Origin of the sequence: Luteimonas sp. S4-F44 (assembly GCF_022637415.1) — a bacterium.
Taxonomy (GTDB): Bacteria; Pseudomonadota; Gammaproteobacteria; order Xanthomonadales; family Xanthomonadaceae; genus Luteimonas.
On sequence record NZ_CP093340.1, the window covers coordinates 2,436,451 to 2,493,434 of the forward strand.

Genomic DNA, 56,984 nt, shown 5'->3' on the forward strand with positions numbered 1-56,984 from the left:
TATTGCTTGGGCACCTCGCCACCGAAGCGCGTGCCACGACCTGCGGCGGGCACGATGGCCCACAGCCCGCCGCGCGCGGGCTCGGCGATCACCGGCCGTCTCCGCCGTCCTGGCCCTGGCCGGCCGTGTGCTCGGCCGGCAACGGCGCCACCCGCGCATCATCGACCACCCGGTAGAAGGTCTCGCCGGGCTTGATCATGCCCAGCTCGCCGCGCGCGCGCTCCTCGATCGCGGCTTCGCCGGACTTCAGGTCGGCAACCTCGGCGGCCAGCGCGTCGTTGCGCTGCTGCAAGCCCTCGTTCTGGCGGGCCTGCGCCTCGACCCGCGCACGCAACTCCTCGACCTGCGTCGTCCCGCCGACGCCATACCACAGCCGGTACTGCAACCAGCCCAGCAGAACGGTTAGCATCAGCATGACGACGAGGATCGCGCGCATGGCGGTGGCCCGGGATCAGCGCTTGAGCGAGACGAACGCGTCGCGGCCGGCGTAACGGGCCTGCCCGCCCAGCGCCTCCTCGATCCGCAGCAGCTGGTTGTACTTGGCGACACGGTCGCTGCGGCACAGCGAGCCGGTCTTGATCTGCGTGGCGGTGGTGGCGACTGCAATGTCGGCGATCGTCGTGTCCTCGGTCTCGCCGGAGCGATGCGAGACGATCGCCGCGTAACCGGCCGCGTCGGCCATCGCGATCGCCTCGAGGGTTTCGCTCAGCGTGCCGATCTGGTTGACCTTGATCAGGATGGCGTTCGCGGTCTGCGAGTCGATGCCTTCCTTGAAGATGCGCGGGTTGGTCACGAACAGATCGTCGCCGACCAACTGCACCTTCTGGCCGATGCGCTCGGTCAGCAGCTTCCAGCCGGCCCAGTCGTCCTCGGCCATGCCGTCCTCGATCGTGACGATCGGGTACTGCGCGGCCCAGTCGGCGAGGAAATCGACGAACTGCTCGCCGCTCAGACGCTTGCCCTCGCCCACCAGGTGGTACTTGCCGTTGTCGTGGAACTCGCTCGAGGCCACGTCCAGGCCCAGCAGCACGTCCTCGCCCGCGGCGTAGCCAGCCTTGCCGATCGCCTCGAGGATGGTGTCAAGCGCCTCGACGTTGCTGCGGAAGTCCGGCGCGAAGCCGCCCTCGTCGCCTACCGCCGTGCTCAGGCCGTGGCCCTTGAGCACCGACTTGAGCGCGTGGAAGATCTCGGCGCCGGCGCGCAGCGACTCGGAGAAGCTCGAAAAACCGACCGGCAGGACCATGAATTCCTGGAAGTCGACGTTGTTGTCGGCGTGCGCGCCGCCGTTGATGATGTTCATCATCGGCACCGGCAGCACCGGCGTGCGGTCGCCAGCCAAGTGCTTCCACAGCGGCACCTTCTTCGAGGCGGCGAGCGCGTGTGCGTTCGCCAGCGACACGCCCAGCAGCGCGTTCGCGCCCAGCCGGCCCTTGTTCTCGGTGCCGTCGAGGTCGATCAGCCGTTTGTCCAGCCCGGCCTGGTCGGTCGCGTCGAAGCCGGCCAGCGCCTCGGCGATCGCGCCGTTGACGTTGGCTACCGCCTTGGTCACGCCCTTGCCCAGGTAGCGGGTGCGGTCGCCATCGCGCAGTTCCACGGCCTCGCGGGCGCCGGTCGACGCGCCCGAGGGCACCATCGCGCGGCCGAAGCTGCCATCGGCCAGGGTGACTTCCGCTTCCAGGGTCGGGTTGCCGCGCGAATCGAGGATTTCACGGGCGTGGATCTTGGCGATTGTGGTCATGGGCTCGCAGTGTCGTGTTGGACGGAGAATTCAGGGGAAACGCATTGTGGCCGCAGATGTCCGCCGATGGCGCGAATCGGTGCGCAGGACCGTTGGATCCGTCCGACCGCGCCCCCGCCCGTGCCAGGCGGCTCAGAGTTCGGTTTCGAGCAGGCCGTGGCGCTTGGTGATCGCGTCGAGCTCGAGCATGGTCTCCAGCAGCGCGCGCATCCGGTCCAGCGGCCAGGCATTGGGGCCGTCGCTGAGTGCCTCGGCCGGACGCGGGTGGGTCTCCATGAACACCCCCGCGACGCCAACCGCGACCGCCGCCCGCGCGAGCACCGGCACGAACTCGCGCTGGCCGCCGCTGGACGTGCCCTGCCCGCCGGGCAACTGCACCGAATGGGTCGCGTCGAACACGACCGGGCAGCCGGTGTCGCGCATCACGGCGAGCGAGCGCATGTCCGAGACCAGGTTGTTGTAGCCGAAGCTTGCACCGCGCTCGCAGACCATGATCGCGTCGTTGCCGGTGGACTTCGCCTTCTCGACGACCGGCTTCATGTCCCATGGCGAGAGAAACTGCCCCTTCTTGATGTTGACGGGCTTGCCGGCGCTGCAGACCTTCTTGATGAAATCGGTCTGGCGCACCAGGAAGGCCGGCGTCTGCAGCACGTCGACGACGCTGGCGACCTCGTCCATCGGCGTGTACTCGTGAACATCGGTGAGCACCGGCACGCCGATCTGCCGCTTGACCTCGGCCAGCACCCGCAGCCCCTCTTCCATGCCCGGGCCGCGGAAGCTGGTGCCGGAGGTGCGGTTGGCCTTGTCGAAGCTGGACTTGAAGATGAAGGGGATGCCCAGCGCGCCGGTGATCTCCTTGAGCTGGCCGGCGACGTCGAGCTGCAACTGCTCGCTCTCAATCACGCAGGGCCCGGCAATCAGGAAAAACGGCCGGTCGAGACCGACGTCGAAGCCACACAGTTTCATCAGTTTTCCTCCAACCGCCAGCAATCGCCCGTCGAGATCGATGCGATTTCACGAAAGGGGCAATGCGCGCCAGTCAACAACGGGGGGGCCATCACTACGTAGCACCCGGTTCTGAAACTTGGTCATCCGCGCAACCGACAGGCAGTGCAGCGGGAAGCACCACTGCGAACAAGGCCGATCGACTCACGCCTGCGCTTCCTTGAGCAACTTGCCGCCTGCCTTCTTCTCGCGCGCGGCGCGGATGAAGCCGACGAACAGCGGGTGGCCGGTGCGCGGCGTGGACAGGAACTCAGGGTGCGCCTGGCAGGCGATGAACCACGGGTGGTCGGGCAGCTCGATCATCTCGACCAGCAGGTCGTCCATCGACTTGGCCGAGATCACCAGGCCCGCGTCCTCAAGCTGGGTGCGGTAGCGATTGTTGAACTCGTAGCGGTGCCGGTGGCGTTCGCCGACCACGTCCTTGCCGTACAGCGCGCGGGCGCGGGTACCGGGCTTGAGCCGCTGCTCCTGCAGGCCCAGGCGCATCGTGCCGCCCAGGTCGCTGGTCTCGCTGCGCCGCTCGAGCTCGCCAGACTGGGTGCGCCACTCGGTGATCAGGCCAATCACCGGATGCGGCGACTGGCGGTCGTTCTCAGTGCTGTTGGCGCCTTCGAGCCCGGCGAGATTGCGGGCCACGTCGACCACCGCCGCCTGCATGCCGTAGCAGATGCCGAAGTACGGCAGGCCGGTGGTGCGTGCGCATTCGGACGCCAGCACCTTGCCCTCGAAGCCGCGGTCGCCAAAGCCGCCGGGCACGAGCACGCCGTCGACATCGGCCAGCCACGCGGCCGCGCCGTCGCGCTCGATGTCCTGCGACTCGATCCACTTCAGGCTCACGCGCGTGCGCTGGCGGATGCCGCCATGCTTGAGCGCCTCGCCAACCGACTTGTAGGCGTCCTTGTGGTCGACGTACTTGCCGACGACCGCGATCGTGACCTCGTCGAGCGGACGCTCGACCGCGTCGACGACGTCCAGCCACTCCGACAGATCGGCCGTCGGCGCGGCCTTGGCATCCAGGCCCAGACGCTGGACGATCAACTGGTCCAGGCCCTGGGCATGCAGCCACATCGGGATCTTGTGGATGTTGTCCAGGTCGACCGCCGAGATCACCGCCTTCTCGGAGACGTTGGTGAACGAGGCGATCTTGCGCCGCTCGCCGTCGGGCAGCGGCTGCTCGCTGCGGCATAGCAGCACGTCGGGCTGGATACCGATCGAACGCAGTTCCTTGACCGAATGCTGGGTGGGCTTGGTCTTCAGCTCGCCGGCCGCGGCGATGTACGGCACCAGCGTCAGGTGCATGAACACCGCTTTCTCACTGCCGCGGTCGGTGCGGATCTGGCGGATCGCCTCCAGGAACGGCAGCGACTCGATGTCGCCGACGGTGCCGCCGATCTCCACCAGCGCCACGTCGAAGCCCTGGGTGGCCTGATCGATCGCGCGCTTGATCGCATCGGTGATGTGCGGGATCACCTGCACCGTCGCGCCCAGGTAGTCGCCGCGGCGCTCCTTGCGGATCACGCTCTCGTAGATCTTGCCGGTGGTGATCGAGTTCTTGCCCGAGAGGCGGACGTTGATGAAACGCTCGTAGTGGCCCAGGTCCAGGTCGGTTTCGGCGCCGTCGTCGGTCACGTAGACCTCGCCGTGCTGGAACGGGCTCATCGTGCCCGGATCGACGTTGATGTAGGGATCAAGCTTCATCATCGTCACCCGCAGGCCGCGGGCTTCAAGGATGGCGGCCAGGGACGCTGCGGCGATGCCCTTCCCGAGGGAAGAGACCACGCCGCCGGTCACGAACACGAGCGGAGTGATGGAGCTGGTGGGGAGCGTCATGAGAACAGCGGTCGCTGGAAAGCCCCATTCTACAGGCTGCGGCGCGATCGCGCTGGGCATCGGCACCCGGATGGACGAACGCCCCGGCAGACCGGGGCGTTCGCGTCGTGGGAGGCGGGCGTGGGCCCGCGCGCATCAGGCCGGATCGTTGTCCTGATCGGTGGTGCGCTCGGTCTGGGCGTCGGCGGCGGCAGCTTCGGCCTCGGCCTGCGCATCCTGGGCCTCGTTGACGGCGTCGGCCGCATAGGTCTCCGACGCTGCGCTCTCGGCGGCCTGGGCGGCGGCCTCGGCGGTCTGCGCGTCCTGTTCGGCCTGCTGCGCCGCGACCTCTGCCTGGCGGACCTGCTGTTGGACGTCCTGGGCATCCTGCGCGAAGGCAGGGGCGGCGAAGGCGGTGGCAGCGGCGACAGCGAACAGCAGAGTGCGGGTCTTCATAGGTGGTTCTCCAATGCGGGATAGGTCCCGGTTGCGATACCTCGATGATGGGTGCGCCCTGGGGGCGCGGTGTGCCGGTTGGAAGCGGCGACGGGGTCCAACCTAGCCACGCGCAACCGGCCTCAAACTGAACAACCGGCCGCTTACATCGGCTGCACACCGGCTTAACGGATGCGAAAACGATTACATCGCGTCATGGCGCACTTGTGTGTCTTTCGCAGTCCGAATCGACGCCTGGGCAATTCCTTTACCATGCGCCGACCTCCCCGCAGCCTCACCGCATGAACAACCGCTACAACGCCGCCGACATCGAAGTGCTCTCGGGCCTGGACCCGGTCAAACGCCGCCCGGGCATGTACACCGACACCGCGCGCCCGAACCATCTGGCGCAGGAGGTCATCGACAACGCGGTCGACGAGGCGCTGGCCGGGCATGCACGCGGCATCGAAGTGCGGCTCTACGCCGACGGCAGCTGCGAGGTCGCCGACGACGGCCGTGGCATGCCGGTGGACATCCATCCTGAGGAGAAGATCCCGGGCGTGGAACTGATCCTCACGCGGCTGCACGCGGGCGGCAAGTTCAACAACCGCAACTACACCTTCAGCGGCGGCCTGCACGGCGTCGGCGTCAGTGTGGTCAATGCGCTCTCGACCCTGGTCGAGGTGCACATCAAGCGCGAAGGCAGCGAGCATCGCATCACCTTCCGCGACGGCGACCGCGCCACGCCGCTGGAAGTGGTCGGCAGCGTCGGCCGCAAGAACACCGGCACGCGCGTGCGCTTCTGGCCCGATCCGAAGTACTTCGACTCGCCCAAGTTCAGCGTGCGGGCGCTGCGCCATCTGCTGCGCGCCAAGGCGGTGCTCTGCCCTGGCCTGCGCGTCACCTTGCACGACGAGGTCAGCGGCGAGCGCGACGAGTGGTACTACGAGGACGGCCTGCGCGATTACCTGCGCGGCGCGCTCGAAGGGCGCGAGCTGCTGCCGCCCGACCTGTTCGTTGGCGGACTGGGCCGCGAGACCGAGACCGTCGACTGGGCGGTCGCGTGGCTGCCCGAGGGCGAGCTGGTCCAGGAAAGCTACGTCAACCTGATCCCGACCGCGCAGCACGGCACCCACGTCAACGGCCTGCGCACCGGCTTCACCGACGCGCTGCGCGAGTTCTGCGATTTCCGCAGCCTGTTGCCGCGCGGGGTCAAGCTCGCGCCCGAGGATGTCTGGGACCGTGTCGCGTTCGTGCTGTCGCTGAAGATGACCGACCCGCAGTTCAGCGGCCAGACCAAGGAACGCCTCTCTTCTCGGCAGGCGGCCGGCTTCATTGAGGGGGCCGCGCATGATGCGTTCTCGCTGTGGCTCAACCAGCATGTCGACCTGGGCGAGCGGATCGCGCAGTTGGCGATCGAGCGCGCGAGCGCGCGGCTGAAGACCGAGAAGCAGATCGTCCGCAAGAAGGTCACCCAGGGCCCTGCCCTGCCCGGCAAGCTGGCCGACTGCATCAGCCAGGACCTCTCGCGCACCGAACTGTTCCTCGTCGAGGGTGACTCGGCGGGTGGCAGCGCCAAGCAGGCGCGCGACAAGGATTTCCAGGCGATCCTGCCGCTGCGCGGCAAGATCCTCAATACCTGGGAGGTGGCCAGCACCACCGTGCTCGGCTCGGAGGAAGTGCACAACCTCGCGGTCGCGATCGGCTGCGACCCGGGCAAGGACGACATCGCCGGGCTGCGCTACGGCAAGGTCGTGATCCTGGCCGACGCCGACTCCGATGGCCTGCACATCGCCACGCTGCTCAGTGCGCTGTTCCTGCGGCATTTCCCGGCGCTGGTCGCGGCCGGCCATGTATTCGTCGCGATGCCGCCGCTGTTCCGCGTCGACGTCGGCAAGCAGGTGTTCTATGCGCTCGACGAGGAAGAGAAGCGCCTGCTGCTGGAGAAGATCGCGCGCGAGAAGCTCAAGGGCCAGGTCAACGTCACCCGCTTCAAGGGCCTGGGCGAAATGAATCCCTCGCAGTTGCGCGAATCGGCGATCCATCCCGATACCCGGCGCCTGGTGCAGTTGACCGTGGACGACGACCTGGAAACGCGCTCGCTGATCGATATGTTGTTGGCGAAGAAGCGGGCCGGAGATCGGAAGGCGTGGTTGGAGACCAAGGGCGATCTGGCAACACTGGAAGTCTGACGGCGACTCGACAGAACTGCTGCATGCCTAGGCCGGTCGCCACGCCGCGGTGGTCCCAGTGATCGCCCATACCATCCCGGTTGTGCTCGTGGTGCTGCTCGGCGTGTGGTTGCGGCGTTCGCCGCGCACGCCCGAGGGCTTCTTCCCGGCGATCGAGTGGTTCACGTTCTATGTCGCATTTCCAGCGCTGTTGTTCGTCAATACCGCGCAATTGGTGGTCTCGGCGGTGCAGTTGCGCGACCTGGCCGCGGCCACGCTGCTGCCGACGTTGCTGTTCGCCGCCGCCGTCGCGCTGGCGCTGCGGCTGGCCCGTGGCCTGCCCGATGCCAGCCGGTCCTCGGTGATCCAAGGCGCGACCCGGCCGAGCACCTACTTCGGTCTGTCGGTCGCCGCGGTCGTGTTCGAGCGCGATACTGCCGCGCTGGTGATGCTGGCGCTGGCGATCTGCCTGCCGGCGGTCAACGTGATCGCGGTGGTGGCGCTGACCCGTTGGAGCGAACGGCCGGCAAGTCCAGGGCGGGTCGCGCGCGCCTTGGCCGGCAATCCGATCATCATTGCGACCGCCGTCGGCGCAGCGGTCAATCTCTCCGGGCTGCCACTGCCGGCCGCGCTCACCCATGGCCTGGAGATTCTGGGCGGCGCGGCGCTCGCGCTCGGCCTGGTCTGCGTCGGCGGCGGCCTGGTGTTCGAATGGTCGGCCTCCCGCCCGGCGGCGATGGCCACGACCTCGGCACTCAAACTGCTGGCGCTGCCGCTGGTCGCAGTGCTCGCCTGCCGGTTGCTCGGCGCCAGCGAGGGGGTAACGGCCGCCAGTTGCTTCTATGCCGCGCTGCCGACGGCGTCCAACGCCTACATCATGGCGCGCCAGATGGGCGGCGATGCGCCGCTGATGGCCGCGCTGATCACGTTGCAGACTCTGCTGGCTGTGGTCACGGTGCCGCTGGCGATGCACCTGCCGGCCTGGCTCACGGGTTGACCCGCGGGGGCGGCCTCAGCCCTGATCGGCCTGGCCGACAGCCTGCTCGGGAATGCGCCGTGTGCGGCCGAGCTGGGCGAAGATCCCGGCCGAGACCAGGGTCAGCGCGCCGACGCAAACGAACGTCCAGCGGAATGCGGCGATGACCGGCTCGCCGCCGCCCGACTCGCCGAAGGCGGCCAGCAGGCCGCCGGCGGTCGCGACCCCCAGGCTCATCGCCAGCATCATCACCATCGACAGCAGGCTGTTGCCAGCGCTGGCGTGCTCGCCGTCAAGGTCGCGCAGCGTCAAGGTGTTCATCGCGGTGAACTGCAGCGAGTTGACCGCGCCAAAGCACGCGAACTGGACGATCTGCAGCCACAGCGGCTGGCCCGGCTGCACCAGCGCGAAGCTCGCCATCGCCAGCCCGGTCAGCACGGTGTTGACCACCAGCACCCGGCGGTAGCCGAAGCGCTGCACCAGCGGCACCACAATGCGCTTGGAGAACATGCCCGCGACCACGACCGGGATCATCATCATGCCCGCACGCGCCGGTGGCACGCCCAGGCCGACCTGCAGCAGCAACGGGATCAGATACGGCATGCCGCCGCTGCCCAGCCGCGCGAACAGATTGCCGAGCACGCCAACGCTGAAGGCCCGCACCCGGAACAGCGACAGCGGGAACAGCGGCGCCGGCGTGCGCGCGGCGTGCAGCCAATAAGCGACCAGCGCACCGAGGCCGGCGACCAGCACCACCACCAGCGCCGCGCCACGGGCGGTGTGCCCCGACAGCGCGTCGACCGACAGCGACACCGCCGCCATGCCGAAGGCCAGCAGGCCGTAACCGAGCAGATCGAAGCGTGACACCGATGCGCGCAGGTCGGGCATCAGCCGGAGCGCGGCCAGCGCGCCGGCCACGCCCAGCGGCAGGTTGATCAGGAAGATCCAGTGCCAGCTCGCGACCTCGACCAGCCAGCCACCGAGCGACGGCCCGATCAGCGGCCCGATCAGGCCCGGCACGGTGACAAAGGTCATCGCGGCGAGGAACTCGGTGCGCGGCACCGTGCGCAACACCGTGAGCCGGCCGATCGGCAGCAGCATGGCGCCGCCCACGCCCTGCAGCACGCGCGAGGCGACCAGCACGTGCAACGTCTGCGACAGCGCACAGGCCAGCGAGCCCAAGGTGAAGACGACGATCGCCGCCAGGAACACGCGCCGGGTCCCAAAACGATCGGCCAACCAGCCCGAGGCCGGGATCAGCACCGCGACCGTCAGCGCATAGGCCACCACCACCGCCTGCATCCGCAGCGGCGACTGATCGAGACTGGCGGCCATGGCCGGCAGTGCAGTGTTGACGATCGTGGTGTCCAGCATCTGCATGAACACCGCCGCCGCGACCAGCCATAGCATGGGCCGGTGGGGGCGCAGGACATCGGGTCGCTTCATGGCGGGCAGCATGGGGCCTCCGGCGTCACGGCTCCGCCAAGCGTCAGCCGGTCCGGCTCCCCTGTGCGTGGGCAATCGCAGTCTGGAGCAGGCGCTGCAGGAGCGGCTGCAGCGCCGCGGCACGGGCCGCGTCCCAGGCGAAGCTGGCCTCGTCCATGTAGCACCGCTGGCTGATCTCCAGTTGGACCGCCTCGATGCCGTCGTCGGGCGCGGCGTAGTGCCGGGTGATGTAGCCGCCGCGGAAGCGGCCGTTGGCGACCCACTCGTAGTCCGACTGGCCCTCGAGCAATCCAGCGATCCGCGCTTCGAGCGCCAGGCTGCAACTGGTGCCGGCAGCGGTGCCGAGGTTGAGATCGGGCAGGCGCCCCTCGAACAGGAACGGCAGGGTGCCGCGGATCGAGTGGCCCTCCCACAGCACCACGCGCCGGTGGCGGGCGCGCAGGCGAGCGAGCTCGTCGCGCAAGGCCGCGTGGTAGGGCCGCCAGTAGCGGTCGACCCGCGCCGCGATCTCGGCCGCGTCCGGCGCGGCCCCCTCCAGGTAGACCGGCCCGCCGTCGAAGCGCACCTGCGGACACAGCCCGGTGGTGTTCTGCCCCGGATACAGCGAGGTGTCGTCCTCGGGGCGGTTGAGGTCGATCACATAGCGCGAGTAACGCGGCACCAGGATCGAGGCGCCGAGCCCGCGCGCGAAAGCGTACAACCTGGACACGTGCCAGTCGGTGTCCGGCACGGTCCGGGCTTCGGGGGTGAGTCGCTGTGCGAGGTCGTCGGGCAGCCGAGTGCCGTCGTGCGGCAGGCTGACCAGCAGCGGCGCGGTGCCGCGATGGAGTTCGAGGATATCGGCCATGGCCCATTGTAGGGCCCCCGCGCCGCCGCCATCGCGCGCTAGAGATCCATCGACCATTCCATCTGCAGCGAACGCCCCAGGGCGTTGTAGAGCCCGCGGTCGTAGAACGGCCAGTTGCCATTGGTGCGGTCCAGTGGCGGCTTGCGGTTGGCGATGTTGTTGACCGAGAACAGCACCCCGTAACGCTCGCCGAAGCGGTAGGAGACGCTACCGTTGAATGTCGTCCACGGCCCGATGTCGCGGGCGCTACCGGCCGCGTTCCAACTGCGCGCATTGCGCACGCCCCACAGCGTCGCGGCCAGCGGGCCGCGATTCCAGGCGACGCTAGCGGTGGTGCGGTGCTGGAGTTCGTTGGAGTTGGCGCAGCACAGCAGATCCTCGACCGGGTCGTCGGCCTGCGGCTGGCGGTCGTGGCTGAGCGTGCGGTAGTAGCCCAGATCGAAGTCGAAATCACCGACGCTGCCGGCACTCCAGCGGTAGCGTGCCGCCGCCTGCACGCCGGTCTGGCGCTGGCGCGCCAGGTTGATGGGATAGGTGCGGACCTCGGCGACGCCGTTGGGGTCGACGGGATCGCTGTCCGGGCGTCGCTGGACCTGGCCGATCACGTCGCGACAGGTCGGCGAGTCGATGTCGTAACGGGTCTGCCCGTTCTCCGACACACCCAGCCGGCAGTTGGCCTCCAACTCCAGGATGTCGGCGATGCCCAGCAGTTCGACCTCGTCCTCGATCTCGATCGCGTTGTAGTCGAGCGACATCGTCAGCGCGTTGCCTGGCGTCGACCACACCACGCCGTAGGTGAACGTGCGCGCGGTGATGTCGCGCAGGTCACGGTTGCCCTGCCCCAGATGCCGGGTGGACTGGTCGGCCTGCGGACAGGCGTCATAGTCGTCAACGCCGTAGCCCGCCTGCCGGCAGCGGTAGTAGTCGGTGGTGGTGGTGAACCCGCTGGTCTCCGACGCGTAGAGGTAGAACATGTCCGGCGAGCGGAACGCGGTGGCGTAGCTGCCGCGCAGCAGCAGGGTGTCGAAGGGGCGGAACTCCAGCCCGGCTTTCCAGGTCGGCTTGCCGTTGCCGCCACCACCGTCGAGCGCGTACTTGTCGTAGCGCCCCGACAGGTTGATGTCGAAATTGCCGGTCACCGGCAGCTGGAACTCGACGCCGGCTGCGTAGAGGTCGCGCTCGCCACGGGCGATCGTGCCGCCGCCGGCGTTACGGAACAGATCGCGCGCATCGGCCGACTGCGAGCGGTTGGAGAAGCGCTCGCGCTGGCCCTGCACGATCGCCGCAAAGCCCACGGGCCCGGCGGGCAGCGTGAACAGCTCGGCATGGGTGAGCAGCGCCGTGCCGCCCTGGTTCCAGGCGGTGGACTTGGCGCGATTGATAGCGCTCCAGGCGTCGTACTGCTCGGGCGTGATCGGCCGATACAGCGCCGCCTCGTCGGGGGCATGGATCGGATACCCGGCGGCGTCCACCCCCAGCTTCGGCCCGAGGTAGTGGTCGTCGACGCCGTTGCGGGCGAGGAAGTCCGTCGCCTTGCGGATGGCGCCGGTGCCCGAGCGGTTGAGATACACGTCGTAGTCGAAACCGCTATCGCCCAGTGTGCCGCGCACGCCGGCCGCGACGTTGTAGCTACGGGTGTAGACGCGCTGGTCCTTGGCATGCAGGCCCACTTCCTCAGGCGCGAAGATGCGCTGCCACTGCTCGTAGCGACCGGTGGTCTGGTTGTAGAAGCTCTGGTTCCACGACGGGCTGCCGCCGGTGTACGTCGGCCGGCTGTAGCTGAGCAACACATCGGTGTAGAACTCCGCGTTCTCGCCGAGCGCACGGCGCAGGAACAGGCTGCCGCTGGCGCTCTCCGATTCGCTGAGCAGCGAAGCGGTGCCGACATTGCGCAGGCTGCCGCAGTAGCGGCCGCCCCCCGCAATGTCGCGCAGCGCGTACTCGGTGCTGCCACCGTAGAGATACGACAGCGGCGCGCAGGTCGCCGCGCCGGGGTCGATGTAGCCCGTTGCACCGACGGTCAGATCCTGGCGCAGGAACGTGCGCGCCGGATCGACCGGGCCGGTCGGATTGTCGGCAGCGCTGTCGGTGGCATCGCGCTCGAAGGCGTAGATCGGCTTCTGCGTTTCGTACTGCAGACCGTAGCTGATGTCCCAACCCGCGAACGCATGGCCGGCACTGAGCTGCAGCCGGTGGTTCTCGCCTCCGCCGTCGCTGTAGCCGCCGACGCGATAGCGCGCATGTACGCCCTCGATGCGGTCCTTGAGCACGATGTTGACCACGCCGGCGATCGCCGCCGAGCCGTAGACCGACGATTGCCCGCCGGTCAGGATATCGACCCGCTCGACCATGCCCATCGGGATGTTGGCGATGTCGACGATGCTGGTGTTGCCGTTGTAACCGAGCGGGTAGCTGTTGACGGGCCGACCGTTGATCAGCGTGAGCGTGTAACTCGGCGACAGGCCGAACAGGCTCACGGTCTTGGCACCGGGTGTATAGGTCCCGGTACTCTGCGCGTCCTGGACCGGCCCGCTGGACTGCGGCAACGCGCGCAACGCGTCGAACAGATTGGTGAATCCCTGCTGCTCCATCTGCTCGGCAGTGATCGTGGTGACCGGCGACGGCCCTTCGATCTGCGCACGTGGAATCAACGAACCGGTGACCCGGATCGCGTCGATGTCGGTAGGTTGGCCGCTGGGCCGGGCGGCCTCCGGCGGTTCGGCAGGCGACGGTGCAGGCGTTTGTGCGGACACGCTGCCCGACACCAGTGCCGCGGCGATCAACATCGACAAGGGACTGCTGCGCATCTGATCTCTCCCATCAGGACGTAAGGCACGCCCGGCGTGCGCGCCGGCGTGTCGTGGCACCGCAGTGCCGGGTTGTTCGCATCTCGCCCGCCCCGGACGCTGAAACGCATCGGCAGCGAGCACTCGGACGGACGACATCGCCCCCTCGGCATCGTCCTGCGAATCGATTTAATCGTTTCAAAGTTCGGTGTCAACGCTGCACTGCGGCAAGGGCGTCGCGACCCGAGATGGGCGACCGTCGCGCTTCGCCTGGAAACAAGCTGCGCCAAGCGGCATCGTTCCCAAGGGATGTTGCAGCGCGGTTTGCCAAGCGCCCGGATTTTCTGCAGGATCGGCGTAATCCTTAAAACGATCCAGTCATGACCCGATCCGAAACGCGTCGACGGGTGACCCTGGCGGACATCGCACGCGCCTGCGGCGTGTCGCCTGCGACTGTGTCCCTGGTGCTCAGCGGCAGTCCGGTAGTCGCAGCCCGGACCCGGCAACGGGTCGAAGCGGAGATCCGCCGCCAGGGCTACGTCTACAACCGCAGCGCCGCAAACCTGCGCCGGAAGATCTCCACCAGCGTCGCGTTGGTGGTCAACGACCTGTCGAACCCCTTCGTCGCGGAATTCGCCGCCGGCGTGGACGAAGCGCTGGCCGGCGCGGGCTGTGTGATGTTGCTGGGCAGCAGCGGCGAATCGGTCGAGCGTCAGCGCGCAGTGCTGGCGTCACTGATCGAGCATGGTCCGGCCGGCGTCATCCTGACGCCCGCGGACGGCACGCGCGCCGACGATCTGCGGCCCGTCGTCGGCCTGCACACCCCCTTGCTGTTGTTCAACCGCGAGGTCGCAGACGGGGACTGGGACTATCTGGGCGCCGACAACGCGACCGGTGCGCGCCTGGCGACCGAGCACCTGCTCGCACAGGGCCACCGGCGTATCGCGTTCTTCGGCGGCAGCCGCACATCGAGTTCGTTCCGCCAACGCGCCGACGGCTACCGCGCTGCGCTGACCGACGCCGGCATCGCGCTCGAGCCGCAGTGGATCGTCGAATGCCCACCCACGCGGATCGCAGCGAGTCTGGCGACCGCGGCGCTGTTCGCGCGCGATCCCGCGCCGACCGCCGTGGTGGCCTACAACGACGGCGTGGCCTTCGGGCTGATGATGGGCCTGCGGGCGCGCAACATCGCCCCGGGCCGCGACTTCGCGATCACCGGCTTCGACGACACACCCGAGGCCTGCGCCCAGGTGCCGGCGCTGACGACACTGGCCACCGGCCCGCGCGCGCTCGGGCGCCAGGCGGTGGACATCGTGCTCGAGCGCGGACGCGCGCCCGATGCGCCCCGACGCACGACGATCGCGCCGGTGCATCTGGTCGAGCGCGACAGTTCGCTGACCTACGCGCATACATCTGCCGGACAGCCCACCGGCACGGCGCGTCCCCGCACACGCGATCGGAGCTCTCCGGCATGACCCGACACCTCTCGACGCGCACGCTGCTGGCGTGCGCGCTCGCCGCCGCCTTCGTGCTCCCCGCGCAGGCGCAAGACGCGCCCGGCTTCGCCAGTTCGTTCGAATCCGGAGACCCCGAGCCGGCGATGGAGGCGACTGGCGCACTCGCCGTGCGCGTGGGCAATGGCCCCGAGGCGCCCTACGCCGCGCGTGTCGGCGCTGGCTACAGCGGTCTGCGGGCATTGCGCTACGAGGCCACGGCACCTGGTCGTCAGCGGCTGTTCGACGTCGACATCGCCGTCGAGCCCGACACCGAACTGTCGTGGCTGGTGCTGCCGGAGATCGTCGACGGCGATACGGACGCATCGACCTGGGTCTCGCTAGATCTGCTGTTCGACGACGGCAGCCGGCTGTCGGTCAGCGATGCGCGCGATCAGCACGGGGTCGGGGTTGGCGCAGGTGCACAGGGCGCATCGAAGTCGCTGTACCCGCAGCAGTGGGCGCGCAAGGCCGTGCGCCTGGGCGACGTGACCGGATTGCGCGGCCGGCGCGTGGTCGCGATCGAACTCGACGTGCAACCGCCGGGCGGCACCGTCGCGCGCGGCTGGATCGACGACATCGCGCTGGCGCAGGTGCCGCGCCAGACGCGGGCGCATCCCAGCGACTGGGCACTGACCACGCGCGGTACCCAGTCCAACGGCCGGTTCTCGCGCGGTAACAACTTTCCTGCGACCGCGGTGCCGCACGGCTTCAATTTCTGGACGCCAGTGACCGATGCGGGGGTGCTGAACTGGCTCTATCGCTGGAACGAGCAGAACGACGCGGCCAACCGGCCGCGACTGCAGGCGCTGGCGCTCAGCCACCAGACCAGTCCTTGGATGGGCGACCGTCAGACCTTCCAATTCATGCCCTCGAGCGATCGCGGCGTACCCGAAGCGGACCGTCAAGCACGTGCACTGGCGTTCGACCGCAAGACCGAGACCGCGCGGCCGCACCTGTACCGGGTGCGCTTCGACAACGGCATCGTGGCAGCACTGGCGCCGACCGACCACGCGGCGGTGTTCGAGTTCGCGTTTCCCGGCGACGGCGATGCGAATCTGCTCTTCGACAACGTCGATGCGCGTGGCGGGCTGCAACTCGATGCCGCGACCGGGACATTGACCGGCTACACCGATGTGCGCAGCGGCCTGTCCACCGGCGCGACGCGCATGTTCGTGGTCGCCCGCTTCGATACGCCCTGGCGCGCCAGCGGGACTCTCGACACCGGCCGGCCGACCGGCTACGTCAAGTTCGATGTCGACGGCGCGCGCACCGTGCGCATGTATGTCGCGACCTCGCTGATCTCGGTCGATCAGGCCTGGCACAACCTCGCTTTGGAGATGGACGCGCGCGACACCGTCGCCAGCGTATCGGAGCGCGCCCGGGCACGATGGGACGCGCTGCTGGGGCGCTTCGAGGTCGACGGCGCCAGCGACGACCAGCGCACGACGCTCTACTCCAATCTGTATCGGCTGTTCCTGTATCCCAACAGCGGCGCGGAAAACGCCGGCGACGCAACACAGCCCGACTGGCGCTATGCCAGCCAGATGAGCAGCGCCGACGACAATGCCGAGGGCAACGCCCGGCGTACCTTCGCGCCGGTGCGCGACGGCCGGATCGTGATCAACAACGGGCTGTGGGACACCTTCCGCACCGCATGGCCGGCCTACGCGCTGTTCGCGTCAGACGACGCCGGCACGCTCGTCGATGGCTTCCTCGAGCAGTACCGCGCCGGCGGCTGGCTGGCGCGCTGGTCGTCGCCCGGTTACGCCGACCTGATGGTCGGCACCAGCACCGATGTCGCCTTCGCCGATGCCTGGCGCAAGGGCGTTACCGGGTTCGATCCGGTGCTGGCCTACGAGGCCGCGCTCAAGAACGCGACCGTGGTCCCGCCCAGCCGTCACGTCGGCCGCAAGGGCATGGCCGAGGCTACCTTCCGCGGTTACGCCGATACCCGCGTGTCCGAGGGCATGTCGTGGACGATGGAGGGGGCGCTCAACGACTTCGGCATTGCCGGGATGGCGCAGGCGCTGGCCGAACACGCCGACACGCCGCAGGCCCGCCGCTACGACGAGGAAGCCGAGTATTTCCGCTACCGCGCGGCCGCCTATGCGCACCTGTTCGACCGGCAGGCCGGCTTCTTCCAGGGCCGCGATGCCGGCGGCGGGTGGCGCGTGCCGTCGGCGCAGTACGACCCGCGCGTCTGGGGCCACGACTACACCGAGTCCAACGGCTGGACGTTCGCGTTCACCGCGCCGCACGACGGCAACGGCCTGGCCGCGCTCTACGGCGGCCGCGAGGCCCTGGCAGCGAAGCTCGACGCGTTCTTCGCCACGCCCGAGACGGCGGACCCGACGCTGGTCGGTTCCTACGGCGGCGTGATTCACGAAATGACCGAGGCGCGCGACGTACGCCTGGGCATGTACGCGCACAGCAACCAGCCCGCGCACCACATTCCATGGATGTATCTCTATGCCGGGCAGCCCTGGAAGACCCAGCGCATCGTGCGCGAGGTGCTTTCGCGGCTGTACCTGGGCAGCGAGATCGGCCAGGGCTACCCGGGCGACGAGGACAACGGCGAGATGTCGGCCTGGTATCTGTTCGCCTCGCTCGGCCTGTACCCGCTGCGCATGGGCGCACCCGAGTATGTGATCGGGTCGCCGCTGTTCGAACGCGCCCGCGTGCAACTGGGCGAAGGCCGGACGCTGGAGATCCGCGCGATCGACAACGCGCCGGACCATGTCTACGTGCAATCGCTGACCGTCAACGGCCGGCCCTGGCACCGCACGTGGATTCCGCACGAGGTCATCGCGGCCGGTGCCACGCTGGAGTTCCGCATGGGGCCCGAACCCTCGACCTGGGGCAGCCGACCGGAAGACACGCCGCCCTCGCTGACCCCCGAGGGCCGGGCGCCGACGACGCTCACCGACCTCACGGTCGCGGGCGCGCGCGCCACGGTCGCCGGCGACGAAGCAGGTGTGCTGATCGACGACGACGCCACCAGCGGCCTGTGGCTGCGTGGCGACGACACCGCGGTCGAGATCGCGCTGCCGCAGCCCGGCCGCGCGCACTTCTACACGCTGACCTCCGGCGAGCGCACGATCCGCGACGCCGACTGGACGCTCGAAGGGCGTCGTGGCGGCGGCCCGTGGCGCACGATCGACACCCGTCGTGCCCAGACCTTCGAGTGGGCGCGCCAGACGCGTCCGTTCCGCATCGAGACGCCTGGCGACTTCGACGCCTACCGCGTGCGCTTCTCGGCGCCCGGTCGCCTGCAGTTGGCGGAACTCGAACTGCTCGCCCCCTTTACCCCCGTCCCGCTGGAGACCCGCCGATGACCCGACCTGCCCGTCTGCTGCCGCTGCTGTGCCTGCTGCCGCTCGCCACCGCTGCGGCGACGGAGACCACGATCGAGCGCGACGGCGTGACGCTCGTCTACCGCGACGCGACCGATGCGCTCGATGCCGGCATGCGCGAGCGCATCGTCGAAACGTTCTTCTCGACCTACGCGCGCCAGCGCGCGGACTTCAACCCCGCCGCGGCCAATGCCGTCGACATCATCATCGACCCGGACTACGACGGCGTCGCGTTCGTCGACAACAAGGGGCAGGCGACGATGACGATCAACCCGGCCTGGCTCGTCGAGCGCCCCGGCGATGTCGATCTGGTGACCCACGAGGCCATGCACATCGTCCAGTCCTATCCCGGCTACGGCGACGGCGCGCCGGTGTGGCTGACCGAAGGGATCGCCGATTACGCCCGCGACCGCTACGGCCTCGACAACGCCGCCAGTGGCTGGGCGCTGCCCGAGGCCATCGCCGACGACCACCGGTACGACACCGGCTACCGGGTCAGCGGTGCATTCCTCAAATGGGCCGACACTGCGCACCCAGGTCTGGTGCGCAAGCTCGATGCCGCGCTTCGGGCGGGGGCCTACACGCCGGACACCTGGGCTGCGCTGACCGGCGAGACGGTCGAAGCGACCTGGGCCCGATATGCGCAGGCGCGTGCCGGCGGGCAGAAGGGGGAGTAGTCACCCGCGTCCTACAGGCATCCGACGATACGAGATCGGCGCACGACGGTGCCTCGCCCTGCTTTGCAGAATGATGCGCGATGCGCGATGCTTGATGCAGTTCCTCTGGAGTGCCCCCATGCGCACGACTCTTTCGCTCGACGACGATGTCCTCGCCGCGGCCCGCGCGTTGGCCCAGGCGCAAGGCCGAAGCCTCGGTGAGGTGGTGTCCGACTTGGTCCGCAAGGGTCTGACGCCGGCCACGCCGCCACCGCGTTATCGCAACGGGATTCCGCTGCTGCCGGCCCGGCCCGGCGCCGAGCGGGCGACGCTCGAGCTGGTGAACCGGCTGCGCGACGAGGCCCCGTGACCGGGGCCCGTCACCGGGTGGCGGAACGCGCGCCCGGCTGGCCACCAGGCGCGCCGGTCCACCTGCTCGACGTCAATGTGCTGCTGGCGTTGCTCGATCCTCTCCACGCACACCACGACCGCGCCCACGATTGGTTCGCGCAGGAAGGCGCACGAGGCTGGGCCTCGTGCCCGATCACCCAGAACGGTGCGCTGCGGATCATGTCCAACCCGCGCTATTCCAACCCGGCCGAGTCGGTCACCGAGGCCGCGCAGGTGCTGGCCGGCCTGTGCGCGCATCCGGGGCATCGGTTCTGGCCCGATGCACTGAGCCTGCTCGACGCAACGCACGTCGCGCACGACCGGCTATTGACCTCGGGCCAGGTCACCGATACCTATCTGCTGGCGCTCGCTGTGCAGATGGGCGGTCGCCTGGCCAGCTTCGATCGCCGCTTGGTGGTCGACGCGGTCCGCGGTGGTGCACAGGCGCTGCACCTGTTGCCCTAAACAGCCGAGCTGCGCACCGGTCAGCGCATCAGCACCACTTCCTCGGCGCTGGTGGGATGGATGGCGACGGTGTCGTGGAAGTCGTCCAGCGTGGCGCCCATCTTCAGCGCGACGGCGAAGCCCTGCAGGATCTCGTCGGCGGCGTCGCCGAGCAGGTGCAAGCCGACCACGCGACGTGCCTCGCCCACGCAGATCAGCTTGAACAGGCTGCACTGCGAGGTGTCGGCCAGCGCCTCGATCATCGGGCGGAAGCGGCTGGTGTACACGTGCACGTCGTCGCCATGTCGCTCGCGCGCCAGGGCTTCGGTCAGGCCGACCATCGCCAGCGGTGGATGCGAGAAGATCGCACTGGGCACGTTCTGCGCATCGAGGCGCGCATCGGGCCGACCGCCGAACAGGCGGTCGCATAGCCGGCGCGCGGCCGCGATCGCGACCGGCGTGAGCGCCGGACCGCATCCGCAGATATCGCCCACCGCATGCACGCCCGGCGCGGGCGTGTCCTGGAAGGCATCGACCGGCAGGTGGCCCTGCGGGTCGGGCACGATGCCGACGCGCTCCAGGCCCAGGTCATCGGTGTTGGGCCGCCGCCCGGTCGCGAACAGGACCTGGTCGTAGTCCGCCAGCCGCTGATCGCCATCGGTCTCGATCGCGATCCGCCCGTCGGTCTGGCGGTGCAGCGCCTGCGAGGCCGCGCCCAGGTGCAGCACGATCCCCTGCTGGCTGTAGTTGTCCTGCAACTGGGCGACCAGTTCGGGCTCGGCCTGACGCAGCAACCGGCCGTCGCGCACGACCAGATCCACCTGGCTGCCCAACGCCTGCAACACGCCGGCGAGTTCGACCGCGACGTAGCCGCCACCCACAATCGCCACGCGCGCCGGCGCCTGCGTCCAGTGGAAGAAATCGTCCGACACCACGCCCAACGACGCACCGGGAATCTGCGGCACGATCGGACGCGATCCGGTCGCGAGCACGATGTGGGGCGCGCGCAGCAACGCGCCATCGGCCGTCTCCACCGCGCCCTCCCCCGCCAGCCGGCCGCGCGTGGGGAGCAGCAGTACGCCGTCGCGATCGAGCCGCCGACGATAGCTGGCGTGGATGCCGTGGATGTAGCGCTGGCGGTCGGTCAGAAAGCATGGCCAATCGAAGGTCGCGCGGCCGTCGCGCGGCAGATCGTAGCCCAGTCGTGCGGCGTGGCCGATGCGCAAGCCCAGATCGGCCGCCAGCCACATCGCCTTCTTGGGCACGCAGCCGGCGTTGACGCAGGTGCCGCCCAGGTTCCCCGGCTCCAGCAGCGCGACTCGCCGGCCGTACTCGGCGGCGCGGAAGGCCGCGGCGAGCCCGCCCGAGCCGCCACCAACGACGATCAGATCGAATGCCAGCGCATCGCCGGACGCGCTCATGCAAACCTCGACGGCGCAAAGGGGGCCGGGTCGAATCCGGGCGAGCGTCCGCAAATCAGGTCGCGGATCAGATGGGCAGTGGCGACACTCATGCTGATGCCGAGCATGCCATGCCCCGTCGCCATCCAGATGTGACGATGCCCCGGCGCGGCCCCGATCAGGGGCAGGTCGTCGACACAGACCGGGCGCAGGCCGGTCCACGTGTCCTCGCGCGGAGGCGCCGCCGGCAGATGCAGATACTCGCCGGCCGCCTGTTCGATCGCATCGATCCGCACCCGATTGAGGCTGTGGTCGTAGCCGGCAAACTCCATCGTGCCGCCCAGCCGCAGGCCGGCGTCCCAGACCGTCACGAACACGCTGCGCTCGTGCAATACCATCGACCGCTGCGGCGCGGACGCCGGGCGTGCGTACGTCATCGAGTAGCCCTTGCCTGGTTGCACCGGCACACGCAGCCGCAGCCCGCGTGCCACACCGGGCGACCACGCACCGGCGGCCAGTAGCAGGTCGCGACCGACGAAGTCGCCACGCGAGGTCGCCACATGCACGCCCTCGGCGGTCTCCTCGGCCGACAGCACCGCGCAGTGCTCCTCCAGCGTGCCGCCCGCCGCGCGGAACGCCGCGGCCAGCCCGGCGACATACGCATCGGGCCGCAGGCGCGCGTCGCCCGGAAAGCGCACGATGCCGGCGACCCCCTCACGCAGCGCCGGTTCCTCGCGCAGCGCGCGCGGGCCGTCGATCTGCTCCAGCGCAAGACCCAGCTCGCGCAGTATGCGCGCCTCGTCCGCGAAGGCCTCGAACTGCGCACGGTCGCGGTAGACGTAATCGATCCCGGTCGCTGCGAACTCGCACTCGATGCCATGATCGGCCAGCCAGTCTGGGAATGCCGCGCGCGACGCCTGCAGGATCGCGGCCCGCGCTCGCGTGGCGTGCTGCCAGTCGCGGCGGTTGCAACGCAGCGCGAACCCCGCCAGCCATGCCCACAGCGCGGGATCGAAACGTGGGGCGATGCGCAGCGGTGCGTCGCCGGCGAACATCCAGCGCAACGCACGCGCGATCGCACCCGGCGCCGCCAACGGTGCGGCATGACTGGGCGTGATCGTGCCGCAGTTGCCGTGCGAGCTGCCACAGCCCGCGGTGCCCGCCTCGAGCACCCGCACCCGACGTCCGGCTTCGACCAGCGCCAACCCACAAGCGAGGCCGACCGCACCGCCGCCGACGATCAGCACGTCGTCGCGAGCGTTCATGCCACCTGGTACGCGCGCCGCCACGCCGGCCGATGACCATAGGTCGCCCAGCGCCACAGCCATTCCACAGGTCCGTGCCGATGCCGCGCCAGCCAGACAGGACTGATCGCAAGCTGCAGCGCGAACACCACCAACACCACGCCGGTCTGCGCCGCGCGCCCGAGGTCGCCCCACAGGCCGGCGCCGTAGCCGTAGAACAGCAACGAACACACCAGCGATTGCGCAAGGTAATGCGTCAACGCCATGCGGCCGGCCGGCGCGAAGACGCGCAGCGTCCGCTGCCCGGACGCCGATGTCCAGGCCAGCACCAGCAATGCGACATAGGCCAGCGACATCGGCAGCGAGCCGAGCAGCATCAAGCCCGTCGACAGCGCGGCGCGTGGTGCGAGCGGACTGTCGAACGACGTGCCCAGCCCCACGCCCAAAGCCGTGAACAGCACCGCGGGCGGCGTCACCCAGGCCAGCAGCCACCACCAGAAGGCGCGGTGCCTGGCGGGTGCACGCAGCCAGCCGCCGCGCAGCAACCAACTGCCGACCAGGAAGACGCCCGCGATCATCGGCACCTGGAACAGCTGGCTTTGCAGGCCCAGCTGAAGGTAATCGGACACACGACGCTGGGCGATCTCAGCGAAGCTGCCGTTGGGGTAGATGCGCTCGGCGGCCTCGCGACCCGACGCGAGGGCGTCGGCAAGATCGGCCAGCATCGCGTCAGGCGCCAGCGCCAGCAGCGCGGCGTTCGCCAGATAGAACGCCCCGACCCCGCCATACAGCATCAGCCCGACGGCGAGTTGCCAGCGCGGCGCGATCTCGCGCGTCGCCAGCAGCAACAGCCCGGCGATCGCATAGCTGTGCAGGATGTCGCCCCACCACATCAGCGCGATGTGCAGCAGGCCGAAAGCCAGCAGCACCGCCTGACGGCGCAGGACCACCGGCGCAATCGGATGCCCCGAGGCGGCGATGCGTTCGCTCATCAGCACAAAGCCCATGCCGAACAGCAGCGAGAACATCGTCCAGAACTTGCCGGCGATGAAGACATGGACGCCCCAGGCAACCGCCCAGTCCAGACCAGTGGCCTCAGGCGGGATACCCGCGCCCATCTCCTGCGCCGGCCGCGAGAACCCTTCGATGTTCATCGCGAACACGCCCAGCAGCGCAACGCCGCGCAGGGCATCGAGGATCTCCAGCCGCTCGGCAGCGGGCACCGGGCCCAGCACGGCGTGCCGTGGCGCACTCATCGCATGTCCCCCGATCGACCGATCCGGCCCGGCCGCGCGACGCCTCCCCGCGTCGCGCACCGTCTGCGGATCAGTGGTGGTGGCCGCCGTCGCCGTGGACGTGGCCGTGCTCGATTTCCTCGGGCGAAGCCTCACGGACGTCGACGATCTCGATATCGAACGCCAGATCCTTGCCGGCCATCGGATGGTTCAGGTCGACGTCGACCACGCTCATGCCGACCTTCTCGATTGTCACCGCGCGCGGCCCGAAGCTGGTGTTGAGCACCACCTGCTGGCCGACGCTGAGCTTCTGCTCGCCGAAGTGCTTCTTGGGCACGCGCTGGGTCATGCCCTCGCGGCGCTCGCCGTAGGCCTCGTCAGCAGTGACCTCGGCCTTGAAGCTCTCGCCGGCCTCGCGCCCTTCCATCGCCTTTTCAAGGCCCGGAATGATGTTGCCGTGGCCGAACAGGATCGCCAGCGGATCGCGATCGCGCGACGTCTCCACCGGCGCCTGGCCAGCCTCCGCGACGCTGTAGTGGAAACGGACGACGCGGTCTTTCTCGATCTTCATTGAGGATCCCTGATGGGGCGGCCGCAAGGCCGCTTGAGGACGGTGGCGCACATGCGGCACGATGCCGGGATTGGCAGGTGGAATGACGTACATGCAGGTAAGTCCGCATTATCCCGACTCCGACGCGTTCGCGCCAACCGCCCGACGCCGGGGAGTTGACGTGCTGGCGACGACGCTCGCATTGCTCGCGCTGGCCGGCTGCGGCGGGCGCGACGTCCGCCCGAGCGCACCGGCCGCCTCGACGCCTGCTCCGCAGCGCACCTGGAACGCGGTATCGCCGACCGACCCGGCGGCGGCCAATGCGGTGCTGATGCGCGCGATCAGCCTGGTCGGCACGCCTTATCGATATGGCGGCAACACGCCCGAGGGCGGCTTCGATTGCAGCGGCCTGGTGAACTACGTGTTCCGCGACATGCTCGACGTGCGGCTGCCGCGGTCATCGCGCGAGCTCTATGCCTACCAGGGACCGAAGATCGACGCCGAGCGCCTGGCACCCGGCGACCTGGTGTTCTTCGGCAGCGGCGGGAGCGTCTCCCACGTCGGCATCTACGTTGGCGAGGGGCGCTTCGTGCACGCGCCGAGCACCGGCGGCACCGTGCGTCTGGACCATCTGGACGGCAGCTACTGGCGTCGCAACTACACGGGCTCACGACGCGTTCTTCACTGAATCGTGAGCACAAACAGGCACTTGCGCGCATTCAGTAACTTTTGCTTAACAACTCCTTCGCGCAAAGCCGGTAGCTTCCCCCGCTGGTCCGGAAGATGTGAAGCACTCGTGACGACGACAGACGCGTCCTTGAATGGCGCTGGCGCCTCCCGCAGCCTCCTTCGCAACACCTCCGCCGCGCTGCTGCTTGCGCTGGCGACCGCCCCGGCATTCGCAGGCCCTGGCCTGGCCGCCGACTCAGCGGATCAGTTCGATCAGACCACGTCAGTCGCAAAGGCGATCGTCACACCCGCCGCCCAGTTGCAGCAGCCACAGATGCTCCTGGCCAGCGACATCAACCAACTCATCGCGATGGAAGTCGACAAGCCGGTGCAGGTCGCCGACGGACGGGTCGAATCCCTGCTCAAGCGCGCACTCACCCTGCTCGGCACGCCCTACCGCTGGGGTGGTTCCAGTCCCGACAGCGGTTTCGACTGCAGCGGCCTGGTCGGCTACGTCTTCCGCACCGCCCTGGGCATCGAACTGCCGCGCGTGTCGCGCGAAATGGCCCAGAACGGCGAACGCATCGATCGCACCTCGCTGACTGCCGGCGACTTGGTCTTCTTCGGCCGCCGCGGCAACCGCATCGACCACGTCGGCATCTACCTGGGCGAAGGCCGCTTCGTCCACGCCCCGCGCAGCGGCAAGGACGTCATGGTCTCCGACCTCGACTCCGGCTACTGGGCCACCCGCTTCCAGGTCGCCCGCCGCGTCTCCGGCGTCTGAGTCACCCGAACCCGAAAACCGGGGTCAGAGTCGCTTTTCCTCCCAGCCACCCGGCTGCGGCGAATCGGAAAAGTCACTCTGACCCCGGTTTTTTGTGGGTGCATCACTGGGCTGAGTCGTTTCTCGTGCAGGCCTGCCCGCAGATGCGCATCCCCCATCGCGAACGAGTGGCCGCGGCTCCCGCAGTCATAAACCAGGGTCAGAGTCGAATTTAGAGCCATCGACCGGCGCGACCTGCCCCGGTGCCGGCGAAAAATGGACTCGGACCCCGGTTTTGGGGTGGCTCAGTATTGGGCGGTACGCACCAGCAACTGCTTGGCGATCGCGCCATGCAGATGGCCGATACCGCGGCACAGGTGCAGGGTGCCGAACAGCAGCAGCACGCCGATGGCCGACAACAGCGGCAGCAGGAACGGGGCCTGTCTCGGCACGTCGATGCCCCCGATCCAGACGTTCAGATTCAAACCGGGCAGCAGCGATAGCGGGGCGGCGATCAGCGGCAAGGACGCGCTGATCAAGGTCACCACCAGCGTGAAGTAGACGATGCCCAGCGGCAGCATCAGCAGCATGTACAACAGCGTGCTCCAGGTCCGCGCGTCAGTGAACATGTCGGCGATGCGGCCGGCCCAGCTGCGGCCGCGGGCCGCGTACAGCGGCCGGCGCGGCATGCGTTCGCCAAGCATGACCTCGACCAGCCGGCCCTCCACCAGCGACAGCACCCGCACCGAGCCCAGGAACAGGATCAGCAGCGGAATGCCGACCAGCACAATGACCAGGCTGCCTGAGATCGACAGGCCCAGCAGTACCCACAGGAAGTAGAAGATGCCGGTCGCCAACGACAACAGCATGTAGAACAGCGACGACCACGTCCGCGGATCGGCGGCGACCCCGAAGAAGCGACCGGCCAGCGAGCTGCGCGGCGCCGGCGCCGGCGGCCGCAGCGCGGTCTGCACCTTGACCTCGGTGTCGCGGTAGATGTCGGCCACCTCGTCGGGCGCGCCGTAGCTCGAGGCGACCGCGGCGATCACCTCGGCCTCGCTGCGGCCCGGATGCTCGGCCAGTTCCGAGCGCAGGTACTCCTCGGCGTCGTACAGCGCGTCCTGCACCAGCGCCGGGTCGGCGCCGGCCAGCGCGCGGCGTAGATGGTCCAGGTACTCGGGGATGCTTTGCGGCAGACCTTGGGTGTTCATTCGATCATCCCCTCCAGGACGGCGTCGACGGAATCGCGGGTGGCGCGCCAGGCGGCGGCCCAATGGCGCAGGGTCGTCCGCCCTGCCTCGGTGATGCGGTAGTAGCGACGCGGCGGCCCGGCATCCGAGGGCGCGACGTGGCTGTCGAGCAGCCCCGCGGCGCCGAGATTGCGCAGCACCGGATACAGCGCGCTCTGCTTGCCGGCAAGCACGCCGTCGAGCCGTTCAAGCCGCTTGGCGATCTGGTAGCCGTACATCGGCTCGGCACTGCCGGCCAGGACCGCCAGCAGCGCGAGCGAGACCGTGCCTGCGCTCAGTTCCTTCTGGAACTTGCGCAGGCCCGCGTCGTCCGCGTCGTCGCTGCCGGTCAATGCCTGCCTCCAAGTGCTCGAGCAGGACTCTATTGCGAACTTCGCTATAGCGAATGTGCCGCTAGTCATGCGACGCGCCAGGTCGGCCACAATCGGGGGCTCGACTCCACTGGACTTCGCCCATGCGCCTGCCCCCGTCCCGATTGCGCCGTCCCGTCGCCGCCTGCGCTGCTGCGCTCGCACTGCTGATCGCCGGCTGCGCCAGCACGCCAGCACCCGGCGTCGCAGACACACGCGCGGCCGACCCGCGCTCGACCCAGGATCTGCTCGACGCCTCGACGCCCGCGGACTGGCGCACCCCCGACCCGCAGGACACGCTGTATCTCGACCTGGAGACCGGTCGAGTGATCATCGAACTGGCGCCCGACTTCGCGCCCGCGCACGTGGCCAACCTGCGCACGCTGGCACGCGAGGGCTTCTGGGACGGCCTGACGCTCTACCGCGCGCAGGACAACTTCGTCGTGCAGTTCGGCGACATCGTCGAGGACGGTGCCCCGGGCAAGCCGATCGGCAGCGCACGCGCGCACCTGCCGGCGGAGTTCGACCGCCCGGCCGCGGGGGTGGCCTTCCACGCCCTGCCCGACCGCGACGGCTGGGCGGCGCAGACCGGATTCGCCGCCGGCTTCCCGGCCGCGCGCGACGCCGACGCGCAGGCCGGCCGCGGTGGGCGCGCCTGGCTCGCGCACTGCTACGGCACGCTCGGCGCCGGCCGCGACACCGCGCCCGACTCGAGCAACGGCACCGAGCTCTATGTCGTCACCGGCCAGTCACCGCGCCAGCTCGACCGCAACATCACCGTCGTCGGCCGCGTGCTGCAAGGCATGGAACTGCTGAGCGTGCTGCCGCGCGGCACCGGTCCGCTGGGGTTCTACACCGACCCGGCGCAGCGCACGCCCATCCGTGCGGTGCGCCTGGCCTCGGAATTGCCGCCCGCGCAGCGCACACCGCTTGAGGTGTTGCGCACTGACACGCCCCTGTTTGATGCGGTGGTCGAATCGCGCCGCAACCGCCGCGACGCCTGGTACCTGCATCCGGCCGGGCATATCGACCTGTGCAACATCACGGTGCCAGTCCGCACGCCCGTAGCACAGCGCTGAGCCACGACACGCCGACCACGCTCCCTGCTGCGCGGATCACCCACGCCGCCTGCACGCCGAGTCCGCGCATACGAATGCACGATCTTGCACGTTATTATCCATTGATCCAAACTTTGCACCTCACGCAGAACGGGGTGCCTGATGTCGCAGCGCAGGATGTGGGACGGACGAAGGTCTTCCCGGGCGGCGACAATGCGCCGCGCCGCGAGCTGGGGACGTGACGCGAGCGTCGCCGTCGTGTGCACACGCGCCCTCGCCCCCTGCGGTCGCATGCGATGACCACGTCCGGCGACGCGCTGCCACAGGAGCGCCAGCAGACGATCCTGCGCCGGCTCGCGGCCGAGGGGCGGGTCGTGGCGATTGATCTGGCGACCGAGTTCGGCGTGTCGGAAGATTCAATCCGCCGCGACCTGCGCGAACTCGCCGCGCGGGGCCTGTGCCGACGCGTCTACGGCGGTGCGCTGCCGCCGACGCCTGACTTCCCGCCGCTGCCCCGCCGGCATCACGAACACGCGGCGGGCAAGCGCGCGCTCGCGATCGCCGCCGTGGCGGCCGCGCGCATTCGACCCGGCCAGATGCTGCTGCTCGACGCCGGGTCCACGAACAGCGCGATCGCAGCCGCATTACCCGAGCGCCAGGCGCTGACCGTCGCGACCAATGCCCCCGACATCGCCCAGGCGCTGATGGCCCGCGACGGCTTCGAGGTTCTGCTGATCGGCGGTCGGATCGATCCGCGCAGCGGCGCGGCGCTCGGCGCGCAGGCGATGGCGCAGCTGCGCGACCTGCGCGCCGACCTGTGCTTCCCTGGCGCCTGCGCGATTGATGCCGACCACGGCCTGTGGAGCGTCGACGGTGAGCAGGCCCGCTTCAAGCGCCTGATGATCGAGTCCAGCGGCGAGGCCATCGTGGTGGCGACCAACGCCAAACTCGGCACCCAGGCCGCGCACCGTGTCGCGGCACTCGAAGCGATCGCAACGCTGGTCGTCGAACACGATGCATCGCCCGCGCAACAAGCGCGCTTCGGCGCACGCGGCATCACGGTGCATGTCGCCGCGCCCCCTTGAGCGCCACCGGCCTCCCCCTTCCCTCGTCCCCTACGTCGTTCGCCATGTCCGTCCCGACCTCTTCTCCCCGCGCGCAGCAGTATGCGACGCGCGCCGCGTTCTTCATTCCTGGGTTTGCCATTGCCGCCTGGGCGCCGATCGTGCCCTTCGCCAAGGCCCGGACCGGCCTTGATGAGGCCTCGCTCGGGCTGGTGCTGCTGTGCCTGGGCACCGGTTCGCTGCTGGCAATGCCGGCCGCCGGTGCGCTCGCCGCGCGGCAGGGCTGCAAGCGCGTCATGGTGGCCGCGCTGCTGTTGATCTGCATCACGCTGCCGACGCTCACGCTGGCCGGGACGCCATGGCTGCTGGCGGCTGCGCTGGCAGCATTCGGTGCCGGCATCGGCGCGATGGACTGCGCGATGAATCTGCAGGCGGTGGCGGTCGAACGCGACGCCGCACGCCCGATGATGTCGGGCTTTCATGCGTTCTACAGCATCGGCGGTTTTGTCGGCGCCGCCGGCACGACCGCATTGCTGAGCGCGGGCCTGGCGCCGTGGCTGGCGACGGGTCTGGTCGCGTTGATCGTGTTGGCGCTGTATGCGCCGTCGGCCCGGCACTGGCGCAGCGAACGGGTGGCGCGCGACACCGCCGCGTTCGCGTGGCCGCGCGGCGTGGTCGCCTTCATCGGTGTGCTGTGTTTCGTCGCGTTCCTGGTCGAGGGGTCCATGCTCGACTGGAGCGCGGTGTTCCTGCACGAAGTCCGCGGCGTGCAGGCCGCACGCGCCGGGCTCGGCTTCGTCGTGTTCTCGCTGGCGATGACGATCGCACGACTGCTCGGCGACGGGCTCGTCCGCCGCCTGGGCGACCGGCGCGCGGTCGTGCTCAGTGCACTGTGCGCGTGCGTGGGTCTGGGCATCGCCACGCTGGTACCCAGCGGGGCGATCGCGCTGGCCGGCTACGCGCTGGTGGGCGTGGGCTGCGCCAATGTCGTGCCGGTGATGTTCTCGATGGCCGGACGGCAGACGACCATGCCCGAGGCGCAGGCGATCCCGGCGATCAGCACGCTCGGCTATGCCGGCGTGCTCGCAGGTCCGGCGTTGATCGGGTTCGCCGCGCAGGCGACCGGACTGGTCGTCGCGTTCCTCGGCGTCGCCGCAGCGATGGCCGGTGTCGCGCTGTCGATGCGCTGGCTGCGCGTCTGAACCGCGCAGCCGGGCCGCGCAACGCGATCGTGGCGGACTCGTCACGCAGGCTTGCCCCCGCTTCTCCCAGCCTCACGCTTGTCCGCCCAATCGAAGACGAAGAGGAACCGCCATGTCCATGCTCCGCATCCGCCTCACCGGCAGCGACGACACCGCCCGCACGGTGATCAATCTCCTGCAGAGCATCGATGGCATCGAGCATGTCGAGGAGATCGACGACCTGATGCCGCACATGGACGACGCCGATTCCAGCTCCGCAGGCCTGAGCGACGTCAACGGCCCGCAGATGCACGAAATCGAGGTCGAGGCCGGCAATCCCGCGACCGCACGCAAGGTGCGCGAGGCGGTCGAGGCGCTGGCGTTCGACCTCGATGCCCTGGTGGAATTCGAGGAAGAAGAGGAAGGCTGAGTCGACGCGGCGTTCTGCGCACGCGTCATCTCCGCCTCGCGCTGAGGTGACGCGACACCCCACAGCAAACACCCTCAGTTCGGCAGGTGTGATGTCCGTAGCGCCGCAGTCGTACGGCGGCACCGTGCGATCAGAATCGAGCGCCGTCGATCTGCACGATCTTCAACGATGCGAGGTCCAGGCCGTCAATGCAGCGTACGTTGACGCACGCCATCGGCACGCCATTCGGCTTGGTACCGCGGCTGTACGGCGCGATGCCGCACACGGTGCAGAAATGATGGTCGATCCGGTGGGTGTTGAAGCCATACGTGCCCGCAGTGCCGGTGCCGGTCTCGCGCAAGGCCTCGGCCGGCGCGAACGCCAGCAAGCCGCCACGCCGGCGGCACATCGAGCAGTTGCAGTCGTAGACCTCAGCGATCTCGCCATCCAGCTCGAATGTCAGGCTGCCGCAATGGCAGCGTCCGCGATAGGTCATCGTCGTCTCTCCCTGGGAGGCACAGATTAGCGAGGTTGGGGCGACGCCAACACCCCTGCACGCCCCAGGCGCGCACGGCCGAGCGCCCACAGCGCGGTCGTTGCCAGCAGCCAGGCCAGCGCCCAGGGCCAGCTCGAACCGGGGGCCGCGGCCTGCGATGCGCGGCCGCCGGAGCGCTCGCGCACCAACGCCTGTGTCCTGGCGCGTTGCTGCGCGGCCGAAAGAGCCGGGGCGTCTTCGCTGGCGCGCACCTGCAGCGGCCAGCGCCGATCGGCATCGACGATCCGGTACCAGCCGGCAACGCGTGGCCACAGGCCGGCGCAATCGCGCGCCGCCGGATCGCGCAGCAGCGGGATCGCGCGCCCGTCCGGGGCGATCGCCTGCGCGTCGGGCCCGAGCCCGCACAGCGCGACGCGCTCGCCGACCCAAGCCGCCCCCTCGACCGTCGCCGTGTCCCGGTCGCCGGCACGGGCCAGCGTGCCCGCCCAACTACTCCACAATGCCGCGTGCAGGTCGGCGCGGCCGGCCAGCGGCAGGCGCCAACTGTCGGCCAGCGTGACCAGACCGATGCGGCCACGGCCCCAGGCCTGCCAGCGCATCATGTCCTGCGGGCTGGCCGCACTCGCCGGCAGCCCTCCCGCCAACGGACGATAGGTCAGCGCCGGCGGTGCCTCGCCCGCCAGCAGCGGATCGAACGGCGCATCGACGCTGCCAGGCCCGGCCCACGCGCGCAGCCGCGCCGCCTCGCTCGGGCCCGGGTCGGGGCGCCACGTGCGCACCGGCCCCGCTTCGATCGCAAGACCGGTGCCGCGCAGCCACTCGCGCAACGCCCTCGACGGTGGCTGCGGTGCATGCACCAGCACGCCGAGACCATTCGCCACCGCGCTGCGCAGCGCGGCGCGCGTGCCTGCGCTCAAGCCGTCGAATGCGCGCGCCTCGAGCAGTACCAGATCCTGCTCGGCCAAGCCGGCCGCATCGAGCGCGGGCGCGTCGCCGACACCGGTGCCGCCGCCCAGGGCCACCCGCCAACGCAGGCGCAGGCCCGTGTCCTCGGCCCAGCGGCGCAGCGCGCGCAGGTCCGGGTTCGGCGCACCGGCGAGCAGCAGCACGCGCACCGGAGAGGTCTCTTCAACGATCACCGGCACCTCGACCCGGGACAGCTCGGCGTCGTCGGCATCGCGCACGCGCACGCTGAACAGCGCAGCGCCGACACCGCGCGCGGTGCCGGCCAAGCGGAAACCACCCGCCTCGTCCAGCGCGGACGTATCGACGATGCGGCCGGCCGGATCGAACAATGCAGCCTGCGCGCCTTCGCGCCCGGCGACCCGGCCACGCACCTCGAAGCGCGCGCCCGGCGCGACGTCGCGCAGCGTCTCGAGCGCGACGATGCCGTCCGGCAGTGCCGCCGGCACGAACGCCAGCGCACGATCGCCGACCGCGTCACGGTCGCGCGCCGTCAGACCAGCGCCGACGATCGCCAGCGCCTGCACATCGGGGTGACGCCGCAGTGCGGTTGCCAGATCGGGCATCCGCAGTGCCCCGAGCGGCCCGTCGCCGGCCTCGGGCAATGCGACCACGCGCGGCGTGCCCGGCACTGGCAAGCCCTGCCATCCGGCGGTCAGTACGACCAAGGTGTCGCGTGCGACCGGCACCGGCGGCGGCTGCAACGTGCGCGCCAGCAGTCCGGCGGAGACCATGGTCAACACTGCGAGCACACACGTCCGCCATGCCGCGGGCCGGGCCTCGCGCGGCGCGCGCAGGTGCGCGATCGCCAGCCGCAGGATCGACAACGCGGCGGCGGCGCACAACAGCGGGAGCAACCAGCGCTCGGGCGTCATCGCGCACCCTCCTGCAGCGCATCGAGATAGCGCGCGCCCATCGCGTCGATCGCGGCGCGGCGCGGCGGCGCCGGCAGCGGACGCTGCAACACCTGCCACAACTGCGCGCGCAGGGCCTGCCGGCATGCGGTGCAGGCTGGATCGCGCTGCAGCGCGTCGATCGCGGCCAGCAACGCAAGCGGATCGTCGAGCGCGCGCGGCTGCGTTTGCGCCCAGGCGACGAGCGCGGCCGGGTCGAAGGCCTCGTCCCAGGCCAGCGCCTGCCAGGCCGCCATCGGGGCGTCGAGTTCGACCGCCGCCGGGCCCGGCACCGCACGCGGCGCGATGCCATCGCGATCGCCGCCCAGACGCCGGGCGAAATCGACCGGCGGCAGCGCTGTGCCCACCCGTGCCAGATAGATGCGGTCGGCCTGCTGGACCTCCTTGATCAGCACCAGTGCGCGGTTCGCCGGCGCCAGCGCTTCGCGCGGCGCGGCCTGGCGCAGGTGCAGCTCGGACTGCCACATCTCGCGCAACGCGCTGCGCAGCAGTTCGCGCGTCTTCGGGTCGAGCAACGTTGCCGCCTCCGGCAAGTCGTGGGTGTGGCCGAAGGCCTCGAGTACGTCGTCGGCACGGCCGAACGTCGTCCCGTCAGCGGGCCTGTGGTCATGATCGTGGTCGTGGTCGTCGTGCGCGTCGTCGTGCGCAGGCGCCGCCTGTGTCGCGGGCGCGGCAGCGGACGGATCGTCTTGACCAAAATCGTCGATCGGCAGGGGCTTGCGCGGCGGCGGGGGCGGCGTGTCGTCGGCGTCGGCGGTCGGCGGCGGCCGCGCATGGCCTTCCGACTCCTCGCCCAGGAACTGTCCATAGCGCAGGCGCAGCAAGCGCTGATCGACGCCCAGCGTGTCGGAGCGCGTCTCGAACGTCTCGCGCGTGAGCCGCGGCTGCTCGGCAATCAGCGCTTCGGCATCGAGAATGATCTGGCGCTGGCTGCGGAAGTACGCCGGTAACACGTCGCGCGCCAGGCCTTCGAGCCCATCGGCATCGGGTGGCGTCGGCGGCGGCCAACGCAGGATCAGACTGGCGCTGCGGGCCTGTTGCGGTGTGGGCACGCGGGTGTCGCGGACCTCGAGCTGAGCCACCAGGTCGCCGCCCTCCTCCAGGCCCAGCGCGGCGGGGTCGAGCGTCGCCACGAACGTGCGCGCCCGTGCGTCACCGGTGCCGTGCAAAGTGCGGGTGTGGTCCTCGAACGTCACCGCCTCGCCACTGCCGCGGGTCACGGTGATGCGCAGGCGCGCGTCCGCCGCGACGCCGAAGTCGTCGGTCGCCTCGAACGCCAGCGCCCAGGCACGTTGGCCGCGCGTGTACGTCGACAGCGTGGTCTCGGGCGCGCGCACGCGCACCTCCGGCGGACGGTCGGGCAGCGCCTCGAGCCGCCAGGGCTGCGCACGCGCGATGACACCGTCGGTGTCGCCATCGACCGCGATGCGGTACAGCCACGACTGCTCGAGCCGCAGCGTCGCCGTCCAGTCCTCGCCCTGACGGACGAACGCCAGCGCGCGGCCGTCGTGCAACTGCAGGGCCACGCGCTGCGGCTGCGGCGAAAAGCGCAGCGTCCAGTGCAACGTCGCCCCGATCGTCGCCTGCGCGTCGAGTTCGGCCTGCGTGCGCGGTGCCAGACCGGTGTAGGCCGGCGACTCGATCCGCAGCGTTTGCGCGCGCAGCACCGGCGCGCCCGGTGACCCGGTCCGTGTGGGCACGCGGTCGATCGCGCGAGGCGGCGCGGCCGTTGGCCAGGCCAGGGTAGCCACCGTCAGCGCTACGCCCACCGACCACGCCAAGAGCAGCGCGCGCCACGGCCAGGGCGCCGGTGCCGGTGTCCACGGCCGCGCGGCGAGTCGGCCTTCCAGCCGCGCACGTTGCAGCTGCGCCAAGGGCGCGAGCGCGGCGGGTTCGGCGAATAGCAATGCGGCGCTGTCCTCCATATCGCGACGATCGGCATCGAGCCGGCGCACGAGCCAACGCAGGCCGGCACGGCGGATCCGGCGTGTGGCGATGACCGCGGCGAGCGCGACGCCCAGCAACGCTGCCACGACCGCCGCCGCGCCCCCGGCCATCCGCCAGGCGAGCGCTGCCAGACCAATCGCCACCGGGACGGCCACCAGCACGATGCCCAGGGCCGTGCGCCGACGTGTCGCGGCGCGCACGCGCAGCAGCGCAGACACGACGCTCATGCGGCCATGTTCCGACGCGCGGCGGCGGCCAGCCAGCGCTCGAGCGCGAATGCCAGCGCGACCAGCAGCGCCCACCACGGCCTGAGGTCGCGCGGCACCGGCGGATAGGCCGTCAGCCCGCTGGCGGGAGTCAGGTCCGCGGCGGCGATGCGTGCCGGCGCCGGCCCGGGCTGCAGACGATCGCGCAGTCGTGCAGGGAAACCGGGATCGAGCAGTTCCTGGTCACGCGCCGGGTCGAACGTGCCACGCCAGCGCACACAGGTTGCCGCGCCGCAGGCCGCACGCTCGAAACCCACGTCATCGACGCTGGCGTGCCAGTCCGTGCCCTCGGGCAGCAACGCCGCCGGGCCCAGCAACAGCGTGCGGCCAGCCGCAGCCTCGAGCAATGCGGGCGGCGGCGCGCTGGCGCTCCACCATGCGAGCGCGGCCTGCGCGCGCGGCGTCGCATCGGCGGTCGGGCGTTGCAGTGCATCGGCATCGTCGGGACGCCAGGCGTGTGCGACCGCGGCCAGCACGCGCAGTGTCGGGTCGTCATCGGCGATGCCGAACACATCGAGCTGCGGCCACCCCGCGCCGGGGGGCGCGCCCGGCGCGGACGCCTCCGGCACGACCTGCCAGTCCACGGCGCGCGACAAGGTCACGCGCCCGCCATCGGCGCCGTCGATGGTCTCGGGCACGACCACCGTCAGTGCGGTGCCGGCAGGCAGCGTCGCGTCCAATTCCCGCAGCAGGCTGGCGACTGGCACCGGGCCCGTCGGTGCGACGGTGTCGCGCGCCTGCGGAAAGCCCGGCGCCAGCCAACGCACCGGCGCGTCGGGATCGGTTGGCGGCATCGCGTCGGCCGCCACGCCCGGCACGACCACCGTCCATCGCGCCGGGGCCGCGCCGCCATGCAGCACCGGCCACGCCAGCCACAGTGCGAGCAATGCGAGCAGCAGCAGACGGGCCAGCAGCAAGGGCCAGTCGTCGAAGCGCAGCCGTCGGCGCGGCTTCGGCCGCTCGCGCAGCCAGCGCAATGCCGCGAACGGCGTGGGCCGCGTGGCGTCGCGGCGCGCCAGGTGCAACAGCAGCGGCAGCAACAGCGCCGCCAGCGCAGCGAGCGCGGCCGGTGCGAGCAGGCCGAGGCTCATCGTGGCCGATCGCCGAACAGCGCGCGCAGCACACCCTCGGGCGGCGCATCGGCGACATGTGTCGCGAACGCGATGCCCGCGCCGGCCAGTCGAGCCGCGAGCGCGCGCTGCGCCGCACCGAAGCGTACGAGGTAATCGGCGCGCAGCGCCGGCCCGTCTCCGAGCAGCGCCTCGCCGGTTTCGGGATCGACGAAGCGGCGGCCATCGCAGAACGGGAAATCGCGTTCGTCGGCGGTCAGCACCTGCAGCGCGACGACCTCGCGCCCGGCCCGCGCCAGCTGCAGCAGCGCGTCGACCGCGCCCGCGTCGAACCAGTCGCCGATCGCGACGACCAGGTCGCCGCGCGCGATGCGGCCCCAAACGGGTGCCAGCGTCGCCGGATCGGGCCAGCCACCGGCGGGCGCGGCGCGCGCCAGCGCGTGGCGCAAGCGGTCGCGCTGCCGCGGCCCGATGCCCGGTGCGACCAGCGCGACGCCGGCGCCACCACAGGTCGCCAGACCGCAGGCATCGCCCTGGCGGTGCGCGATCTCCACCACGCAGGCCGCCAGCAAACGTGCGACCTCCAGACGCGTACGCTGCGGCGCGGCGTCGTCGGCCTGGGCCATCGACGCGGTGGTGTCGAGCAGCACCCAGGCCCGGACCGGGCTCTCGCGCTCGGCCTCGCGCACGAAGAAGCGATCGCTGCGTGCGTAGAGCTTCCAATCGATCTGCCGCGGCTCATCACCCGGCTCGTAGGCGCGGTACTGCGCGAACTCCAGGCCCGCGCCGCGATTGCGGCTGGCGTGCTGGCCCAGGCCGTCACGCCCCCGCGCCTGGCGCGGGCGCAGCCGCAATGCCGCCAGACAGGCCCGCAACGCAGGCGTCAGCCTATCGCCGGGCGGCGGGCCGTCCGGCGACATCGGCGTTGCCGGGTTCGCGGCCGCCACGCTGCGCTCAGCGGTCCGGTGCCGGCAGCGCGCGCAGCAGGCCGGCGACCACCGCATCGGCGTCGATCTGTCCGGCCTCCGCCGCGAACGACAGCACCAGCCGGTGACGCAGCACCGGCGCGATCAATGCCGTGACATCCTCGCGCGTCGCTGCAAGCCGGCCCTGCAGCAACGCGCGCGCCTTGGCCGCGAGCACCAGCGACTGTCCGGCGCGCGGCCCGGCGCCCCAGCGCACGTACTCGCGCACGATTTCGGGGACGCCCTCGCCCGGCCGGGTCGCGCGCACCAGCGCGGCGATCCAGGCCAGCAGGTCGTCGCCCAGGTGCACCTGGCGCACCAATGCCTGCAGTGTCAGCACCGCAGCGGCGTCCATGACCCGCGGCACTTCGGCCTCCGCCGCCCCCGTCGTGCGCGCGAGGATCGCCTGCTCCTCGTCGGCATCCGGATAGCCCAGCGCGACATGCAGCAGGAAGCGGTCGAGTTGCGCCTCGGGCAAGGGATAGGTGCCGGCCTGCTCGATCGGATTCTGCGTCGCCAGCACGAAGAACGGCTGCGGCAGCGCCCGGGTCACGCCGGCATGGCTGACGGTGCGCTCGGCCATCGCTTCGAGCAGCGCCGCCTGGGTCTTGGGCGGCGTGCGATTGAGCTCGTCGGCCAGCAGCAACTGGGTGAACACCGGCCCTTCCTGGAAACGGAAATGCCGCCGCCCGGTGCCGTGATCCTCCTCGAGCAGTTCGGTGCCCAGCAGGTCACTGGGCATCAGGTCGGGCGTGAACTGCACACGCCGGAAGTCGAGGTCGAGCGCCTGGCCGAGTGTGCGTACCAGCAGCGTCTTGCCCAGCCCCGGCACGCCTTCGAGCAGCACGTGCCCGCCGGCGAGCAGCGCCACCAGCAGCTGCTCGACGACCTCGGCCTGGCCGACGACGGCGCGCGCGATCGCATCGCGCAGTGCATCGAGCTGCGCCAGACGCGTCCGCAGGTCGGCTTCGGTGGGGGTGGTGGCGTTCATGCGGCGGGTCCTGCGAAAGCGGAAGTCATGCGGTCAGTGCGTACATCACGATATTGACCGCGAACTTGGTGTTGTCCTGCGCCAGGAAGCGCTTGTTGCGCCAGTCGTAGTCCCATTCGCAGCCGTAATCCTTGTTGCTGTAGAGCACCGCCAGCCGGCCATCGATCTCGATGCCCTTGAGGTAGTCGTGCACCAGGTCGTCGCCCCAACCGTTGAGCTCGAAGCCGGTCGCCGGGGGACCGTCGGGAAAGCGGAAGAAGCTGTGGTAGAGCGCATGCGAATTCGGCAGTTTGCGCATCGCCGACGCGCCGAAGATCGCGGCCATCTGCGTCTCGAACGACTTGGCGAACAGACCGTCGATGTCGTGGTTGCAGTCGTCGACGAACACGAAGCCACCGCCGCGCACATAGCGCTCGAAGTTGCGCCGCTCGGCCGGACTGAACTCGACCAGGCGATGCCCGGCGAGATAGCAGAACGGCGCGGCGAGCATCTTCGGGTCCGACAGCGCGACCACATGCTCGGTCGGATCGACGCGCAGATCGGTGTAGTCGATCAGCGAGGTGATCACATTCGACGGCATCCGCGCATCGACATCCCAGTCGCCCGACTCGTAGCGCAGCCGGGTGAACCAGAAATCGTAACGCGCCGATTGCGCCGGCACCGGCGGCAAGGCCAGCCCGGCCGCCGCCCCCAGCATCCACTGCAGCGCGCGGCGCCGATTCATCGCACCGATCCGCGTGTCCCGACCCGGGCAGCCAGGGATGAGGCCTGTGACCTGCCCCGCCCGGGCGACGAGCGCCGCCCGGACATCGTCATCACCCGCGATGCGAACGCCTCAGACCGCATCCGACAGCGAGGTGAAAGTGAAATCGCGCAGCCGCATCGGCGGCAGCATCATCACCATCGACGACTCGTCGCCGCCAACGCGCACCGGCCGGCCGAGCTCGTCGATGTTGTTGAGCATGATCACCGGCGATTCGTTGAAGCGGAAGTTCTTCAGCGGGTACTTGATCTCGCCGTTCTCGATATAGAACGTGCCATCGCGGGTCAACCCGGTCAGCAGCACGGTCTGCGGATCGACCATGCGGATGTACCAGGTGCGGGTGACCAGGATGCCGCGATCGGTGCCGGCGATCAGGTCGGCAGTCGACTTGTCGCCGCCCGACATCAGCAGGTTGCCCGGCCGGCCGACCGCGCGCTTGCCCTGCTGCTGTGCCCAGAAGCGCGAGTAGTCGAGGTTGGCGACCTTGCCGTTCTCGATGATCGCCATCTTCTCGCGCGGCAGACCGTCGTTGTCCCACGGCAGCACCGGTGCCTCCGGGTGCCAGGGGTCGGCGACGATGTTGACGCGTGGGTCGTAGACCTGTTCGCCGAGCTTGTTGCCGCCACCACGCTTGGACAGGAAGCTGCGCCCCTCGTCGGCGGTACGCGCATCGAAGTAGCGCATCATGAACGAGATCAGCCCGGCGGCCGCGGCCGGCTCCAGAATCACGGTGTACTTGCCCGGCTCGAGCGCCTGGGCCTGGGCCGACTCGCTGGCCTTGCGCATCGCCACGCGCACATCGCGGCCGGCGTCGAACGCGCTGGCGTCCTTGAGGTTGCGCCCGACCCAGCCCGAGCCACGGCCGTCCTCGGTGCGCACGGTGCAGGTGTAGTTGAAGTTGGTCGCCTGCTGGTAACCGAAGTTGCCGTTGCTGTTGGCGAAGGCGACGAAGCTGCGGCCGTCGTCGAGGAAGCCGGCGGCCACCAGTTGCTCGGCCCGGCACGGGGCGATCGAATCGGCCGCGACCTGCGCGCGGAACTCGGGGGTGATCGCCGCGGTGGATTCGCTGAACGTCGGGCTGGCGCGGTAGTCCTGCTTGCCGATCGCCGGCAGGAACTCGGGGTTTTCCGGCGCCAGCCGGGCGAGGTCTTCGGCGCGCTTGACCACGTTGCGCAGCGAGGCATCGTCGAAGGCATTGATGCTGGCCGTGCCCACGCGCTTGCCGAAGGCGACCTGCACGCTGAGTTCGGCATTGCTGACGATGCCGCTGGTGGACACGTTGTTGAGCGCGAAGCGGATGTTGCCGTCGATCGAGCCCGACAGGGTGGCGGTGCACTCGTCGGCGGTGGACAGCGCGACGGTCTTCTCGAGCAGTTCGCGAGCCTGGGCTTCGGTGAAGATGGTCATGGTCGGGACTCCTTAGCCGAGCGAACGCGCGGTGTTGATGACGTTGATGCCGTTGAAACGTGCGGTCGCCGAGCCGTGCGAGACCGCCGAGACCTGGCCGGGCTGGCCCTTGCCGTCGAAGAACGAACCGCCGAGGCGGTAGTCGCGTTCGTCGCAGACCGCGACGCAGGCGTTCCAGAACTCCGGCGTGCGGATCTGGTAAGCCACGTCCTCGATCATGCCGGCGATCTTGCCGTTGCGGATCTCGTAGAACAGCTGACCGCCGAACTGGGCGTTATAGCGCTGCTGGTCGATCGAGAACGAGCCGTCGCCGACGATGTAGATGCCGTTCTCCACATCGCCGATCATCTGCTCCACGCTCAGCGGCGTGCGGCCGGCGGCCAGCGAGACGTTGGGCATGCGCTGGAACTGCACGCTGGACCAGGCGTCGGCATAGCTGCAGCCGTCGGACTCGGTCTTGCCCAGGATGTGCGCCTGGTCGCGCGTGGCCTGGTAGTCGACCAGCTTGCCGGCGTCGATCAGGTTCCAGCGCTTGGTCGCCACACCTTCGTCGTCGAACGCCACTGCGCCCAGGCTCCCGGGCTGGGTCTTGTCGGCGAACACGGTCACCTGGTCGCTGCCGTACTGGAAGCGCTGCTCGCGCTTGTCGAGCGTGGCGAAGCTGGTGCCGGCGTAGTTGGCCTCGTAGCCGAGCACGCGGTCGAGTTCAAGCGGATGGCCGATCGACTCGTGGATGGTCAGCCAGGTGTGCGAGGGGTCGAGCACCAGGTCGTAGCGACCGGGCTTGACCGATGGCGCGCGCAGCTTCTCCTGCGCCTGGCGCGCCGCGGCGATCGCGTCCTCGCGCATGTCGTAGGAGGTGCTGTAGTTGACCACGCCGTTGGGCGAGACGACCTTGCCCGCGGACGCGCCATCGAGGTACTCGAAGCCCATGCCCATCGGCGCCGACAGACCATCGCGGGTGCGGAACTTGCCGCTGGCCTTGTCGATCGCGGTCACCGTCATCGGCGCCCAGATCCGGTGCACGTCCTGGTCGATGTAGGACCCGTCGGTGCTGGCGAAGTACTTCTGCTCGTTGACCAGGAACAGCGTGGAGTTCACGAAGCTGGCACCGGCTGACAGCGCCGCGGCATTGACGCCCAGCAGCAGGTCCACCTTGTCCTTGACCGGTACCTCCATGCCGTTGCGCGCGATCGGCGTGCGCCAGGCGACCTCGCCCACGCCCTTGACCGGCGCCAGTTGCACCGGCGCGGTCTGCACCTTGGCGTTGGCCTGCGCGATCGCGACCGCCTGGCGCGCGGCCTCGGCCACGCCCTGCTCGGTCAGCGAGTTGGTCGCGGCGAAGCCCCAGGCGCCGCCGGCGACGACACGCACGCCCACGCCGGTCGATTCGGTGCTGACCACGTTCTGGACCTTGTCCTCGCGGGTCATCACGAACTGGCGCAGATACCGGCCTACGCGTACGTCGCAGTAGCTCGCGCCCGCGGCGGTCGCCGCATTGAGGCCGGCATCGGCCAGTCGCTTCTTGAAGCCCACATCGAGCGCGGACAGCAGTTGCTCGGCAGCAATGACCTTGCCGAAGACGGCGGGCAGCAACAGGCCACCCGCGCCGACACCAGCGAGGGCGAGGAAATCGCGTCTATGCACAGCAGGTCTCCCGAGAAGCGAAGGTCCGCAGCGAGCGCGGACGTGGCGATGAGATGGCGACGCGTCCCCTACGCGCCATCCGGATTGATGACATGCCGCGCGCGCCTCGTCCAGTGACGAATGGCACAGGCCTGCCACCTGAGTCGGATCCTGCGCGCTGCCGACTCGGCGATCACGCCGGCCGACCCCGGCATACGACCGATGCCCTTGGCGTGGCGCCGCGGCGACCCTGCACCTTCCGCATCCGCGACCGGCTGCATCCACATCAGGAGATACTGCAATGCCATTGACCCCAACCCAGGCGAGCGAGGCCGTCGCCGCCCTGCTCGACGCGAGCGCCGAGCTGTTCTACGGCGGCGACCGGCCAACCGTGTTCGGCGAAGCGATGGTGCCGATCGTGATCGAAGTGCCGGGCACCCAGCCCAATGGCAACCTGGCGCCGGCGACCGGCGGCTACGGCATCGAGGCCAGCCAGGGCCTGCTGGGCCTGGACGACGAGGTCGCGATCAAGTTCGCACTCGCCCACGAAGCGGGACACGGCATGAGCGAACGGATCCTCGCCGACATCGGCCTGCACGGCATCAGCGGACCGGCCACCGAAGTCATCGCCGATCTCGCCTCCGCTTATCTGCTGACCCGGGTCGGGCACGGCTGGCCGGAGGTTCTGGCCAGCGTGCGGGCCTGGCCACAGAACGGTATCTTCGACGAAGACGCCAGCGGCAATCACCCGTCCGGTGCCGACCGCGTCCGCCATGTCGAGACCCTTGCGCACGCGATGGCGCAGCAGCCACCGCCGTCGTTCGGCGAGACCGCGCTCGCGATCTGCCAGTCGCTGTAGCGGCCCGGCGTCGGGACGATGCCACCGCGCTTCGCCCCGACGCGCGCTCGCTGCTACAGCGAGCGTGCGGTGTTGATCACGTTGATGCCGTCGAAGCGCGTGGTCGCCGCGCCGTGCGAGACCGCCGAGACCTGGCCGGGCTGGCCCTTGCCGTCGAAGAACGAACCGCCGAGGCGATAGTCGCGTTCGTCGCAGATCGCGCTGCAGGCGTTCCAGAATTCCGGCGTGCGGATCTGGTAGGCCGCGTCCTCGACCATGCCGGCGATCTCGCCATTGCGGATCTCGTAGTACAGCTGTCCACCGAACTGGGCGTTGTAGCGCTGCTGGTCGATCGAGTACGAACCGCGCCCGTGGATGTAGAGGCCACGCTCGACGCCGGCGATCATCTCGCGCACCGTCAGCGGCGACCGGCCCGGCGACAGCGAGACGTTGGGCATGCGCTGGAATTGCACGCTCGACCAGGCGTCGGCGTAGCTGCAGCCATCGGATTCGGTCTTGCCCAGCAGATGCGCCTGATCGCGCGTGGCCTGGTAGTCGACCAGGATGCCGTCCTTGACCAGGTCCCATTGCTTGCAGCGCACGCCTTCGTCGTCGTAGCCGACCGCGCCCAGGCTGCCGGGCTGGGTCTTGTCGGCGACGAAGTTCACGATCTCGCTGCCCCAGCGGTAACCGGCGTCGCGCTTGTCGAGTGTGGCGAAGCTGGTGCCGGCGTAGTTGGCCTCGTAGCCGAGCACGCGGTCGAGCTCGAGCGGGTGGCCGACGTTCTCGTGGATGGTCAGAAACAGGTTCGACGGATCGAGCACGAGGTCGTAACGGCCGGGCTGGACCGAGGGCGCGCGCAACTTCTCGCGGGCCTGCCGGGCGGCGGCGACCGCGTCCTCGCGCATGTCGTAGGCGCGGTCGTAGGCGACCACGCCGCCAGGCAGTTCGAAACGCTGCGCGGGGTCCGGCGTGAGGTACTCGTAGCCCAGCCCCATCGGCGCCGACAGACCATCGCGGGTGCGGAACTTGCCGCTGGCCTTGTCGATCGCGGTGACCGTGAACGGCGCCCAGATCCGGTGCACGTCCTGGTCGATGTACGAGCCGTCGGTGCTGGCGAAGTACTTCTGCTCGTTGACCAGGAACAGCCGCGAGCCGACGAAATCGGCGCCGGCGGCGATCGCGGCGGCATTGACGTCGAGCAGCAGCGCGACCTTGTCCTCGACCGGCACCGCCATACCGTTGCGCGCAATCGGCGTGCGCCAGGCGACCTCGCCCACGCCCGCGACCGGCGCCAGTTGCACCGGCGTCGCCTGGATGCGCGCGTTGGCTTTCGCGATCGCCACCGCCTGACGCGCGGCCGCAGCGACGCTGTCGGGATCGAGCGCATTGGTCGCCGCGAATCCCCAGGCGCCATCGGCGAGCACACGGATGCCCACGCCGGTGGATTCTTCGTTGACGACGTTCTCCACCCGCGCCTCGCGGGTCATCACGTACTGGCGCAGATAGCGGCCGATGCGCACATCGCAGTAGCCGGCGCCACCATCGCGCGCGGCCTGCAGGGCAACATCGGCGAGCCGTCTCTTGACGGCGGGGTCGAGCGCGGTGGTCAGTTCCTCGGCCGCGATCACCCGGCCGATCCCGCCCGGCAAGAACAGGCTGCCCAGCCCGATCCCCCCCAGGGCCATGAAGTCGCGACGCCGCATTGCACTCTCCCCGCGGCGATGGCCGCACAACCCCCGATTCTTCTGCGCTCAGCGCCAATGCGTCAAATCCAAACCACAACCGGGGTCAGAGTGCATTTTTGCTCGAAGGCACGCACGCATCATGCGACATGCGAAAAATGCACTTTGACCCCGGTTTGGGGCGCTGGGTCGAGCCGACACGATCGGCACATGCGGCGCGGTGGCGGCGCCTCTATGCTTGCGCGCTGTCCCAATGCCTGGAAATTGCCGCATGCGCCGTTCTCTGCTCGCCGTCGCCGTACTCACCGCCGCCCTCGCCGGCTGCAACCGGGAGGCGCCGAGCGCCCCCGCCAACGCGCAGGATGGCGCAGCTGCCACGGCACCCTCGCCCGCCGACGCGGCATTCGCCGAACTGTCGAAGCGCTACCTCGACGAGGTGATGGCGCTGTCGCCGGTGTCGGCCACGCAGATCGGCGACCACCGCTTCGATGCCGAGGTCGACGACCTCTCGGCAGCGGGTCGGCAGGCAGGCCTGGACTTCAATCGCCGCTACCTGGCCGAGCTTGGCGCGATCGACTTCGACAAGCTCTCGCGCGAGAACCGCGTGGACGCGCTGATTCTGCGCAACCAGCTCGAATACGGGATCTGGGACACCGAGGTCATGCAGAGCTGGGCCTGGGATCCGCAGACCTACAGCGGGCTGGCCGGCGGCGCGATCTACGGGTTGATGGCACGCGAGTTCGCGCCGATGCCCGAACGTCTGAAGTCGGCGACGCAGCGCATGGAGAAGATTCCGGCGATCCTCGCCCAGGCGCGCGAGAACCTGGATCCGGCGCGCGTGCCGCCGACCCACGCACGCACGGTCGCGGCGCAGAACAAGGGCGTCCTGGCGCTGATCGAGACGTTCATCACGCCCAATGCCGACCAGTTGCAGGGGCAGGACCGCGCGCGCCTGGACGCGGCGGTCGAAACGCTGCGCGCCGCGGTCGAGGAACACCAGGCCTGGCTCGACGGTACGCTGGTGCCCAATGCCAAGGGCGAGTTCCGCATTGGCGCGGAGAAGTACGACCAGAAGCTCAAGTTCGCGCTCAATTCCTCGCTCTCGCGCCAGGACATCCGCCAGCGTGCCGAGGCCGAGCTGACCCGCATCCGCGACGAGATGTACACCGTCGCGCAGACGGTGCTCGAAGGCCGCGATGGCGCGCCCGCAACGCCGGCACAGCCGACCGAAGACCAGCGCCAGGCGGCGATCGAAGCGGCGATGGAGGTCGCCTATGCCGATCGCCCCGGGCGCGAGGAGGTTGTGGAATACGCGCGCCACACGCTCGATGTCGCCACCGAGTTCGTCCGCAAGCACGACCTGGTCACCGTGCCCAACGATCCGGTCAAGATCATCCTGATGCCGGAGTTCCAGCGCGGCGTCGCGGCGGCGTATTGCGATTCGCCTGGCCCGCTCGACAAGGGGCTGGACACCTACTACGCGATCTCGCCGATTCCCGAAGACTGGAACGATGCCCAGGTCGATTCGTTCCTTCGCGAGTACAACAAGCACATGTTGCACGTGCTGACGATCCACGAGGCGATGCCCGGTCACTACCTGGAAGGCGCGCATTCGGTGAACCATCCCTCGACGCTGCGCGCGGTGTTCCGCTCCGGCCCGTTCGCCGAAGGCTGGGCGGTGTACACCGAGCGGATGATGGCCGACGCCGGCTATGCCGACAGCGATCCGCTGTTCCGGCTGATGCAGCTCAAGTTCTATGCGCGCGCGGTCGCCAACGCGATCCTCGACCAGGGCATCCATGTCGACAACTGGACCAAGGAGCAGGCGCTGGATCTGATGGTGCGCCAGACGTTCCAGCAGCAGAGCGAGGCCGAGGGCAAGTGGACGCGTGCGCAGCTGTCGTCGACCCAGTTGGCGACCTACTTCGTCGGCGCGCAGGAGCACTTCGACGCCCGCAAGGCGGCCGAGGCCGCGCGCGGCGAGGCGTTCAACCTCAAGCAGTACCACGACGACATGCTCGCCCAGGGCGCACCGCCGGTCCGCTTCGCGCGCCAACTGATGCTCAACGAAGAGATCCAGTAACCCGAAAAACCGGGGTCAGCATGCAATTTACAGCGCGTGGATCGGCGCCTTGTCGCCCACGCAAAACTGCACGCTGACCCCGTTTCTACTGACCCCGTTTCTAGTTTCTAGGGCCTTCGAAAATGCACGCTGCCCCCGGTGTTCAGGGGCGAGCGGCGGCGAAGGCGTCGGGCAGTGTCTGCACCTGGCCGCAGCGGCTGGGATCGTAGCCGGGCAGCAGGCCGAGTTCGTGGCGAAAGCCCTCGCTGCGCAAAAGATCGAGCAGCCCGCGCAAGCGTCCGGATTCGAGCACGTCGTTGTGGCACAGGAAGAAGTAGTGCTCGGTGACCAGCGGGTGGAAGTCCAGCCCGTAGCGCCGAGCCGGGGGTTCGAGCGCGAAGCCGACGTCGGCCAGGCCGCTGGCGACGTATGCGGCCACCGCAGCGTGGGTCAACTCCTCGACGTCGCAGGCGCGGATGCGGTCGAAGGCGATGCCGTGGCTGGCCAGCATGGTCTCGAACAGCAGCCGCGTGCCCGACCCGGGCTGGCGGTGGATCACGCGGATGTCGGGCCGTTCCAGGTCCTGCAGCGTGCCGATGCCCAGCGGATTGCCAGCCGCGAGCACTAGCCCCTGGCGGCGCATCGCCAGGTGGATCACGCGATCGGCATCCAGGTCGAGGCGCGGACGGTAGTGCGCGAATAAGGGCGCTTCGAGCGTGCCGATCGGCAGGTGCAGGCCGGCGATGTCGCAAGCGCCGGTGCGCAGCGCGGCCAACGCGTCGTCGGGGCTGCGGTACTTGAGGTCCAGCGCCACGTCCGATGCCGCCATCGCACGGCGCAGCGTCTCCACGCCGAAGCCATGCGAGGCATGCACGCGCAATGGCCGCGCATGCGCGCCGACCGTGCGTTCGAGTTCGGCCTCCAGTTCCGTCGCCAGGCTGTCGAGTAACGGCGACAGGCGCGCGGCGATCCGGCTGTCGGCCCAGACCAGGCGCTCGCCGATCGCCGTCAGCGAGGCCCCACGGCCGCGGCTCATGCGCAGTAGCGGCTGCCCGAACACCGCCTGCGCGTCCTGCAACCGCCCCCAGGCGTAACGGTAGGACACCCCAGCCTGGCGAGCAGCCGCGGCGAGCGAGCCAGTCGCCCGCACAGCCAACAGCAGGTCGACCAGTGGCGACGACAAGCCCACGCCGTCGCTGTTCTCGAGCGTCCATTGCGGCTGGATGCGGACCTTGTACATCGCGACTCCCGCCCGCGTCGGCGGGACCAATAGGCTTTCGAAAGCCGATTATTAGACCAATGGCGCTTCACGTACAGGCCTGATGCGGCTACCGTTGCGACACTTTGTCGCATCAGATATGCATTTCACAGCATATTTGGCCGCGATACCGCATCCGGCTGATCGATTCGGGAGGATCCATGGCCAACAGCACCGCAGCTCCGCTTCCTGCCGCCGCAGCGCCTTCGGGCGGCCTGCTGTCAAAAGAACGCATCATCGCCAAGGCCGGTTTCAACCGCTGGCTGGTTCCGCCGGCCGCACTGGCGATCCACCTGTGCATCGGCATGGCCTACGGCTTCAGCGTGTTCTGGCTGCCGCTGTCGATGGCCGTCGGCATCAATGCGCCGGTCGCCTGCGGCCCTGAGATGGGCTTCTTCGCACGCATCACCTCCGCCAGCTGCGACTGGCAGATCAGCGAACTGCAGTGGATGTACACGCTGTTCTTCGTGCTGCTGGGCTGCTCGGCCGCGATCTGGGGCGGCTGGCTCGAACGCGTCGGCCCGCGCAAGGCCGGCTTCGTGGCCGCCCTGTGCTGGTGCGGCGGCCTGCTGATCTCCGCGCTTGGCGTCCATCTGCATCAGATCTGGATGCTGTGGTTGGGCTCGGGCGTGATCGGTGGCATCGGCCTGGGGCTGGGCTACATCTCGCCGGTGTCGACGCTGATCAAGTGGTTTCCCGATCGCCGCGGCATGGCGACCGGCATGGCGATCATGGGCTTCGGTGGCGGCGCGCTGATCGGCAGCCCGCTGGCCGACATGCTGATGCGCCACTTCGCGACCCCGACCTCGGTCGGCGTCAAGGAGACGTTCCTGGTCATGGCGGTGGTCTACTTCGTCTTCATGATGGCCGGCGCGTTCGGCTACCGCGTGCCGCCGACCGGCTGGAAGCCCAGGGGCTGGACGCCGCCGCCGGCGTCCAACAACGCGATGATCACCCAGGGCCACGTGCACGTGAAGAAAGTCTGGGGCATTCCGCAGTTCTGGCTGGTGTGGGCGGTGCTGTGCCTCAACGTCTCGGCCGGTATCGGCGTGCTGGGTCTGGCCTCACCGATGCTGCAGGAAATGTTCGGCGGTCGCCTGATCGGGGTCGACGCCGGCTTCGGCGACCTCAGCGGCGAGCAGCTGTCGGCGATCGCCGCGATCGCGGCAGGCTTCGTCGGCATGCTGAGCCTGGCCAACATCGTCGGCCGGTTCTTCTGGGCTTCGATGTCCGACAAATTCGGACGCAAGCTCACCTACTCGATCTTCTTCGTGCTCGGCATCGCGCTGTACGCCGCCGCGCCCACGCTCGGCAACGCCGGTTCGATTGCGCTGTTCGTCATCGCCTTCTGCGTGATCCTGTCGATGTACGGCGGCGGCTTCGCCACCGTACCGGCGTACCTGGCCGATCTGTTCGGCACCCAGCACGTGGGCGCGATCCACGGGCGGCTGCTCACCGCGTGGGCTGCGGCCGGCATCCTCGGCCCGCTGGTGATCGGCCATATGCGCGAGTACCAACTGAGCCTGGGCATGCCGCCTTCGCAGGTCTACAACACCACGATGTACATCCTGGCCGGCATGCTCGCGCTGGGCCTGGTGTGCAACCTGCTGGTGCGCCCGGTGAACGCGAAGTACTTCATGACGCCCGAGGAGCTGGCGCACGAGAAGCAGCTGGCGCACGAGAAGGTCGACGCCAGCGGCAAGTCGCTGCTCTCCCAGGACGATATGGACCGCATCGGCTCGGGTGGTAACCCGCTGCTGGTCGCGTTCTGCTGGGCGGCTGTCGGCATTCCGCTCGCCTTCGGCATCTGGAAGACGCTGGAGAAGGCGTTGGTGCTGTTCTCCTGACCTCGCCGGCGGGCACTCACGGGCCCGCCGCTATCGTCATCGCCATGACCCAGGCCCCCGCTCCCGATCCCGATCTGCCCCAAGGCGCCGTGCTGCGTTCGGTCGAACGCTGGCGCGGCGGTGCGGGCCACCGGCTCGACGACGCCATCGCCGAGGAAGTGCCGGTGGCGTTCGTCTACAACGACGCGCCCTTCGCGGTGATGATGGCCACGCCGGCCGACCTCGAGGATTTCGCACGCGGCTTCGCGCTGAGCGAGGGCATCGTCGAACGTCCGGACGATGTCGCGATCGAAGGCATCGAGCACCTGCTCGAAGGCATCGAGATCCGCCTGCGCATTCCCGACGCTCGCGCCGAGGCGCTGGCCGCGCGTCGGCGCAGCATGAGCGGGCGCAGCGGCTGCGGCGTATGCGGCAGCGAGCTGCTGGAAGCCGCGCTGCGCCAGCCGCCGCCGGTCACGGCCGATGTGCGCATCGAGGTCCACGCCCTGCAACGCGCACTGCGGCAGTTGCGCGGCAGCCAATCGATCAACGCACTGACCGGCGCTACCCACGCCGCCGGCTGGGCCGCGACCGACGGCTCCCTGTTACTGGTGCGCGAAGATATCGGCCGGCACAACGCGCTCGACAAGCTGATTGGCGCGCTGCACGGTGCCGATCATGCGGTGACCGCGGGCTTTCTGGTCGTCACCAGCCGCGCCAGCTACGAAATGGCGATGAAGGCCGCCAGCGCAGGCATTGCCCTGATGGCCGCGATCTCCGCCCCCACCGCACTGGCGATCTCGCTCGCCCAGCGCGCCAACCTCACCTTGATCGGCTTCGCCCGCGACGACGGGCACGCCGTGTACACCCACGCGCAGCGGCTGCTGCCCGAGTCGGCGCCGTCGCCGTCCGCAGCCCCGCGCCCCGGCAGGAGTTCCACGCCATGAGCAAGCAACCGATCCGCAAGTACGACGCCCCCGCCGGCGGCTGGGGTGCGCTCAAGAGCGTCGCCAAGGCGCTGATGGACCAGAACATCGCGGTCGACGGCGCCAAGACGCTGCTGCGCGCCAACCAGCCCGACGGCTTCGACTGCCCCGGCTGCGCCTGGCCCGACCGCGACCACACCTCGACGTTCGAATTCTGCGAGAACGGCGCCAAGGCCGTCGCAGCCGAGGCCACCAAGTTCCGCGCCGGACCCGAACTGTTCGCGCGCTACAGCGTTGCCGAGCTGCGCGGCTACAGCGACCACTGGCTCGAGGGCCAGGGCCGGCTCACCACGCCGATGCGCTATGACGCAGCCACCGACCATTACGTGCCGACGACGTGGGACGAGGCCTTTGCGCTGATCGCCCGGCACCTCAATGCCCTGCCCTCGCCCGACGAGGCGATCTTCTACACCTCCGGGCGCACCTCCAACGAGGCGGCGTTCCTCTACCAGCTGTTCGTGCGCGAGTACGGCACCAACAACTTCCCCGACTGCTCGAACATGTGCCACGAGTCGTCGGGCACCGCGCTCAAGAAGCAGATCGGTGTGGGCAAAGGCACGGTGTCGCTGCACGACTTCGAGTTGGCCGATGCGATCTTCATCTTCGGCCAGAACCCCGGCACCAACCATCCGCGCATGCTCGGCGAGCTGCGCGAGGCGGCACGTCGCGGTTGTGCGATCGCTTCGTTCAATCCGCTGCGCGAGCGCGGCCTGGAGCGCTTCGCCGACCCGCAGGACAAGATCTCGATGCTGACCAACGGCTCGACGCAGATCTCCTCAGACTACTTCCAGCTCAAGATCGGCGGCGATCTGGCGGCGATCAAGGGCATGATCAAGCACGTGCTCGAGCGCGACGTCGAGGTCACCGGCCAGGGCGGCGACTCGCTGCTCGACCAGGCGTTCATCGCCGAACACACGTCCGGCTTCGATGCGTTCGCCGCCGACGTGCTGGCCGAACCCTGGGAGATCATCGTCGAGGAATCGGGCCTCGACGAGGCGCAGATCCGCCGCGCAGGCGAGCTGTACCTGAAGTCCGAGCGGGTCATCGCGTGCTGGGGCATGGGCATCACTCAGCACAAGCATTCGGTCGCGACGATCAACATGCTGACCAACCTGCTGTTGCTGCGCGGCAACCTCGGCCGCCCGGGTGCCGGCGCCTGCCCGGTGCGCGGCCACAGCAACGTGCAGGGCGACCGCACGATGATGATCTACGAAAAGCCGCCGGCCGCATTCCTGGACCGGCTGCGCGACGTGTTCGGCTTCGAACCGCCACGCGAGGACGGCTACGACACCGTCGGCGCGATCGAGGCGATGATCGACGGCCGCGCGAAGGTGTTCTTCGGCATGGGCGGCAACTTCGCGATCGCAACCCCCGACACCGAGGCGACCGCACGCGGACTGCGCAACTGCGCGCTCACCGTCAACGTCACCACCAAGCTCAATCGCACCCACCTCACCCACGGCCGCGAGGCGCTGATCCTGCCATGCCTGGGCCGGACCGAGATCGACATCCAGGCCCGCGGCGCGCAGGGCGTAACGGTCGAGGACTCGATGAGCATGGTGCACCTGTCGTCGGGCATCAATCCGCCGGCCTCCGACACCCTGCTGTCGGAGCCGGCGATCGTCGCGCACCTGGCCCACGCCACGCTCGGCGAGCGCAGCCGGGTGCCGTGGCTGGCGCTGATCGAGGACTACGACCGCATCCGCGACCTGATCGCCCGCACCTTCGACGATTTCCACGACTTCAACACCCGGGTCCGCGTGCCCGGCGGCTTCCGGCTGTCGAACACCGCACGCGATCGCCGCTGGCTTACCGAGACCGGCAAGGCGAATTTCGTGCCGGCCCGGGTGCCGACCGACAATCCGATCCACCGCGCACGCCGCATGCACGGCGACCGCCCGGTATTCACGCTGGCGACCACGCGCTCGCACGACCAGTACAACACCACCGTCTACGGGCTGGACGACCGCTACCGCGGCGTGTTCGGCGAGCGCCGCGTGCTGTTCATCGCGGCCGAGGACATCGCCGCGCTCGGCATGCGCGCCGGCGATTGGGTGGACCTGGAAAGCCTGAGCGAGGACGGGGTGCGGCGGCAGGCCAAGCGCTTCCTGCTGGTCGAGTACGCGATTCCGCGCGGCTGTCTGGCCGCCTACTACCCCGAGACCAATCCGCTGGTGCCGTTGTCGAGCTACGCAGACGAATCGCGGACGCCGACGTCGAAGTCGGTGCCGGTGATCGTGACGCCGCACGTGCCCGACACCGACGCCGCGGCCCCACGCCAGCGTGACATCCCCGCCGCCGTTGTCCGCTGACACCGCCCTGCTCGAAGCGCTGCTGCACGCGCTCGCCGATGCACCGGACGGGGTCTCGCTGCCGCGGCTGTGCAAGCGTCTGGGCCTACGCATGAGTGTGCTGCTGCGCATGCTCGCCTACCTGGGCGAGGACACGATCGGCGGCGCCCAGGGCCTGGGCTGGGTCCGCACCGTCGATGACGGCGCGCGGACCCTGGCGATGCTGACCGACGCGGGCCGCCAGGCGCTGGAACGCGGCGACCGCTGAGCGCCCCCGCTCTGCGGGAAACACCCACCACGCGATGCACCACCTCCCCCGCGCTGCGGGGGAGGTCGGACCGCGCCCGCGGGCCGGGTGGGGGCTTACTGGCAGCCCGCCGGCGCCGCGGCGACGATCGCAGCGAACCCCGGCGTTGCCGGCGACAGGTACGGCGCCAGCCCGCCCTTGCCTGCGGTCGCGAACACGTAGCGCGCCAGGTCCATGTCGGCCGGCAGCCAGTTGTCCTCGAACAGGGCCAACGAGCGCGCATCGTAGAGCGCCAGCATGTCCGGCACCGCACCGACCGAGCGGGTCAGATCCCCGGGCACCCCGTGCGCCTGGCAATTGGCGTCCGAGTAGCGGACCACGCTGCCCTCCACGCGCAATCCCGACGTATCGCGCACGTCCCGCAGCAGCACGGCGATCCAGTCGTCGAGATCGTCGCCCTTGCTGTTGACGCTGTTGTTGAGCAGCAGGTTGTCCTCGAACGCCAGACGCCCGCCCACGCGCACACTCAGCACGTCCTTGCGATAGCCGTAGAAGACGTTGTTGAACAGATGCGATTGCCCGCGCCGCAGCAGCGGCACGCGACGCAGGCCGTTGTAGGCGCTGGCGCCGAACACGTCGTCGGTGGTCACGTACAGATTGTTGTGCACGGTGCTGGTGATCTGCGCGTCGATCGTGTGGCTGTCGCTCGCACCGTGCAGCGCGGCGCGCTTGACGTTGTGCAGCCGGTTGAACGACACGGTGATGTCGTACGCGCCGACCTTGACGTCGTAGGCCGAGTCACCGGTGTTCTCGAAGGTGTTCTGGTGGATCCAGATGTCGTGCGAGGCACCGGTCGAGCGCACCATGTCCGGGTCAAGATTATGGTCCTCGGTATGGCCAACACCGAAAAAGTGGTTGTTGGTGACGATCACGTTGCGCGTGCTGTGGGTCGGACTGCCGCTGCTGTCGGCGCCGATCTTGAGGCCGCTGAAGATGAAGCGCGCATTCGCGCCGCGGCCGTCGATCGTGGTGTTGTCGCGCACCATCGGCAGCTTGAGGGCATCGAGGCTCGCATCATTGAGCCGGGTATTGAAGAAGGTGTCCTCGCACGCGGCCGTCGATACGCCCCGATTGCTGCACCACAGCCGGTGATCGCGGCACTCGGCGACGCTGGCATTGCCCAGCGCGTTGCGCACCTTCGGGTCCTCACAGCCGTTGCGGTACATGCCGATCTCGGTCGGCGCGGCAAAATCGACCTTGTCGAAGACGATCCAGGTCGGCGTGTCGGTTCCGATCGCCTGGAGGATCTGCTGCTCGGGCGACACAGCGCCGCTCTTGGTGATCACCACCAACGTGCTGCCGCCGGCCGGCGCATAGCCACCGGTGGTGCGGTGTCCGAAGCCGACCGGGCTGCCCAGCGAGTCGGACAGACACTGGACGATCGCCTGGTCGCTGGTTAGCACCGGGGACTGCCGCCAGTTCATCGACGGGGTCTCCAGCAGTTGCCTGCAGGCCGCGGCGATTCCACTGCCCGGTCCGCCGCCTCCGCCGTCGCCGCCACCCGACGCGACCGTCACTGCGACCGGGGCCGACTCGTAGGCGGTGCCGCTGTCGTCGAACACACGGACCCAGTAGAAGTACGTGCCCGCGGCCAGGCCCGCATCGGCGTAGCTGCCGCCGACCACGTGGTCGGCCACGAGCGTGCGCCCTGCCGGATCGGCATCGCCGTCGCGATAGACCTGCTGGCGCGTCGGCGTCCCGCCACCGACCGACCATGTCAGTTGCGCGGTCGCGCCCGATGCGCTGGCCGACAGGGTCACCGTCCAGGGTGTGCCGGGCGGATTGGCGGCGCCACCGTCGGCATAGGTCTCGAACTCCGCGACTGCGGGCGTGCCGTTCGCGCTGATGATCTCGAAGTTGAGCTTGCTCAGCGAGACAGGCGCGAACGCGATCGTGCCGGCGCCATTGCCGGTCGCCAGCACCTGGCCATTGCCATTGTTCACCAGCCGCCAGTTGCCGATGCGTCCCTGCTGACCCGTCGGCTCGCGGATCACTGCCGCGCCCACCGTCCGCGCGGCACTCCACTTGACAGAGATCCGCCCGGTCGTGCCGCTCGGCGACCACCACGTGCCGGGATCACCGTCGATGACGTTGCCGTAACTCGTTCCACCGCCCTTGCTCGAGCCATCGGCGCCCGCGCCCAGACTTAGATTGGGTCCTGTCTGTGCCTGGACGCCGCCTACGACGCACAGGCCCAGCGCCACCGCCAACAGCCACTGCCTTGTCGCGCTCATCTCCGTCACCTCCTGCGAAGGGGGGCAAGCCCCGGAATTCGATCCACGAAACCGGATGCCGACGGATGGGGGGGGACCTGGAGTATGCCCACCGGAGCGCGCAATGACTACCGGGAGACAATCAATCGAATCAATGTCTTGCGGACATTGCATCGGCGCGTGTGAGGGACGCCGCCAGGCCGCAGCGCAGCGCTTGCGATCCGGGCACGGACAACGTGGTGGCAGGTCACGGCCGGCTCACAGCCGAGCCGCGAGGCTGGCGTGGTCGCTATCAACCACGGAGATCGACGATGGGACTACTGAGATGGGTGGCGCTCGGCGCCGCAGGGGCGTTCGCTTACAACGCCTGGCAGAAGCGCCAGACCGCCGCCGGCGCAACGTCGGGCACGCTCGACGATGGCCGGAGCACGCCGCCGCACGGCGATGCGATCAAGATCGGCGGACCCGATCGCGAAGTGCCCGACACACCGACGACGCGGCCGGCGCATTCGAGCCGCAGTTTCGGCGACGAGGACTGAGCCGAATTGGCTGTCGCGTCGCGCCGCCGCATGGCGCGTGCGATGCGGCGGCCCCTTGTATCCGCGACCTCGCGTCCGCGATCGCATGCATTCGATCACGCGGACAGGCGGCGCGGGTACGCACGATCACTCCCACACCAGCTCGAACCACCGTGTCAGTCGTTCGCCGGGCGCCAGTCGGCGCGGCGCGAGGTTGAAGGCATCGGGTGGGCCGCTTTGCGGTTCGATGCAGGTCGCGTGCGGGGCGGCGTCGTACACGACCCGATGGTCGCAGTCCGAACGCAACCGCAATCGTTGATCGCCGCGATACAGGACGATGTCGTCGCTCCCGGGAAAACAGTCGTCCCAGGGGCCTGACGGCGCCGGGGTCAGCGGCAGTGTCGCGATGCCCTCCCCATCACGCGGATAGACCTGCGCTGGCGCGAAGTCCACACGTTCGGGTTTGCGGAACCAGGGATGCCAGCCGATCTCGGCCGGCATTGTGCGCGCGCCGGCCGCGAGCGATAGCGTCAGCCTCACCCGCCCCGGTGCGACTTCGATCCGCTGCGCCGCGGTGCCGCCGAACGGCCAAGCCGCGTCGGCCGGCAACGCCAGCGACAACGCGATCGCATCGGGCGTCTGCGTCTCGACCTGCCACGGCAACGCGAAGCCCACGCCATGGATCGCATGACCGCCGAAGTTCGTCGGCAGCACGTACGCGCGGCCGTCGAACCGGAACCTGCCGCGGCGAATCCGCCCGACCCACGGCAGCATCGGATAGCAGCCCCAGGCGATCGTCGTCGGCCATCCGTCGTCGGGGCCGACCAGGTGCGCGACGCCCTCGTGCACGATCTGCGCGATGCGCCC

The 56,984-nt window shown here is 69.5% G+C and carries 48 protein-coding genes (2 of these 48 only partly in view); 20 read left to right on the plus strand and 28 right to left on the minus strand.

What is annotated here, in order from left to right; genetic code table 11:
* The 6 genes from ispD to MNO14_RS11245 form a co-directional block, all read right to left on the minus strand.
* On the minus strand, positions 1-89 hold the 5' end (the start) of the coding sequence (gene ispD / locus MNO14_RS11220) for a 2-C-methyl-D-erythritol 4-phosphate cytidylyltransferase (RefSeq protein WP_241946325.1). It extends 625 nt beyond the left edge of the window; 89 of the gene's 714 nt are visible here — the first part of the coding sequence; the start codon lies at positions 87-89; its stop codon lies off the left edge, out of view.
* Positions 89-436, minus strand: coding sequence for a cell division protein FtsB (gene ftsB / locus MNO14_RS11225; RefSeq protein ID WP_241943824.1), 348 nt, complete (start codon positions 434-436; stop codon positions 89-91). Before ftsB ends, ispD begins: the two co-directional genes overlap by 1 nt.
* Positions 437-451: 15 nt before the next feature.
* On the minus strand, positions 452-1,738 hold the full coding sequence (gene eno, locus MNO14_RS11230; RefSeq protein ID WP_241943825.1) for a phosphopyruvate hydratase: 1,287 nt from the start codon (positions 1,736-1,738) through the stop codon (positions 452-454).
* A 132-nt stretch (positions 1,739-1,870) separates the two neighbouring features.
* Complete coding sequence (gene kdsA / locus MNO14_RS11235; protein WP_241943826.1) at positions 1,871-2,704, minus strand: 3-deoxy-8-phosphooctulonate synthase; 834 nt, start codon at positions 2,702-2,704, stop codon at positions 1,871-1,873.
* Positions 2,705-2,887: 183 nt separating this feature from the next.
* On the minus strand, positions 2,888-4,552 hold the full coding sequence (locus tag MNO14_RS11240) for a CTP synthase (protein ID WP_241946326.1): 1,665 nt from the start codon (positions 4,550-4,552) through the stop codon (positions 2,888-2,890).
* A gap of 156 nt (positions 4,553-4,708) precedes the next feature.
* Positions 4,709-5,008, minus strand: a complete 300-nt coding sequence (locus MNO14_RS11245) for a hypothetical protein (RefSeq protein WP_241943827.1) — start codon at positions 5,006-5,008, stop codon at positions 4,709-4,711.
* A gap of 281 nt (positions 5,009-5,289) precedes the next feature.
* Between MNO14_RS11245 and parE the strand changes: the two genes are divergently transcribed.
* Both parE and MNO14_RS11255 read left to right on the plus strand, forming a co-directional pair.
* Entirely contained in the window at positions 5,290-7,179 is a 1,890-nt protein-coding gene (parE, locus tag MNO14_RS11250) for a DNA topoisomerase IV subunit B (RefSeq protein WP_241943828.1), read from the plus strand.
* Between the two features lie 58 nt (positions 7,180-7,237).
* Positions 7,238-8,155, plus strand: coding sequence for an AEC family transporter (locus MNO14_RS11255; protein WP_241943829.1), 918 nt, complete (start codon positions 7,238-7,240; stop codon positions 8,153-8,155).
* Between the two features lie 15 nt (positions 8,156-8,170).
* Here MNO14_RS11255 and mdtD read toward each other — a convergent pair whose 3' ends face one another.
* Genes mdtD through MNO14_RS11270 form a run of 3 tightly spaced genes read right to left on the minus strand, consistent with a single transcriptional unit; the run spans position 8,171 to position 13,234 of the window.
* Complete coding sequence (mdtD, locus tag MNO14_RS11260) at positions 8,171-9,580, minus strand: multidrug transporter subunit MdtD (protein ID WP_241943830.1); 1,410 nt, start codon at positions 9,578-9,580, stop codon at positions 8,171-8,173.
* A gap of 43 nt (positions 9,581-9,623) precedes the next feature.
* Complete coding sequence (gene hutG / locus MNO14_RS11265) at positions 9,624-10,427, minus strand: N-formylglutamate deformylase (protein WP_241943831.1); 804 nt, start codon at positions 10,425-10,427, stop codon at positions 9,624-9,626.
* 38 nt (positions 10,428-10,465) lie between these two features.
* A complete protein-coding gene (locus MNO14_RS11270) occupies positions 10,466-13,234 on the minus strand; it encodes a TonB-dependent receptor (protein WP_241943832.1) in 2,769 nt (922 codons plus the stop codon).
* Between the two features lie 359 nt (positions 13,235-13,593).
* Between MNO14_RS11270 and MNO14_RS11275 the strand changes: the two genes are divergently transcribed.
* The 5 genes from MNO14_RS11275 to MNO14_RS11295 all read left to right on the plus strand — a co-directional run bounded on the left by MNO14_RS11275 (position 13,594) and on the right by MNO14_RS11295 (position 19,573).
* Positions 13,594-14,688 (plus strand): LacI family DNA-binding transcriptional regulator, encoded by a 1,095-nt coding sequence (locus MNO14_RS11275; protein WP_241943833.1) that lies wholly within the window; start codon positions 13,594-13,596, stop codon positions 14,686-14,688.
* Positions 14,685-18,044 (plus strand): GH92 family glycosyl hydrolase, encoded by a 3,360-nt coding sequence (locus MNO14_RS11280; RefSeq protein ID WP_241943834.1) that lies wholly within the window; start codon positions 14,685-14,687, stop codon positions 18,042-18,044. The genes MNO14_RS11275 and MNO14_RS11280 overlap by 4 nt, the downstream gene beginning before the upstream one ends.
* Positions 18,041-18,739 carry a basic secretory family protein gene (locus tag MNO14_RS11285; protein WP_241943835.1) on the plus strand — a complete coding sequence of 233 codons (699 nt, stop codon included), beginning with the start codon at positions 18,041-18,043 and terminating at the stop codon, positions 18,737-18,739. Before MNO14_RS11280 ends, MNO14_RS11285 begins: the two co-directional genes overlap by 4 nt.
* 118 nt (positions 18,740-18,857) lie before the next feature.
* On the plus strand, positions 18,858-19,088 hold the full coding sequence (locus tag MNO14_RS11290; protein ID WP_241943836.1) for a hypothetical protein: 231 nt from the start codon (positions 18,858-18,860) through the stop codon (positions 19,086-19,088).
* Positions 19,085-19,573: a TA system VapC family ribonuclease toxin gene (locus MNO14_RS11295; RefSeq protein ID WP_241943837.1), complete on the plus strand. Its 489-nt coding sequence runs from the start codon at positions 19,085-19,087 to the stop codon at positions 19,571-19,573. Before MNO14_RS11290 ends, MNO14_RS11295 begins: the two co-directional genes overlap by 4 nt.
* Before the next feature lie 20 nt (positions 19,574-19,593).
* Here the strand turns inward: MNO14_RS11295 and gorA are convergent, their stop codons facing one another.
* The 4 genes from gorA to MNO14_RS11315 form a co-directional block, all read right to left on the minus strand.
* On the minus strand, positions 19,594-20,973 hold the full coding sequence (gene gorA / locus MNO14_RS11300) for a glutathione-disulfide reductase (RefSeq protein WP_241943838.1): 1,380 nt from the start codon (positions 20,971-20,973) through the stop codon (positions 19,594-19,596).
* Positions 20,970-22,217: an FAD-dependent oxidoreductase gene (locus tag MNO14_RS11305; RefSeq protein WP_241943839.1), complete on the minus strand. Its 1,248-nt coding sequence runs from the start codon at positions 22,215-22,217 to the stop codon at positions 20,970-20,972. Before MNO14_RS11305 ends, gorA begins: the two co-directional genes overlap by 4 nt.
* Positions 22,214-23,452, minus strand: a complete 1,239-nt coding sequence (locus MNO14_RS11310; protein WP_241943840.1) for a DUF418 domain-containing protein — start codon at positions 23,450-23,452, stop codon at positions 22,214-22,216. Before MNO14_RS11310 ends, MNO14_RS11305 begins: the two co-directional genes overlap by 4 nt.
* 70 nt (positions 23,453-23,522) lie before the next feature.
* Positions 23,523-24,002, minus strand: a complete 480-nt coding sequence (locus MNO14_RS11315; RefSeq protein WP_241943841.1) for a peptidylprolyl isomerase — start codon at positions 24,000-24,002, stop codon at positions 23,523-23,525.
* Between the two features lie 181 nt (positions 24,003-24,183).
* Between MNO14_RS11315 and MNO14_RS11320 the strand changes: the two genes are divergently transcribed.
* On the plus strand, positions 24,184-24,669 hold the full coding sequence (locus tag MNO14_RS11320) for a C40 family peptidase (protein WP_241946327.1): 486 nt from the start codon (positions 24,184-24,186) through the stop codon (positions 24,667-24,669).
* Positions 24,670-24,777: 108 nt separating this feature from the next.
* The gene (locus MNO14_RS11325; RefSeq protein WP_241943842.1) at positions 24,778-25,434 is read left to right on the plus strand and encodes a C40 family peptidase; all 657 of its coding nucleotides are present in this window, start codon (positions 24,778-24,780) and stop codon (positions 25,432-25,434) included.
* Positions 25,435-25,718: 284 nt separating this feature from the next.
* On the opposite strand, the gene MNO14_RS11330 is transcribed toward MNO14_RS11325, so the two are convergent.
* Together MNO14_RS11330 and MNO14_RS11335 are read right to left on the minus strand one after the other, a co-directional pair.
* The gene (locus MNO14_RS11330) at positions 25,719-26,624 is read right to left on the minus strand and encodes a sensor domain-containing protein (RefSeq protein ID WP_241943843.1); all 906 of its coding nucleotides are present in this window, start codon (positions 26,622-26,624) and stop codon (positions 25,719-25,721) included.
* On the minus strand, positions 26,621-26,995 hold the full coding sequence (locus MNO14_RS11335; protein ID WP_241943844.1) for a PadR family transcriptional regulator: 375 nt from the start codon (positions 26,993-26,995) through the stop codon (positions 26,621-26,623). Before MNO14_RS11335 ends, MNO14_RS11330 begins: the two co-directional genes overlap by 4 nt.
* Before the next feature lie 122 nt (positions 26,996-27,117).
* Between MNO14_RS11335 and MNO14_RS11340 the strand changes: the two genes are divergently transcribed.
* The 4 genes from MNO14_RS11340 (at position 27,118) to MNO14_RS11355 (ending at position 30,746) form a co-directional block, all read left to right on the plus strand.
* The gene (locus MNO14_RS11340; RefSeq protein ID WP_241943845.1) at positions 27,118-28,092 is read left to right on the plus strand and encodes a peptidylprolyl isomerase; all 975 of its coding nucleotides are present in this window, start codon (positions 27,118-27,120) and stop codon (positions 28,090-28,092) included.
* A gap of 275 nt (positions 28,093-28,367) precedes the next feature.
* On the plus strand, positions 28,368-29,156 hold the full coding sequence (locus MNO14_RS11345) for a DeoR/GlpR family DNA-binding transcription regulator (protein ID WP_241943846.1): 789 nt from the start codon (positions 28,368-28,370) through the stop codon (positions 29,154-29,156).
* Between the two features lie 44 nt (positions 29,157-29,200).
* Complete coding sequence (locus MNO14_RS11350; RefSeq protein ID WP_241943847.1) at positions 29,201-30,337, plus strand: MFS transporter; 1,137 nt, start codon at positions 29,201-29,203, stop codon at positions 30,335-30,337.
* A gap of 112 nt (positions 30,338-30,449) precedes the next feature.
* Positions 30,450-30,746: a hypothetical protein gene (locus tag MNO14_RS11355; protein ID WP_241943848.1), complete on the plus strand. Its 297-nt coding sequence runs from the start codon at positions 30,450-30,452 to the stop codon at positions 30,744-30,746.
* 130 nt (positions 30,747-30,876) lie between these two features.
* Here MNO14_RS11355 and MNO14_RS11360 read toward each other — a convergent pair whose 3' ends face one another.
* From MNO14_RS11360 to MNO14_RS11400, 9 genes are all read right to left on the minus strand, one after another.
* Entirely contained in the window at positions 30,877-31,221 is a 345-nt protein-coding gene (locus MNO14_RS11360; RefSeq protein WP_241943849.1) for a GFA family protein, read from the minus strand.
* A 26-nt stretch (positions 31,222-31,247) separates the two neighbouring features.
* The gene (locus MNO14_RS11365; RefSeq protein ID WP_241943850.1) at positions 31,248-33,059 is read right to left on the minus strand and encodes a carboxypeptidase regulatory-like domain-containing protein; all 1,812 of its coding nucleotides are present in this window, start codon (positions 33,057-33,059) and stop codon (positions 31,248-31,250) included.
* Positions 33,056-35,272, minus strand: coding sequence for a DUF4175 domain-containing protein (locus MNO14_RS11370; RefSeq protein ID WP_241943851.1), 2,217 nt, complete (start codon positions 35,270-35,272; stop codon positions 33,056-33,058). Before MNO14_RS11370 ends, MNO14_RS11365 begins: the two co-directional genes overlap by 4 nt.
* Complete coding sequence (locus MNO14_RS11375; RefSeq protein ID WP_241943852.1) at positions 35,269-36,402, minus strand: BatA domain-containing protein; 1,134 nt, start codon at positions 36,400-36,402, stop codon at positions 35,269-35,271. Before MNO14_RS11375 ends, MNO14_RS11370 begins: the two co-directional genes overlap by 4 nt.
* Positions 36,399-37,301 (minus strand): DUF58 domain-containing protein, encoded by a 903-nt coding sequence (locus MNO14_RS11380; RefSeq protein WP_241946328.1) that lies wholly within the window; start codon positions 37,299-37,301, stop codon positions 36,399-36,401. Before MNO14_RS11380 ends, MNO14_RS11375 begins: the two co-directional genes overlap by 4 nt.
* A gap of 34 nt (positions 37,302-37,335) precedes the next feature.
* Positions 37,336-38,337: a MoxR family ATPase gene (locus tag MNO14_RS11385; RefSeq protein WP_241943853.1), complete on the minus strand. Its 1,002-nt coding sequence runs from the start codon at positions 38,335-38,337 to the stop codon at positions 37,336-37,338.
* A 25-nt stretch (positions 38,338-38,362) separates the two neighbouring features.
* On the minus strand, positions 38,363-39,034 hold the full coding sequence (locus MNO14_RS11390; protein ID WP_241946329.1) for a DUF4159 domain-containing protein: 672 nt from the start codon (positions 39,032-39,034) through the stop codon (positions 38,363-38,365).
* A gap of 138 nt (positions 39,035-39,172) precedes the next feature.
* A complete protein-coding gene (locus MNO14_RS11395; protein WP_241943854.1) occupies positions 39,173-40,507 on the minus strand; it encodes a TldD/PmbA family protein in 1,335 nt (444 codons plus the stop codon).
* A gap of 12 nt (positions 40,508-40,519) precedes the next feature.
* The gene (locus tag MNO14_RS11400; RefSeq protein ID WP_241943855.1) at positions 40,520-42,154 is read right to left on the minus strand and encodes a TldD/PmbA family protein; all 1,635 of its coding nucleotides are present in this window, start codon (positions 42,152-42,154) and stop codon (positions 40,520-40,522) included.
* 280 nt (positions 42,155-42,434) lie between these two features.
* Between MNO14_RS11400 and MNO14_RS11405 the strand changes: the two genes are divergently transcribed.
* Complete coding sequence (locus MNO14_RS11405) at positions 42,435-42,992, plus strand: hypothetical protein (protein ID WP_241943856.1); 558 nt, start codon at positions 42,435-42,437, stop codon at positions 42,990-42,992.
* A gap of 53 nt (positions 42,993-43,045) precedes the next feature.
* Here MNO14_RS11405 and MNO14_RS11410 read toward each other — a convergent pair whose 3' ends face one another.
* Complete coding sequence (locus tag MNO14_RS11410; protein ID WP_241943857.1) at positions 43,046-44,677, minus strand: TldD/PmbA family protein; 1,632 nt, start codon at positions 44,675-44,677, stop codon at positions 43,046-43,048.
* A 250-nt stretch (positions 44,678-44,927) separates the two neighbouring features.
* Here MNO14_RS11410 and MNO14_RS11415 point away from each other — a divergent pair, with 250 nt between their 5' ends.
* On the plus strand, positions 44,928-46,739 hold the full coding sequence (locus tag MNO14_RS11415) for a DUF885 domain-containing protein (protein WP_241943858.1): 1,812 nt from the start codon (positions 44,928-44,930) through the stop codon (positions 46,737-46,739).
* A gap of 142 nt (positions 46,740-46,881) precedes the next feature.
* Here the strand turns inward: MNO14_RS11415 and MNO14_RS11420 are convergent, their stop codons facing one another.
* Positions 46,882-47,958 (minus strand): substrate-binding domain-containing protein, encoded by a 1,077-nt coding sequence (locus MNO14_RS11420; protein WP_241943859.1) that lies wholly within the window; start codon positions 47,956-47,958, stop codon positions 46,882-46,884.
* Between the two features lie 179 nt (positions 47,959-48,137).
* Between MNO14_RS11420 and MNO14_RS11425 the strand changes: the two genes are divergently transcribed.
* Genes MNO14_RS11425 through MNO14_RS11440 form a run of 4 tightly spaced genes read left to right on the plus strand, consistent with a single transcriptional unit; the run spans position 48,138 to position 53,347 of the window.
* A complete protein-coding gene (locus tag MNO14_RS11425) occupies positions 48,138-49,823 on the plus strand; it encodes an OFA family MFS transporter (protein WP_241943860.1) in 1,686 nt (561 codons plus the stop codon).
* 44 nt (positions 49,824-49,867) lie between these two features.
* Positions 49,868-50,749: a formate dehydrogenase accessory sulfurtransferase FdhD gene (gene fdhD, locus MNO14_RS11430; protein ID WP_241943861.1), complete on the plus strand. Its 882-nt coding sequence runs from the start codon at positions 49,868-49,870 to the stop codon at positions 50,747-50,749.
* Positions 50,746-53,100, plus strand: a complete 2,355-nt coding sequence (locus MNO14_RS11435) for an FdhF/YdeP family oxidoreductase (RefSeq protein ID WP_241943862.1) — start codon at positions 50,746-50,748, stop codon at positions 53,098-53,100. The genes fdhD and MNO14_RS11435 overlap by 4 nt, the downstream gene beginning before the upstream one ends.
* A complete protein-coding gene (locus MNO14_RS11440) occupies positions 53,090-53,347 on the plus strand; it encodes a hypothetical protein (RefSeq protein WP_241943863.1) in 258 nt (85 codons plus the stop codon). Before MNO14_RS11435 ends, MNO14_RS11440 begins: the two co-directional genes overlap by 11 nt.
* Positions 53,348-53,442: 95 nt before the next feature.
* Here the strand turns inward: MNO14_RS11440 and MNO14_RS11445 are convergent, their stop codons facing one another.
* Positions 53,443-55,620, minus strand: a complete 2,178-nt coding sequence (locus MNO14_RS11445) for a hypothetical protein (protein WP_241943864.1) — start codon at positions 55,618-55,620, stop codon at positions 53,443-53,445.
* A 290-nt stretch (positions 55,621-55,910) separates the two neighbouring features.
* Here MNO14_RS11445 and MNO14_RS11450 point away from each other — a divergent pair, with 290 nt between their 5' ends.
* The gene (locus MNO14_RS11450; RefSeq protein WP_241943865.1) at positions 55,911-56,138 is read left to right on the plus strand and encodes a hypothetical protein; all 228 of its coding nucleotides are present in this window, start codon (positions 55,911-55,913) and stop codon (positions 56,136-56,138) included.
* A 126-nt stretch (positions 56,139-56,264) separates the two neighbouring features.
* Here MNO14_RS11450 and MNO14_RS11455 read toward each other — a convergent pair whose 3' ends face one another.
* Positions 56,265-56,984: the 3' portion of an aldose epimerase gene (locus tag MNO14_RS11455; protein ID WP_241943866.1), read on the minus strand. 120 nt of this gene lie beyond the right edge of the window; the window shows 720 of its 840 coding nt (coding positions 121-840); its start codon lies beyond the right edge, outside the window; its stop codon occupies positions 56,265-56,267.

What these genes read in the sequence shown, in the direction of transcription:
- MNO14_RS11310 (WP_241943840.1), bottom strand. Translation starts at nt 23,452, where the DNA reads ATGAGTGCGCCACGGCACGCCGTGCTGGGCCCGGTGCCCGCTGCCGAG.
- gorA (WP_241943838.1), bottom strand. Translation starts at nt 20,973, where the DNA reads ATGAGCGCGTCCGGCGATGCGCTGGCATTCGATCTGATCGTCGTTGGT.
- kdsA (WP_241943826.1), bottom strand. Translation starts at nt 2,704, where the DNA reads ATGAAACTGTGTGGCTTCGACGTCGGTCTCGACCGGCCGTTTTTCCTG.
- MNO14_RS11445 (WP_241943864.1), bottom strand. Translation starts at nt 55,620, where the DNA reads ATGAGCGCGACAAGGCAGTGGCTGTTGGCGGTGGCGCTGGGCCTGTGC.
- MNO14_RS11345 (WP_241943846.1), top strand. Translation starts at nt 28,368, where the DNA reads ATGACCACGTCCGGCGACGCGCTGCCACAGGAGCGCCAGCAGACGATC.
- MNO14_RS11380 (WP_241946328.1), bottom strand. Translation starts at nt 37,301, where the DNA reads ATGTCGCCGGACGGCCCGCCGCCCGGCGATAGGCTGACGCCTGCGTTG.
- MNO14_RS11450 (WP_241943865.1), top strand. Translation starts at nt 55,911, where the DNA reads ATGGGACTACTGAGATGGGTGGCGCTCGGCGCCGCAGGGGCGTTCGCT.
- MNO14_RS11270 (WP_241943832.1), bottom strand. Translation starts at nt 13,234, where the DNA reads ATGCGCAGCAGTCCCTTGTCGATGTTGATCGCCGCGGCACTGGTGTCG.
- MNO14_RS11315 (WP_241943841.1), bottom strand. Translation starts at nt 24,002, where the DNA reads ATGAAGATCGAGAAAGACCGCGTCGTCCGTTTCCACTACAGCGTCGCG.
- MNO14_RS11415 (WP_241943858.1), top strand. Translation starts at nt 44,928, where the DNA reads ATGCGCCGTTCTCTGCTCGCCGTCGCCGTACTCACCGCCGCCCTCGCC.
- MNO14_RS11405 (WP_241943856.1), top strand. Translation starts at nt 42,435, where the DNA reads ATGCCATTGACCCCAACCCAGGCGAGCGAGGCCGTCGCCGCCCTGCTC.
- MNO14_RS11385 (WP_241943853.1), bottom strand. Translation starts at nt 38,337, where the DNA reads ATGAACGCCACCACCCCCACCGAAGCCGACCTGCGGACGCGTCTGGCG.
- MNO14_RS11435 (WP_241943862.1), top strand. Translation starts at nt 50,746, where the DNA reads ATGAGCAAGCAACCGATCCGCAAGTACGACGCCCCCGCCGGCGGCTGG.
- MNO14_RS11305 (WP_241943839.1), bottom strand. Translation starts at nt 22,217, where the DNA reads ATGAACGCTCGCGACGACGTGCTGATCGTCGGCGGCGGTGCGGTCGGC.
- ftsB (WP_241943824.1), bottom strand. Translation starts at nt 436, where the DNA reads ATGCGCGCGATCCTCGTCGTCATGCTGATGCTAACCGTTCTGCTGGGC.
- MNO14_RS11290 (WP_241943836.1), top strand. Translation starts at nt 18,858, where the DNA reads ATGCGCACGACTCTTTCGCTCGACGACGATGTCCTCGCCGCGGCCCGC.
- MNO14_RS11280 (WP_241943834.1), top strand. Translation starts at nt 14,685, where the DNA reads ATGACCCGACACCTCTCGACGCGCACGCTGCTGGCGTGCGCGCTCGCC.
- MNO14_RS11365 (WP_241943850.1), bottom strand. Translation starts at nt 33,059, where the DNA reads ATGACGCCCGAGCGCTGGTTGCTCCCGCTGTTGTGCGCCGCCGCCGCG.
- MNO14_RS11350 (WP_241943847.1), top strand. Translation starts at nt 29,201, where the DNA reads ATGTCCGTCCCGACCTCTTCTCCCCGCGCGCAGCAGTATGCGACGCGC.
- MNO14_RS11275 (WP_241943833.1), top strand. Translation starts at nt 13,594, where the DNA reads ATGACCCGATCCGAAACGCGTCGACGGGTGACCCTGGCGGACATCGCA.
- MNO14_RS11370 (WP_241943851.1), bottom strand. Translation starts at nt 35,272, where the DNA reads ATGAGCGTCGTGTCTGCGCTGCTGCGCGTGCGCGCCGCGACACGTCGG.
- hutG (WP_241943831.1), bottom strand. Translation starts at nt 10,427, where the DNA reads ATGGCCGATATCCTCGAACTCCATCGCGGCACCGCGCCGCTGCTGGTC.
- fdhD (WP_241943861.1), top strand. Translation starts at nt 49,868, where the DNA reads ATGACCCAGGCCCCCGCTCCCGATCCCGATCTGCCCCAAGGCGCCGTG.
- MNO14_RS11360 (WP_241943849.1), bottom strand. Translation starts at nt 31,221, where the DNA reads ATGACCTATCGCGGACGCTGCCATTGCGGCAGCCTGACATTCGAGCTG.
- MNO14_RS11375 (WP_241943852.1), bottom strand. Translation starts at nt 36,402, where the DNA reads ATGAGCCTCGGCCTGCTCGCACCGGCCGCGCTCGCTGCGCTGGCGGCG.
- parE (WP_241943828.1), top strand. Translation starts at nt 5,290, where the DNA reads ATGAACAACCGCTACAACGCCGCCGACATCGAAGTGCTCTCGGGCCTG.
- mdtD (WP_241943830.1), bottom strand. Translation starts at nt 9,580, where the DNA reads ATGAAGCGACCCGATGTCCTGCGCCCCCACCGGCCCATGCTATGGCTG.
- MNO14_RS11285 (WP_241943835.1), top strand. Translation starts at nt 18,041, where the DNA reads ATGACCCGACCTGCCCGTCTGCTGCCGCTGCTGTGCCTGCTGCCGCTC.
- MNO14_RS11390 (WP_241946329.1), bottom strand. Translation starts at nt 39,034, where the DNA reads ATGCTGGGGGCGGCGGCCGGGCTGGCCTTGCCGCCGGTGCCGGCGCAA.
- MNO14_RS11425 (WP_241943860.1), top strand. Translation starts at nt 48,138, where the DNA reads ATGGCCAACAGCACCGCAGCTCCGCTTCCTGCCGCCGCAGCGCCTTCG.
- eno (WP_241943825.1), bottom strand. Translation starts at nt 1,738, where the DNA reads ATGACCACAATCGCCAAGATCCACGCCCGTGAAATCCTCGATTCGCGC.
- MNO14_RS11330 (WP_241943843.1), bottom strand. Translation starts at nt 26,624, where the DNA reads ATGAACACCCAAGGTCTGCCGCAAAGCATCCCCGAGTACCTGGACCAT.
- MNO14_RS11410 (WP_241943857.1), bottom strand. Translation starts at nt 44,677, where the DNA reads ATGCGGCGTCGCGACTTCATGGCCCTGGGGGGGATCGGGCTGGGCAGC.
- MNO14_RS11245 (WP_241943827.1), bottom strand. Translation starts at nt 5,008, where the DNA reads ATGAAGACCCGCACTCTGCTGTTCGCTGTCGCCGCTGCCACCGCCTTC.
- MNO14_RS11355 (WP_241943848.1), top strand. Translation starts at nt 30,450, where the DNA reads ATGTCCATGCTCCGCATCCGCCTCACCGGCAGCGACGACACCGCCCGC.
- MNO14_RS11340 (WP_241943845.1), top strand. Translation starts at nt 27,118, where the DNA reads ATGCGCCTGCCCCCGTCCCGATTGCGCCGTCCCGTCGCCGCCTGCGCT.
- MNO14_RS11420 (WP_241943859.1), bottom strand. Translation starts at nt 47,958, where the DNA reads ATGTACAAGGTCCGCATCCAGCCGCAATGGACGCTCGAGAACAGCGAC.
- MNO14_RS11395 (WP_241943854.1), bottom strand. Translation starts at nt 40,507, where the DNA reads ATGACCATCTTCACCGAAGCCCAGGCTCGCGAACTGCTCGAGAAGACC.